Source organism: Enterococcus malodoratus, from assembly GCF_027659535.1.
Lineage (GTDB): Bacteria > Bacillota > Bacilli > Lactobacillales > Enterococcaceae > Enterococcus_A > Enterococcus_A malodoratus.
This window is the reverse complement of the sequence record NZ_JAQDPG010000013.1, coordinates 1-57671: the sequence shown is the minus strand read 5'-3', so window position 1 is coordinate 57671 and position 57671 is coordinate 1. Positions and strand designations below refer to the sequence as shown.

Sequence of the window (57671 nt, the reverse complement as noted above, 5' to 3'; positions counted from 1 at the left end):
TTCAAAAACAGCATCTTCCGCGTTTTGAAGCACCTTGATCAAGTTGGCTTCATTCTTATTTTCAGCATAAGCTTGACCGACACTCTTGATGTAACTTTGACGTAAATCACTGGCGATATTGATCTTCGCAACATTAAATTCTACCATGCGCTGAATGTGTTCATCTGGAATTCCTGAACCTCCGTGAATCACTAGCGGCACTGGAGAAACCTCATTGATTTCCTTCAATAGATCAAAATCAATCCGCGGCTGATCTTCCAAGCCATGCACATTCCCAACAGAAATCGCTAAGATATCGCAGCCCGTCCGTTCAACGAATTCACGCACTTGTGCGGGATCTGTCTTCGAATCCGCTTCACTGACATGGTCATCTTCTTTCCCAAGGATCGCACCCAGCTCCGCTTCAACCGGAATTCCATAACCCTTGGCAAAATCAACGGCCTTTTTAGTAAAAGCAATGTTTTCCTCAAAATCGTAGGAAGCACCATCGATCATGACTGACGTAAAACCAGCACGAGTCGCCAACTTCACATCTTCAAATTTTTTCCCATGATCTAAATGTAAAGCTACTGGCGTATCCATATTTTCAGCATAGCGCGAAACCATATCAACGATATATTCATAGCCTGCTAACGTGATATTCGTAGGAGCCACCTGAATGAAGGTCGGAATTCCGCTTTCTTCCACTGCTTTCAGAATTCCGACGGTTGTTTCCAAATTGGTCGTGTTGAAGGCTCCTGCGATTACTTTTCGTTCTTTGATAATTTCTAATAGGATATATCCATTTACTAACGGCATGTATTACATTTCCTCTCTTTGAAGAACCGTTCCAACGTAATATTTGTTGGCTTTCAACCAGACATTCCCGAATTCTACCGGTAGACCTCCTTCTAAATAGACTAACTGCTCCAAATGCAATACTGGAGAATCAGGAGCTACTTCCAATTCTTGACCCCGTTTCTCACCGACCACTCTGGCAGCGTATCTACTTTCAGAGTAGGCAATCTTTTTGCCGCTGATTTCCTCCATCACTTTAAATAAACTTTCCTTATTAAAGTCATGCTCTTGAACTCCCGGACACAAGCGGCTGTTGATTCTATTTTCAATCAACATTACCTTCTCGCCTTCAACGTATCGAATTCGTTTCATGTATAGATATTCTTCACCAACATCAATATTCAACCTTGAAGCGATTTCTTTTGTTGCCTTACGAAATTCAGAAGTAATGACCTTCGTTTCATAAGCCAATTTCTGTCCTTCTAATGACTCAGCAAAAGATAAAAGACCTTTTCCCAGCGAATAAGAAATATTGTCCTCTGTTACATAGGTTCCTTTTCCTTGAATCTGGTAGAGCAGCCCTTCTTCAACCAGCATATTGACTGCTTTCTTAACGGTTCCTCGACTTATTTCCAAGGACTTCATGATTTGATTCTCTGACGGTATCTGTTCCCCCTTTCCCCATTCTTCAGAATAAATATTATTTCGCAAATAATCGGCCACCTGAAGATAGACTGGCTTTGAAACATCTCTATTAATGATCATTTGATCACCTCCTGCATTCGTTTTGTACGTCTAGCCACAAGCATGTACAAGTATAACCCTCAATGTACAAGTTTGAACCAGAGTGTACAAGTAGGTACAAATGAATTGTAATCGGTATCAAAGTAAAAGTAAAGAAGAAATTTTAAAATCCGCTTTTTTTCTTTTGGCCCGTTAAAATCATTGTCCTTTCAAAGCACGCACAAAAAACCTTAGGCAGTTCACCTAAGGTACTCCTGTTTGATTGAATCAACGATCTCTTTTAACTACGAATTATTTTTCCTCGGACAAGTCCACCCCATAACAAATAAGCCTTTAAAACTAACAAAAGAATTCTTATCTTTAATGTCTTTTTTTGCTTGAATTATAGTTCTTCAAAATATTTCGGTCCTTTTTAGAAATTTTTTTCGTTGGTGGTTTTGTCGCAGATAGTTTCGTTTTTACCGGATTTTCTGTTGGGGCATCTAACACACCAACTGCTGCCGGCATGAGGATTGGGTTCTCTTCTGATGGTGCTGTATCTTTTTTTGGTATGCTTTCGGGAACAATTCTAGTGTCTATATTCGGCTTATGTGGAGTACGCTTTTCTGATGACAGTTCTTCAGAATTTTCAGTTCTTTCGTCAATGACATCCTCCATACCAATAGCGGCCTTTGCTTCGTTAAGAATGCCTTCGATCAACACGACAAGTTCACCTTTAGTTAATGAATACAGGTCAAAACCCTCAAACAAGTGGATCGGGGCGTTTGAATCTGCTGAAGTCTTCTCAGTTTCAACTGTCAGATTTTGGGCGGACTTCTCTCGTTCCTGCTTTTTCTCCGTTCGGGTACTGAAAATGGTCGTCGTTCCTTTAAGGTCACAGTCGATAAATTTGGCAAAGCGGCGCACATCGGCCGTATTCCGAAAAATCGTCATGGTCGTTAAGATTCTAAGAATTCGCTTCGTTTCTTCAGGGGTATTACTGGAGTCGCCGTCTCGTAACCGCCATGTATGTTTCTTTCCGTTGGCATCTTCAAAAATTGAAATGAGGGTATAACTATCGTATTTCTTAGCATTTATTGCTTTTCCTTTATTTTTCAAATAGCTTTCATATAACCGCATCGTTTTCGTCGCCTTAAAATAAGCGGTTTCATTTTTAAATAAACGCTTGATCACACTGTGCCATTCATGATCCTCCACGTAGTCTTTCAAGAACGGGCAGAACTTTCTCAACGTATCACTAGGCTCGGCCTGAAAAAGCAGCTCGCGAACAACTTCCTGACAAGGCAGTGAAAAATCACTGACTACTAGCGCATTCCGCAAAATGATCGCTACGATATACTCCACTACTAGGTCTGCATTACGTGTCGCTTCCCAAAATTTTTTCACTTTGGTCTCTAGCCCTTTTCTCTTCATCGTGAATAGTTGTCGCTGAGTAAGTTGTTTTACTTCCATCTTGTCCGCTCCTTTTCGTGTACGTGTTTTCTTATAAGCCTATTATGCATGAAAAATAGCGATTTCCGTACCCAACTTTTTACCAAAACGGTAACGATTTGAGTATTGCATAATTAAAATGAATACACTGATAATTACATTTCGACAAGAATAAATAAATAATCAAATAAAATCCAGTAACAGCAAGCTGCCCGTCTTCGCATATCCTTGATAATGGGATTAATCCACATAAAAAAATGTTCAAAAGGTGACAATAATAGCCTTTTGAACACCGATATTTTTAGTCTACTCTAGCGATAAAATTGAAATTTTTTTGATTAGTACTACTCTTTTGCGGGAATAACTTGAACAATCAACTTCAATAGAAAATCATCGAACTTCTTTGCTGCCAAGGCATTCAACATCACATCAATATAGATATCCCCTTCAATTTGCAAGTGATTCTTTTCCAAATAGTCCAACATTTGATGAAAAATGCGCACACGAGTAGTTTCCCCATAGAAATAGCAGGTCAGATAATTTCCTGCTGGGCGCGCTTCGGCTGCTTCAGGAACCTTGATATACGTATAAACATCTGTCGCGTTCAATTCATCCGCATCTAATATGGCATTGGTATTTTTGAACATCATCCCCGCCGGATAAATGAAACGATAGCCTGCAGTGAAACTTTGCTGATAAATCTCACTTAATGGAATCGAGGCCCGAAATTTTACCGCTTGATAAACATTCGAACTAAAGAATAGCGGTTCTCGTTCAAGAGTGACAACTGAAAATTTTAATTGATCCGCCGCAGCATATTCCTCTAATGAATCCAGCTGCCGGTCCACCATATTGGCCATTTGCTGATAGTATTCCTGCTTCTGGCGAATCACTTCCCGTTGCCTTTTTAGCAGCAAAGCCGCCTGTTCCGGAGTACTATTTTGCAAGTGTTCTTTGATCTCGGCCAAAGGCATTTTGATTTCTCTAAACAAATGAATCATGTTTACCGTATAGAGCTGAGGATAATCATAGTAGCGATACCCATTTTCTGCTGTATATTTTGGCGTTAAAAGACCAATCTGATCATAATAAATCAAGGTCTTTCTTTTGATCCCAGACAAATCCGCAAATTGGCTGATCGTTAAGAAATTACTCGTATCCATTAAAATCCTCCTTTTGAAATTGTTCGCTTGACTGTCTAATCACTAGACAGTTTAACATAAGGCTATAGTAAATTGACCAGCTTGCCTTATGAAGCAGACACATTTTGAAAAAACTATCGTACAAGGAGGCCAAGCAAAATGAACCCTACACAATTAATGGAACAATCAGCCACCACCTCGGACCGACAACTCGTTCGCTCTTTAGTCACTTTGGCCAAGCAAAAATATGTGCTCATGGAGAACTTTTATCTGACTAATAATCTATCCTATTTTCTTTTTAATGCGTGTGAAAAAATCCCAATGACTTATGTTTATCCCGTTTCCTCCATTGAAATCATGGAGAAACTTTTTAAGACAGAAGTCGATTTTTCCAAAGAAGCGATTCTATACATTGAAAAATATTTACACCGACCATTAAAAGAAAACGACTATTTAGTATTGGCCGAATCTGTGATCGCCGCGAATTATCAGCTGGATATCAATAAACATGAACAAGAAAAATTCATTCACCTGATCCACTGCTTGTTAACCCAAATCGCTTTTTGTGTTAGCTTGCCGCGCACCCATTTATTCACCGAAGAACCACGGTTGATGCGTCACATTAAGTTTTTGACTTTGCGCATTTTGAAAGGCGAACTTGATTTCAGCGAATCGAACAATGAGCTTTATTTCTATGTGATCGAGCATCATTCGAGAGAATTTCATTCCGCCAATCAGATTCGTGTGTTTATTACCGAGAATTTTGATTTCGATTTATCCAATGATGAGATCAGTTATTTGGCATTGCATTTCCGTGAGCTTAGGCGCAGATACGGCGATAAAAATCAGCTCCAATAGTAAAAAAAAGCCGAGAAATTTCACTTTCAAAAGTGAAGCTCTCGGCTTTAATATTATGCCTTTACTGCATTCAGATTCTTGATCCGACTAGTCACGCCGTTCAAGTTGTAGCATTCTGCGTAGTCGCGAATCGGACGTTTAATATGATCCACTACATACCGTTGACCAGCAATATTATGAGCCTTCAGGTTTGTATACATTTTTTCGATTTCGGCTTTTACTTCCTCGTCATTGAAGGTATAGTGACCAGCAATATCCAATATTTCTGCTTGAAGTTCGGCATCGTTTTGCGCCATGATTTCTTCAACAGTCAGGTTCTTTTGTTCCCCAACCATCCATTTTCTCCAACGCTCGCTCTTGATCGCATGCTCTAATAAAACTTCGCGAGTATTTGATACATCAGTGACTAAACCATATTCCACTAATTTTGCTTCCACCGCCGCTAGGTTCAAATAAGCCCGTGTTTCTTCAGTGCCATATTGTGGAGCTACGTTTGTTGCAGTGATTTGCGACGGGATATGCTCCAACAAAGTTACATCATCCAGATAATCACCGTTGTGCTCCTTCAAACCAACTCCGTATTCTTTCGCCATTTGTGCCAAGTCATAAGCATTTTTAAAATTGAAGGTTCCAACTTGTTCTGTTTTACGTGTTAACGTTCCCGTTTGCCCAACGATAAAGGTCGGCATTGGCAACCCGCGTTTTTCTAATTCTTCTTTCAAACGTAGGATAAATGTTTCGTAGGTTTCGGTCGAAGTTAGTCCGCCGTTCGTTTCTTCTGTCCCGACTTCATAGCCGATTTCTGGTAAATTGCGAGCCTTCCGTTCTTGTTCGCAGAATTCGATCAAATCAACCGTCCGTTTTAATACGGTGTCCAAAGGAATCACTTTTCCAACCTCAAAGGGATCTTTTGTTGGATCGATCATTAGCAAATCAAAGCCCGCCTCAATATCTGCCACGTATGATTTTTTCCCTAACTCCATCGCTTTTTCCGTTGGTAAATGATCATTTCGCTCTTTATCGCGTTGCCAAGGTCCTCCATGATCACGACATAGATAATACAGATTGTCATAACCAATTTCTGCTGCCACTTCTTCGACTGCTTCAGCGAATGTGAATTGATTCCAGCCATTTACGTAACCGCCGCCTAATTCATCCGCATCGACTTGATTTCGACTCGCAATAAACATCACCGGATAATCATCATCTTTTGATAACTCAAGTGTCGCTTGCACACAGTTTTTCGACATTGGACCGATTCCCAACAATGTTGCACTTTCACCCGTTGCCTGCAGATCCAGCAACCCCTCTACGACTGTCTTGATAGGTAATTTTTCCATCTCGTTGACATCTCCATTTCCTGTAATTAAATTTAAGTCCTTTATCCTTATCACACCTAAAGTATAAGCTGGATAAAGCCGCATGAATATTACATTTATCTGCAACAAGTCAATGCATTAGTAGCGTCACTTGTTGCAAAAACGAAAGAAAGTTGTTGCAACAAAAAAGAAGCAACATCGTTTATCATTCGTTATTTATAAAGCAAAAAACGACAAAGAAGGATGAGTTCAACTCACCTTTCTTTTGTCGTTTTTCTTTCGATTAATGATCTAGTCTTACTTCGCTATTTCAATCTGTTCATTGGTCTCTTCTTTTTTTTCTTTGACTGTTTCATCGACCAAGCATGGTTTAGTGAAGTGTAAGATAGCCGCGGAAATAACCGCACCAACGATGATCGATAATGCATACCACAATTTGCCATTCACTACCGGCAAGATAATGAATCCGCCATGCGGAACTAATGCTTCCACTCCTGTAGCCATACCCATCGCACCGCCTACAGCACTCCCGATGATGATTGCTGGCAGCACGCGTTTAATATCCTTTGCCGCAAAGGGAATCGCCCCTTCGGTGATCCCTATCAGTGACATGAAGAAGGCAGAAATGCCCAAGTCTTTGTCTTCGGGTGTATATTTTTTCCGATCGACAAAGGTTGAGATCGCCATTGCCAATGGCGGGATCGCACAAGCAATTCGATGCGCACCATTTGGTCCATAAACACCTTCCGCCATCAAAGCCAGCGTAAAGGCCGTCGCGGTTTTGTTAATTGGTCCGCCCATATCGATAGCCGTCATCGCCCCTAAGATCAAGCCTAAAATAAGAGCACTGCCACCTTGCATTTGACCAAGTACCTGAACTAGCCAATCCATCGCCGCTCCGATTGGCACCGCAATAATATAGATATAAAACATGCCAAGAACAAAAGTCGTCACCACCGGAACGATCAGGATTGGCATAATTGTACGGATTGTCGATGGGACTTTCCAGGTTTTACACCAGCGGACAAAGTAGCCGGCCGCCACACCCATGATCATGGCACCAAGGAAGCCTGTCTTGATTTGCCCCTCGCCGATTGGATTATTTGCGACAAAGCCTAAAATCATCCCAGGAACCAGCCCCGGCTTTCCGGCTAATGAATTGGCGATATAACCTGACAACAGCGGAATCATCATCGCAAAACCGGCAGCACCCAAATCATTCAGGTTTTGCATGAAGGGACTCGTGATCTCCATCCCTGCATCCGTGGCTTTACCAGTAGCCAAAGCCACCGCTAAGAAAATCCCCCCAACAACAACGGACGGCAGCATAAATGATACCCCAGTATTAAAGGCTTTCTGCAAGTCTTTAAAGAACTTATTCTGTTTTTTCATTTTTATAGTCTCCCTTTACAGTTTCTCGGCTTCGTCAATATACTTGGCTGGATATTTAATGATATCGCCTGGATCGACCGACAAAGATTTTCCCGTATTGATTTTTTCTTCAAAACGCTCCCCATCTTCTACGTCGATCGCTACTGCCATGATCAATACATCCGCTTGATCGATATCCTCTTGCTCCAATTCATTTTCAATTCCCATGCTGCCTTGTGTTTCAACATGAACATCGTGTCCTCTTTTTTTACATTCTTTTTCGATGGCTTCTTGCGCCATATACGTATGCGCGATCCCAGTGGGACACGCGGTAACTGCTACTACTTTCATCTTGATTCGCTCCTTTTTCAGATTTCGATTGAACTTAATTGTTCATAAATTTTATTTTTGTCTGTTTCGCTTAAAAGTTTTGCTCTGAACTCGTCATCTAACAATTTCTTGCTTAATTGTGAAATGAACTTAAGATGCATCTTGCCCTCGCTGTTTTGCGGAACACCGATCAAAAAGATCAAACGAACCATTTCTTCCTTTTCTGGCGTCCATTGGAAGGCGTCGGTTACTCTGACAAACGCAATAAATGGATGCAAAACGGTTTCATTTTTGCCGTGGGGAATAGCGATATCGTAGCCGATCGCTGTCGGAATTTCGGCTTCGCGTTTCTTCACTGCTTCGTATAAACGATCTGAATCCTCCACATAGCCGACAAACTCGGCCGTTTCAACAATATGTTGAATCACGTCATCTTGATTATCTAACTTACTGTCTAATACGATCAAATCTGTCGTAATGACACCCTTGCCGCTTTCCTGAACTTTCTCCACTCTAATCACTCCCAAGTTTTCTGTACAACACGTCATTTGAAGCTGCTTCACGTAATTGTTTTAATTGCTCACTATTATCGATGACGTTATAAATATCCGATAAAATATTTCTCGTTTGAAACGTATCCTGCTTAGCGATACAAATCAAAAACACGAGATCGACATAGTAGGTGTTCCATTTGAATTTCTTTTTGTTTTTTATCACAACGATAATCGTTTGATTAACATAGGTAGAATTTCCATGAGGGACCGCCGTTCCAGTCGGCAGATCAGTCCCGCCTAATTCCTCTCGTTCTTGGACCGTTTGGATAAAGTCTTCTTTTATAAAGTTATTTTCGACCAATACCTCACCAACTTGGTTGATCAACTCTTCTCGCGAAGAAAAATCCGTGTTGACGAAAACATACTCCTTATCGACAAATTTCATTAAATGATGCATCCGAATTACTTTCAGCGCTTGATTTTCTACCGTTGGCAAAAACTCGGATATTTTAATGCGCTCGATATCTTCTTTCGTCAAAAATGGCGAGACCCGAATGACTTCCTTTTTTGCTAAATCTACTTTTACAGTGGAAATGATCAAGTCATATTCGTCGAGGTTTATCTGCTCTAACTCGGCCACTGAGGCGATCTCGAAGGTATCCAATGACGGCAAGATACTTTTGATCCGATTGATCAGTAATTCCGAGGTGGCGATGCCCATCTGACAAACGATCAAGATTTTTCGATTCATTCGTGCACGTTCAATTGCCGCTTGAAAATACATGGTCAAAAAGGCGATTTCATCCTCATTGAAACTAATCTCCAGCTCTTTTTCGTATTCGCTAAGCACGACCCAAATGACATTGAAGGTCAAGGAAAACTCATTTTTGATCTGTGTAGTAAAAGGATTTTCGGTCTTATTGTTTGTTTTTAATCGATAGATCATCGGCGGAATATGATTCTTTAGCTGTTCCTCCAGCTTTTGGTCGCTCGCAAAATTGATCGTCAATGCATCCGAAACCCTAGAAAGCAATCCTTCAACGATCACTTCGTCTATCTCATCCTCAGGCAAAGCTTCAAAACGATTGGATATTAGCTGCAAAGATAAGTACTGAACATCTTCATTCGAATAAGGAAACTCCAAACGTAAAGCCGCTTTGTGGAGCATACGAACCGCACTTTCTTCAAAGAAAATCATCGCTTCACTAGCATCCGCCTGCTTTATTTCTTCAATATGATGCCCCTTAGCAATTCGATAAACTAAGATGATAAAAATACTCAAAATGTTTTGGACATAATAGTCAGAAATGGCGTTCACATTCTCGCGAATATAGGTATACAAAATATTCGAGCAGACACTAATCAGACGCTCACCGTAATAGCTGTTCAGCAATTTGATCTTTTCAGCAAAATCTTCCTCTAAATAAATTTCAGAATTACTTAGTAAATAGCGATTAAATTGCAGCATCGCTTTTTGGACGTCTTCTTCCGTTCCTAATAACGATGTGCCGTGAACATCACTGCATAGCTTGATCGTTGATCCGACATTCAAGATTTTCATGATGAATTCGAAATCTTTTATAATCGAGCTTTTGCTTACCATAAAGTGATCGGATAGATGATTAAAACTAACGATCTTTTCCTCAAAAAGCAGCAAGTTCATAATTTCAATCCTGCGATTGAAGGTTGTATAGACGTCATTTTGCTCATCTTTTTCTGTCATCACACTAATTTCTTTGAATCGTTTCAACGCGATCCCAACACCACGTTTCTTTTCAAGGTATTCACCTGAGCTTTGGAGATATTCGTCAATACGCCCCAACTCACTATGTGTCGTTCGTTTAGAAACACCCAGTTTGCTTGCAAAATACTCCACAGTCTGAAAATCACTCTGCTGCAGCAACAACTCCAACAACTCTTTTTGTCTTTTTGTAAGCATAATGATACACACTTCCTTACTATCCGAAATAAAGGCCTTAATCTTTGATAGCGTTATCATGATCATGACTTTATTATAGATGGGGTTTTAAAAATTGGATATTACAATTCTCTGCAACAAGTCGCTACAACAATCGATGAACTTGTTGCAGAGAAATCCTTCTGAATGTTGCAATAAGATAGTCACCTATCTTTATTATAAATTCAAACTTGAGCTGAATGGAGGAATTGCTGAATTTTTGTCGTTAAAGCTTTAGTCTCGCTCCACGACAAAAAGATCACCGCAACACGCGGTGATCTTTTTCTGATCCTCACAAGGACTCATCTATCAGCAAATAGAGTAATGTCGCCAATACAAGGATGATTCTGAAATGAATATTAATCTTAAATATGAAAAAAACCAGCAGCAGCCCTAGACAGCAGCCAATGATGAAAAGCCTTTTTCTCATAGATAGACGCCGATATACCCGCCGCCGATGGCCTTGTAATAATCGATTCTTTGTTTTCCTCGATAGGTTTTGGGAGGAATCCCTTTAAACCATTGTTTTAATGTCACCGCTCGCTCCCTGACATCTCCTGTTAGAATATCAAGGTTCTCGCCATCTTTTTCTGCTCCTAGCGCAGTTATCGGTGTCGTTGCTAATACGCTCAATAACAAAACCGCTATCATTTTTTTCTTCATAGTCAATCACCCTCCTAATGCCTTAAATTATATAGGCAGTTCAGGGTCTTAATCAAAAAATGTCATGAACGCTCTTTAGAAGAATTGCGATAATGCCGCAGAATCTTTTTTTATTATTTAACAATTTTTTTCCTAATTTATTTTTTAAAAACTTCTTCAATTTTCTCCCTACCTTCATGATTCTATTTTTAAATAAGCAATTATAAGAAGGTTATCGTTATTTTCTCTCTGCATTTGTTATATTAGCAAAAACAAATAACTAAAGCATGCTCATCATTTACTATTAGCACCTATTAATTTGAACATAATAGTTAAAATTATCTACAACATCGTTTTTATTAGTTTAAATTTCATTTTTATCAACCCAAAATTAAAGTGTTTTTAATATGTGTTTATGATTTCGAGTACTAGAGTAAGGAAAATTATTTTCTATTTGCTTGAAAACCGCTCTTCAAATTAAGTGATATAAAAAAGGCGAATAACTCTTCGTCTTTTTTTGCCGCATTCATACTTAATATCCGACAACAAACAGGCAACCTGTTTGTTGATGCGTAAAAAAAAATCATGATACTACTAACTCCTTTTGAAACGCTTGGAACTAATCTTTCAGCGTTCCCTAGTGATTACTATCACAAAATGTTGGAGGTAAGATTATTGAATCATTGTAATGATATGGTAGTCATCGCCTTTGAAATAGTATCCAAATTTTGATCAGAAAAAGGATTCTCCAATAGCAAGAAATGCCGATCATCAAGTTCATGTTTCAAATTATCTGGCATTGTAAGATTACTTATTATAAGGTCAGCGTCATCAGGATCGTTTGAAAACTCCAATATGTATTGATTAACTAGTTTTGTTTCCAAAGTATACTCAAACATTCTATTTAGAATATACGTGTAATCAGTTAAACAAAAAACTTTGATCTTTGGCCTTATTTGCTCAGGCGGTAGAACCACCAAACAGATATAAAAACAGAAGTTCCGATAAAACTCATTGTTTAACTCAGGATAGCGTTTATTCAATTTCCTGAAAAAACCGTCGAATTTCTTACAGAAAAACTTATATTCCTTTTTAAAGATATTGAAATCATCATAGACAAAAAGAGGAACTAAGTTCGTTGATATCTTCAACATTCGCTCTGAGATTATGTTCCTTTTTAAAATTTTTCTTACAAAATCAAGATTCGCCGGAGAAACGGTCCCAAAAGTTTGATTAAAACATTTTATCCAATCTTCGATTAATTTATCCTCTATAGAAGATAAGGAAAAACTGTCTAAATAATCTAGGTCTTCAGGATCTTTCAAAATATGGCTAAAGTAGCTGAAACGCATAAAGGTGTAATCAGATTCCTGCCAATAAGAAAGAGCCATTGGCTTATTGCATATATAATTCCGTAAAAAAATATCGTTTTCTTCTGTTTGCTCAATGATGTGACCATTTTTAACCCGGAGATCCGTAGTGTAAAGAAAGAAACTCAATAATTCAGGCTCGTAAGAAAAAGCGGCATTTGTAGTCAAAAGAGAATCCGCTAAATCTAAATAAAAGTTTTTGCTAGAAATATCAGGAATATCGCTGAATTTTCGATGAATGATCCAAAGGAATATCGAGAAAAAATTTCTTAATTTTATTTCCTCCCCTTCGATAAAAAAATTATTTGCACAATAAATATGAAATCCAAACTTGGAGATATCTGAATTGATCGACCCGATTTTTCTTCGCAGTGTAGAATGGCTAGTCCCGTGAGAAAGACAAAACCAATACGTATCAACCTTATTTTGAACTAAAACAGCATATAGAATCTGATAGGACAAATCCGAAGAGAGAAGATAATTTTTCAGTTTTGTTAAAGTCACCCCCCGATTCTCTAAAAAGATCCCTTGATTATCAATTGACATTCTCAAATCATTGTCTGGATATATCGTTTCAATTTCTTCTTTTAGTATCTTGCAATAATTGAGAACGGTTGAAGAAGTTATCTCTCCGATAGATTTGCTTATCTCTTTTGAAGAGAGCGGTTTCGTTTGACAGCTAAGCAAATTCACAATCTCAAGTTGCTGAACCAAATCTTTATTGAGGTGTATCATATTCAAACCTCCTTATAATATTTGTTTGTTAATAATTCTTATCGCCGTCATTATATCACAGGCAGGCTGCCTGTATGTGATTTTTTTTCATCAATTTCGATTTCCCGCAAGCCTTGTAATAAATTTGAAGGGCACCTATAATTAGATAATGATATTCTTAGATAAGTAATAACTAAGATTTAGAAAGTAGATGATTTTTTTATGAGGAAGGATTCAAGAGAAACCCGAGAATTGATCTTAAATAGCGCTTTGGAGCTATTTCTTGAAAAAAGTTATAGTCATACATCGACTAACGATATAAGAAAAAAGGCTGGAAATTTATCTAGAGGGGGATTGTATTATTTTTTCCCAAAAAAGGAGGACATCCTTGAAGCTTTACCCGAATTCTTATTCAAAGACAGTCTTCCAATGGACTATATTCTTGATGACGAAAAGCTGAATACCATCGAGAAAATTAGAAAACTATTATATGAAGAACATAAAGCCATCAAAAATAGCTCGAGAGGTCTATTATTTTATAAATTAATGTCTAGCCCAGAATTCTTAATGCTCTTTGTAAATAATTTATCCGTTAATACCGTTCCAACATATTATCAATTAATACTAAAGGGAAATGCTGATGGATCAATGAAAGTAAAATCGCCACTTTATACAGCTGAGGTGCTCCCATTGCTGCTAAATGTTTGGTTTAATCCAACTTTTTTTAATCAGAGTTCAGATGATGTAGATGAACGAATCGTATATCTTGAAAACCTTTTGATTGATATGGGCATTCCGCTCCTTGATGATCGCCTGAAAGATGTCCTGAAGCAGACCTGGCTATTGGCAAAATCAGAATAATTCAAACAAAAAAAGAGATAAGTTCACTATCAACTTATCTCTTCCTTTGCTTCTATCAGAAAACGGACCGTAAAACACTGATCCCCCTTCCAGATATTTTATTGAGCTAAATTATTTCCGATACATCTTCAACAGGAGCAACTCAACCAAAAGCACTGGTACAAAAGCATTTGTCTGTCTTCTGGTAGCGCAGTGGAAAACTCAGACTGGTAATAAATTGTCATTTTTTGAAAGAATAGCGCCCTCTTGAACATTATCAATCGCATTTACCACTTGTTGATCTGACTTCGCATATAAGTGACCGTAAGTTCCTAAAGTGATTTGGATATTCGCATGGCCCAATCGTTCTTGAATCGAGAGCGGTTGAATGTTCTGCTCAATCAGAAATGCAACATGAGAATGTCGTAGCGCGTGAAGCTTAATCGGTTTGACGCCCGCTTTTTTAGCAGCTTCTTTTAACCAGTTTGCAAAAGAATAAGGTGGCGTAAAGGTTCCGTCCAACTGAGCAACATATTCAAAATTTCCAATACGTTTTTGCAAGTCATACCACTGTCTGAGCTTTAATGAAAGTTTCTTTCCCATCCCAATTGTTCGATAAGCGCATTTAGTTTTTGGAGTCGAAAAGTGCCAATCATTTTTTGTATTATAAATTAGTGTCTTCTCAATCGTTATCGTGTTTTTCTCGAAATCTACATTTGACCAAGACAAAGCTTCAAGTTCTCCAATCCGAATGCCAGTATAAAAGAGCATTTCATACACAATCTTCCGATGGTGGGTTTGAATCTTATCGTCCTTCAATTCATTCATCACTTTTAGAAACTCACTGTGTTCCCAAAACTCAACTTTCTTATTCTCAGAGGGAAGCGAAGAAACATCTTCAACGGGATTTTTAGCAATCACCCCCTCTTTAACAGCCCGATCCAATACAATCTTTAAGTGTCCCCGAATCCGATTGATATAAGACTTTGATAACGTTTCGCCATTGACTTTTTTCCGTGAATTACGTGACTCTGTCTGGCTTAGTTCAAATAGCCAATCCTCAATATCGTGACTTGTAATATCTCGAACACGAAAATGATAGAAAAACTGCATTCGCTTTTCGAATATAAATTGCGCATTCTCATATGTTTGACTTTTCACCTGTCTCTCATACCATTTTACAAACCTATCCTTGTAAAACTCTTCGAAAGTCATTTGATTGGTAGAACACAGTTGATTAGGAACTGTCTTGTTAAAATCATGTGTTTCCATGTACTTGTCATAAGCAATTTTGGCATCTTTTTGTGAAGCATAGCTTCGTTTAGTCTTCTGAACCTTTCTTCCATTTTCATCTATACCTAGATATGCTCGAAAGAACCATTTTTTTGTTTTTTTGTCTTGATAAATATTTTTAATTTTTGGCATCGTACCATTCCTCTCTATACTCGAGAAAAGCTACTTTAATTGTACCGCGCTTGTACTGTTTATTCCGCAACTTGAACGTGGAAAAGATGTTCAATCACTCGAGATGGCACCACACCAACTTGGCGATTGTTATAAAAATCTATACCTTCAACCCTTGCAAGATACGTTTTGCTCTCTTTAATCATTCGTGCAGCTTGACTAGGTTTAAAGCCCATCTCTATCAAAATTGCACGATTTACCATGAAATCACATTTTGTTTCCATTCTCTCACCCCCTGATACTTTACTCCTTTTAAATTAATCCTCTTTATAATCAATTGTTTCTCATTCAATGGTTGTGTTATACTCGTCTTGTCGAGGCGGAGTACGTTGCACAACTTGTTGTGTAAGCAGTACTTTGCTTTTTTAGTAGCTTGTTTTCTCATTTGATATACTTTGTAGTTTTCGTTCATAATACTCAACCTCCTCCTGATAATATTCTGGGTCTGCCTTCATATTTTGGAGAAGTTTAATCTGTCTTGGATTCATTTCTCCTTGTTCAATAATCAAAGACAACAAGGAAGAATGAAACGTTTGATCCACTTGTGCTATAAAAGCTAGCGATGGCGAAACACCATGAATTAACCAATTCATACTTTTCTCAAAGCTTTGAGGAATTGTCTCTAAAGAAATAGTGATTGCGCCACGATTGTCAATAAAGGCTGCCCATTTGGCATCGACTTTTGCATCTGGATCATTTGGATCACGGTCATAAAAACAAATTGCTCCATTAAGTAACTCAAAGAACAGTTTGGTTAAATCATGGGATCTTGAAATAATCTTTGCCAAGCTTTGTGCTTTCTCTTTTCGATACCGTAGTTCAAAGCGATTTTTCACTTCTGCCTCTTCAAGTGGTATTCCTCTTCGCTTTCGTTGTTCATAATCCTTCTGATAAAAACAAAAGCGACATTGACTCTTCTTTGAGCCTAAATACAAGGTCTCGCCATTTGATTCATTATTTGTGATATCCGTCCCGCCATGAGATTCACTCACTTGAAACGTGGTCCATACATGGCCTAGTGTTACTTTACGCTTTAGTTCTGGAATGCTGAGACTCCCCACAAAATCATCTAAAGTAAAATCAATCCGTGTAAAGTTTCCCTGATAATCTAATACCTTACGGAAGAACTCTTGCCAGTTTGATTTTGCGGTTTTCAAACGCATGGCAAGATGTTTACAGCCTTGACCTGAAAACTCCATTACGGTTCCTTTTACCGTATCGTCAATGGAATACCGAATCGTGATTACTTGATTCCAAACATATTGCCCAATATAGCCCTTTGGTGCATAATCCAATTCCTCAAAGCGTTCAATAGGCATGCCAATAATCTCTTCAATCAACTTTAAATGTTGATTCGAGAAAAAGTGAATGGTTAGATAATCAATCAAAACACGATTAACTGGAACAACCTCTTCTTGCAAACTATCCAGTATAAGAGTCAATTTTTCTGCACTTAATTGTCTCGTTCCTTTTTCTACTTTCGATAATAACGATCTCGAAATCCCCACTTTTTCTGCTAAATATCGCTGGGTCCACCCCCTTTCTTCTCGAGAAACTCGAATGGCTTCACCGAGATCATGTTGATTAACTTGGTTCATAGACAAACCTCCTTCTGCTATTTACTTGTCAAAGAACCGATAGACTTATTTTAAGTACAAATCAATTGTACGCTTGTATTTATTTTAAGTCAATAGATTTTGACTTTTTTTAAGTACACAAGTATACTGAATTTAAGAACTCATCATGAGGAGGAGTTTTCATGGAGATAGACAAGCAAGCAGTTGGCAATCGAATTCGGCAGATTCGCCAAGAGTTAAAGTTGAGTATGGAGAAATTTGGCAAACTAATTGGTGATTTACCGCGAAGTACAGTCAATAACTGGGAACGTGGGATTAACCTTCCAAAAACCGAAACCCTTCACCAAATTGCAGAAATAGGCCATGTCACCAACGAATATCTTTTGTATGGTGAGCAAGAAAACCAATACATTTTAGAAATGCTTCAAAAGAAGGCAGGTAAGCTTGATCCTAAGATTGAAGGACTGATAGTAGACGAACTGAAACAAGCAGATTTTGTCAGTGAAAAAGAAATGGATCGAATGGTTGAATTTTTTATTACAAACCTCATTCCACCAACTGAACAAGATCAGTTTACTTTCCAATGTATCGACGAGAAAAAGCGGCTTTACCTTGGTTCAACTAATTTTGGTAAAGAAGCGCAGCTCTATTTACACCATGACAATCAAAATCATATTCTGCACATGATGCCCTTTACCTTCTCCAACTTTAGTGTGGATCGCTTACTCGTCTATTTAGCAAATCAAGAATCCTATTCCTATTTTGGGAAACATTTGCCAAAGAAACTAGTAGAAAAGGCCATTCTTCTATACTCAATCAATCAATCAACCGGCGATGTGCGAATTGCTCCGTTGGTCTATTCAAAAGAAACCGCTTCTTATCAGTACACAGAGGACAATCAATACCTACTAGAACAGCAATATCTCTATCTACCATTCGTGATGGAAGTCGAGAAAGAACGTCTGTTAAACGCAGCGTATCCATCATCAAAATAAAGTGACAAGCTCTATAAGCATGTGACAAAGAAAACACTGCTAGGACACTCCCAAACGGGTAGTTGTCCCAGTTTCCTGTTCTTTGTTAGCCCCCTGTTAGAACCGGGGGCTTTATTCATGCAGTCCGGCTGCGCCTCCCTGCAATAGACAAAACTCCAGATCGGGTAATTCGCTTGTGGCGAAACCCGACCTGGAGTTTGTCTTTACAGTATTATTTTATGCTTCTTTCGAATATCTCCAAGCATTCAGTGATTTATCTATCTTTGATCTCTTTTAAGCCTCTTGCAATAACTCCTTGATTTCCTTTGGTTTTGCAACTCGGCCACTAACAACTAATTTATCATCAATAATCAGTCCTGGCGTCTTCATCACACCAGCTTTCACGATTTCAGCCATATCTTCGACTTTTGTAATTGTCGGCGTAATGCCTAACTCCGACACTGCTGTTTCTACATTTTCTTTTAACTTTTGACAGTTTTTACAACCTGGACCTACAATTTTGATTTCCATAATTATCTAATCCCCCTTAACTTTTTATAAAGCTATACTATTGAAAGTAAAGCCAATCAATAAAATACCTACAATACAAATTGTGATAAAGATTCCTAACAATTTAGGTTTAACCACTCTACTTAACATGATTAATGACGGCAAAGACAACGTTGTGACAGACATCATGAAAGCCATCAAAGTTCCCACTGGCACCCCTTTTGAGAATAGCGCTTCTGCTATTGGGAGAACACCAAAAATATCTGCATAAATTGGTGCCCCAATTAAGGTCGCAATAATCAGGCCAAACGGATTATTATTACCTAGGATGCTTTGAATAAAACTGGTCGGAATCCAATTATGAATGAGCGCACCAATCCCAACCCCAATTAATACATAAAGCCAGACTTTACTAGCAACCTCCTTCACTTGCCCCCAACCATAAGCCATTCTTTTTTTTATGGTATAGGTTTCAACTTGGCTAAGACCTTCCTCCATCTCGCGAATATAATCTTGAATTTCATTCTCTAGGTGTAATTTATCAATGAGTGTACCTCCAATTACAGCTAGCAGTAATCCTAAAAGAACATAAGCTATCGCAAATTTCCAGCCGAAGAAAGACATTAACAGGATAATTGAGGCAATATCAACCATTGGTGAGGAAATAAGGAAGGAGAAGGTTACTCCTAACGGTAATCCAGCGGTTGTAAACCCAATAAAAATTGGAATGCTAGAACAACTACAAAAAGGCGTGACTGTACCCAAAAGTGCTCCCAGTAAATTCCCCTTCCAACCTTTTAAGCCACCCAACAATACTTTGGTTCTTTCAGGTGGAAAAAAAGTCTGAATAACCCCCATGACAAAAATTAAGATCGTTAATAAGATAAAAATCTTAATTGTATCAAACAGAAAGAACTGAAGACTTGCCCCTATCTTGCTATCGATCGAAAGTCCAAAACGCTCAACTAATTTTCCCATCAAATCATTTAGCCAAACCATTTTTAGTAATTGATCGCTAATCCAAGTCCACATACCTTCCCCCCCCTTTTGAATTAAACATTTAACTGCTTCGATAATTCAATCATTCTCTTTTCGATTTCATCTCTTGTGTCTCGGAAAGCACTTCTAATTTCTGCCTCAGATCCTTTCGCTTTGGCAGGATCTACTAAGTCCCAATGAAGGTGAGTGCTTTCCTTTGGAATCATGGGACACTTATCTGCTGCGTCACCGCAAAGAGTGATAATCATGTCAGACTGATTAAAGTAGTCCAAATCAATCAAGTCAGATGTTTGATTCGAAATATCGATTCCAGATTCTTCCATTACGGCCACTGCTCTAGGATTCAGACCGTGGGTTTCAACTCCAGCACTTCGGATTTCCCAAGAATCATCTAAGTATTTTTTAGCAAAGCCTTCCGCTATTTGACTTCGACAGGAATTGCCCGTACATAAGAAATAGATTTTTTTCATTCATTTTCTCCTTTTGTTGGGAACCAATCTTTCGTTCCATTTATCAATTTGACTAATAACAACATAACAGGTACTTCTGTTAGAACGCCTACTGTTGTCACAAGTACAACTGGTGAATTGACACCGAAAAGCATAATTGCTACGGCAACCGATAACTCGAAAAAGTCGGAAGCACCAATCAAAGCTGCTGGCGCTGCCACATTATGAGGCTGTTTTGTCCATTTACAAGTAAAATAAGCAAAGTTTGCGGTAATAATATTTTGTAAGACTAAAGGAACGGCAATCATGAGAACATGAAACGGATTGTTTAAAATAATATCCCCCTGATAAGTAAAAATGATTACCAATGTCAATAACAAGCCAATGGTTGTAATGGAGTCAAACTTTGGTAAGAAGCGATTGTTAAAGTAATCAATTCCCTTACGTTTTATCATGAAGTATCGCGTTAATGCCCCACCAACTAACGGTACTAGCACAAATAGTAGTACGGAGGCAAAGAGAATATTCCATGGTACAAACACACTATTTACTCCTAAAAGGAAGGAAACAATTGGTACAAATAGGACAATGATTAATAAATCGTTAATTGATACTTGAACCAAGGTATGCGCTGGATCACCTTTTGTAAGGTTTGACCAAACAAAAACCATAGCGGTACATGGCGCTGCCCCTAATAAAACGGCTCCAGCCACATAGTCTTTTGCTAAGTCTGCTGGGATAAAATTGCTAAAAACAACATAAAAGAAGAAAGATGCTAAGCCAAACATCAAGAACGGCTTAATTAGCCAGCTTGTAATGCTAGAGATCATAATCCCCTGATATGTTTTTCGGACATTCAGTATTGATTTAAAATCGATTTTCATCATCATTGGGAAAATCATAACCCAAGTTAAAACGGCAATTGGAATATTTGTATTTAACACTTGATAGCTTTCTAATCGGTCTGCGACACTAGGTAAAAACTTTCCGATTAGCATGCCTGCTGCCATACATAACAATACCCAAACCGTTAGATACTTCTCGAAGAAATTAATTGCAGGTTTTTCAGTTACTTCCGTAGATACATTGTTCATTCATAAGACTCCTATCGATTACTAGCTAATTGATTTTTCTTTGATAAGAAGTTCCTTCAAAATTACTAGGAAATCCTCAACAAAATCTTCCTGTAAAGCGTAATGATGCCATTGACTCTTTTTCGTTACTTTGACAATTCCTGCCTTCTCTAAAAGCTTCATGTGGTGTGATAATGTCGGTTGAGTAAAGTCAAAATTCTCCAACACTTCACATGCACAAAGAGAGTCAGCTGTAGAAAGTAAGTCAACAATTTTCAACCTTTTTGGATCAGCTAAGGCTTTCATGATGGTAGCAATCTGTTCATAGTTTTCCATGGAGGACCTCCTATTGAATTGTATATAGATAATTATCTATATACAATATAGATAATTATCTATATACGGTCAAGCGTTTCTGTCTTTTTATTTTCAACATCGTCTGGTAAAAATCTCTATCGTAAAGCTCTTCTAGTAAAGTATCTCTGGTAGAAAAACGTGGTAGAAAAAATAAAATAACACAAAAAAAGCGGCTTTTCAGCCGCTTTTGGTAGAAGATTGGAAAACTCAGGTAGAAAAAAGACGATTTTTAGCTTTTTAGAACGTTGATAAATCCCCATTCTCGCTGAGTTTTGCCATTATCTCCTATACATCTTAAACTCCAGGTACAAATCATTGTATATCCCTAAATATTTTGGACCTAAATCCTTATACACTTCCAAGTGACTAATCGTTTCATCATCTGGATAAAATTGTTTGTCCTCAGAGATACTCTTTGGAAGCATCGCCAACGCTTTTTTATTTGGTGTTGAGTAGCCAATGTATTCGGCATTTTGTTTGGCTGATGCTGGTTTCAACATAAAGTTGATGAAATCATAAGCCCCTGCTTGATTCTTTGATGTTTTAGGAATCACGATATTATCAAACCACAAATTCGAGCCTTCTGGTGGAATAACGTAATGAAGGTGCTTGTTTTCTGACATCATATCTGCCGCTTCCCCAGAAAAGGTCACCGCGACCGCACTTTCTTCATTCGCCATATACATTTTGATTTCATCAGCAACGATTGCTTTGACGTTAGGCGTTAAACCGCTCAATTTTTTGATTGCTTGATTTAATTGAGTCATATCCTTGCTGTTGATTGAGTATCCCAGACTTGTTAGAGATAAGCCCATTACTTCACGGGCGCCATCAATCAGCATAATATTATTTTTTAGTTCAGGTCGCCATAGGTCGTCCCAATGTTTGATTTTATTCCCATCGACAAATTTGTCGTTGTATACAATTCCTAGGGTTCCCCAGAAATAAGGAATCGAAAATTTATTATCGCGATCAAAATCCAAATCTAAAAATCGCGGATCAATATTATCCAGTCCATGAATCTTCGAATGATCCAAAGGCAGCAATAACTTTTCTTTTTTCATTTTCTGAATCATATATTCACTAGGAATCGCGATATCATAAGCAGTTCCGCCTTGTTTGATTTTCGCTTCCATCGCTTCATTTGAATCAAACGTTTCATAATTAACCTTATAGCCGTATTCCTTCTCAAACTCTTTGATCAATTCCGGGTCAATGTAGTCGCCCCAATTGTAAATGTTCAATACTTTGGAACTTGCGTTAGACGAATGGTTCAAGCGTACGACCAAAAAAGTCAGCAAGAGAATGATGGCGACGACTCCAATAAAAAGTGACTGCAATTTTTTCATTTCAGTACTGCCACCTCCTCAAACTCGCGTTTTCTTTTGCGAGCTTTTTTCGAAGTATCTCGACTAATAAAGTAATAACCTACTACTAATAATAGAGAGAAAATAAATACCAGCGTCGACAGGGCATTGATTTCTAGACTGATTCCTTGACGTGCGCGAGAATAAATTTCTACAGAAAGTGTTGTGAAGCCATTCCCGGTAACAAAGAAGGTCACAGCGAAATCATCCAAAGAATACGTGAAGGCCATGAAGTAACCCGCGATAATTCCTGGCGTTAAAAACGGTAAAATAATGTTTGACAGCACTTGAAAATTATTTGCTCCTAAATCACGGGCCGCATCGATCATTGAGTCATTCATTTCCTTCAGCTTTGGTAAAACCATCAGCACCACGATTGGAATACTAAATGCGATATGAGAAAGCAGCACACTGATAAAACCTAATTGGAAATTTTTCAGGACGCCGCCAAGCATGGTAAATAAAATCAAGAAACTGGCACCGATAATGACATCTGGCGAGACCATTAAAATATTGTTCAAGCCCAGCAGGACATTTCGCGAATTACGTTTACGCGTATAGTAAATCCCCATTGCGCCAAACGTACCGATAATCGTAGCAAGCAGAGCCGATAAAAAGCCCAACACGAAGGTCTGAACAACAATGCTGATCAATCGACTGTCAGAGAATAGATTCTGATAATGCTCCCACGTAAAGCTGGTGAAATTGTTCATATTGCCGCCCTTATTGAACGAATAGAAAATCAAATAAAAGATTGGTACATACAGTAAGATAAATACAAAAATCAAGTAAACAGTTGACCACGAGAATTTTTTTCTTCTCACTTCGCCCGACCTCCTTTACGTTTTTCTCCGGTTAGCATCATAACGATGAACATCGCGACGATCAAAATAACTCCGATCGTTGAACCCATCCCCCAATTTTGCGTGACTAAGAAATGTTCCTCGATCGCTGTTCCCAACGTAATCACGCGATTTCCACCGATCAAACGAGTCAACATGAAGAGCGAAAGAGACGGAATAAAGACAGCCTGCACCCCACTTTTCACGCCATTTAACGAAAGCGGAAAAATCACACGGCGAAAAGTCTCAAAGTTATTCGCGCCTAAATCACGGCTTGCACTAATCAAGGAAGGATTGATTTCCTCCAGAGCATTGAAAATCGGCATGATCATGAACGGCAGTTCAATGTATGCCGCCACGAACATGAAGCTGAAGTCCGTAAACAGCAATTGCTTTTGCCCAATCCCAATAAAGCGTAAAAAATCATTGACTGACCCATTCGCACTAAAGATGCCGATAAACGCATAAGCCTTCAGCAATAGATTAATCCAAGTAGGCAAGACAACTAGCAGCAGCAATAATTGACGATGCTTCAACTTTGATAAAAAGTACGCTGTCGGATAACTGATCAGCAAGGTCATCAAGGTAATCAAAAAGGCAAACAACACCGAATTAACGGTCATCATTAAATAGGTTTTAGACGTTAAGTACGTATGATAATTACTTAAAGTAAAGTTTCCATGCATATCAAAAAAGGATTGATACACGATCAAAATCACCGGCGCGATAACAAAAAACAGCAGCCAAAAAAAGTAAGGGATCGAGTAAAAACGACGAATATTTTTCATTATCTTTCCCTCCTAATCCTCATAGCTATCCAAACGTGCTTCGAAATCTTCTTCACTTTCATTGAAGCGCATGACATGGATATCCTCTGGTTCAAAAGACAGTCCGACTTTGCTGCCTTTTTTAGCCTTTTTAGTTGAATGGACCATCCATTCATTTCCGTCGGTATCAATACAATTCATTTCATAATGAACACCGCGGAACAATTGGGTATCAACGGTAACGACCAATTTCCCGTTTTCAGGTGTCGTCAGCGTTAAATCTTCTGGCCGCAGAACAACTTCCACCGGTTCGTTTGGACGCATTCCACCATCAACACATTCAAACTCTTTTCCGACGAATTTAACTAAATTGTCTTCTACCATTTCACCGGCAACGATATTGCTTTCACCAACAAAATCAGCAACAAAATGATTAATCGGTTCATCATAAATATCCACTGGTGTGCCGCTTTGAACGATTTTTCCCTTGTTCATAACAAAAATCTCATCACTCATGGCCAGTGCTTCTTCTTGGTCGTGAGTCACAAAGATAAAGGTAATTCCTAAACGTTTCTGTAAAGCTCGTAACTCGTACTGCATATCCGTCCGTAATTTCAAATCCAATGCAGACAATGGTTCATCCAATAATAAAATTTTAGGTTCATTAACAATGGCGCGAGCGATTGCTACTCGTTGTCGCTGGCCACCGGACATTTCGGTGATTTCACGATTTTCGTACCCTGGCAGCTGAACAAGTTTTAAGGCTTCTAAAACCTTTTTCTCAATCTCCTTCTTAGACAGCTTTTTGATTTTCAAGCCAAAGGCCACATTGTCAAACACATTCATATGGGGAAACAGTGCGTAATCTTGAAAAACGGTATTCACTTGGCGCTTATTTGCCGGCAGATCGTTCATTCGTTTTCCTTCAAAAAAAATATCGCCTTCACTAACATCTGTAAAACCGGCGATGATTCTTAAAATGGTTGTCTTCCCGCAACCAGAAGGACCTAGCAACGTATAAAAACGCCCTTCTTCTATATCAAAATCTATTTTTTTCAATACGGGATCATCATCGTCGTATTGTTTGATCACATCTTTAAAAGAAATAATTGTATTTGCCATGACTTCCTCCTATTACCCAACTAATTAGTAAGAATACGATCTTTCTTCGTATCTATTTATAAGTATGATTCTGTTGCAACAATCAAGACTTTACTGGTACCCGCCGCTTGATTTTGCAGACGATGCGGTTTACTGGCTTCATAATACATACTCTCACCTTTTGCCGCTTCATATAATGTTCCCCCGAACTGCAACGCAACTTTTCCTTCTAATACGTAAATAAACGTTTCAGACAGTGACGGCGTAAACTGTTTATACTGGCCCTTTTTATCTAGCGTTAATAAAATCGGCTCCATCTCATTCTCGTTCGATTCCGGAATCAGCCACTTAATATGGTAGCCATGTTCTTCATCACTATAAAAAGTTGTATCGTCCTCTTTATAAACAATTTTTTGATCACCAGTCTTTTGTTTAAAAAACTCAGCAGGCGTTACACCCAGGACTTCCAAAATATCAAAAAAAGTCTCCATCGAAGGAGAACTGAGATCCCGTTCTAACTGAGAGATGTACCCTTTGGACAGATCGGTTCGTTCTCCTAGCTCCTCTTGTGTTAAATCTTTTTGAATTCTTAAGTTGCGCAGCTTCTCGCCAATCTCCATGGTCTTCCCCCTCATTTATCTGCAACTCCTGTAAATGTCATCAAAAATTGGCATGATCCTGTTTAAATTTTTTAGGTTTGAGCCAAAATAATTGAAAAAAAGCAGCAAATTCGTTTTGTTTGCTAATAGTAAACTTATTGTTTAATAGCACCATTCAAGTATACGAACTTTTTATTAAAAATCAAGCATTTTGAAAGATTTTCTTAGGAGAGTTTTAAGGAAATAAAAGAGAAAAGAAATTTGCTTTTTCCTTTATTTTCGCTAATATAATAGTAACCGATTTTACGAGGATTACTTCATGCATAAGTCTGTTTGAATAATTGGTCTATATGCAAGTATTCTAAAAAAATTCGGTAATTATTTGTGAGTGAGATGAACATCTACTCGACTCATAAATTCAACATTTTATATCGTTACCACAACCTGGGAAATTTCCCAATAAAAGAAGACGCTAACAGAAAATAGGAGGAAGAAACATGACTGAGTATCGCCGCTTGCGAGTTTTAAAAGATGAGACCGTTCACACTGAAATCGAGAGCTTTGCCAAACCTGAAATTGATCAGGGAGAAGTGTTGATTGCTGTGAATTACTCTGGTATCAACTATAAAGATGCCCTAGCTACCAAAGCCAACACGGGCGTTTTACGTGACTACCCCATGACTCCTGGGATTGATCTTGCTGGAGAAATCCTAGCTTCAAACGACTCAGATCTACAAATCGGTGATTCCGTTTTAGTTACTGGGTATGGTTTAGGAGTTAAACAAGACGGCGGTCTAAGCGATCTGCAAGTTGTCCCCGCTTCTTGGTGTGTAAAAATACCCGCGGGATTAACAGAAAAACAAGCCATGACCTTCGGAACCGCTGGCTTTACAGCAGCCTTATCAGTAGACGCTTTACAAACTCATGGATTAGATATTAACAGCCGTGTACTTGTTACAGGAGCAACTGGCGGAGTGGGCAGTTTTGCCTTGCATTTTCTAAAACAAATCGGCTGCAAAAAGATTATTGCTTTGAGTCGGAAAGAGGATCAAAAGGAGTATTTGGAACAGTTAGGCGCAACATCTGTTCTATCACCTGCTGATTTCTTCCCAGAAAAAAGCCGCCCGTTAAATAAACAGCTTTTTGATTTTGTCATTGACACGGTTGGCGGCGATACCCTAACACAAGTCCTTCCGTTTGTTAATTACGGAGGAAGCTTGGCTCTTTGCGGCAATGCTGGCGGCATCAAATTGAATACAACCGTTTTACCTTTTATTTTACGAGGAGTTAATCTACTAGGAATTGATTCCGTAGAAGCTTCAATGGATCAACGTCAAAAACTTTGGACAAAAATGGCAAATGAATGGTCGTTGCCAGCAAATTTCCATGCCCAACAAATCGAACTGGAACAAGTGTCGGAAACCGCAGATGCCCTGTTAGCAGGAAAACATGTCGGCCGTACAATTGTTGCTTTAGGAGGAAAAAATAAGTGAGAATCTTAATTACTTCTGGCGGCACCTCAGAAAAAATCGATGATGTCCGTGCCATTACAAATCATTCTAGCGGGAAATTAGGCAAGGCGATCGCAGAAAGTTTTGCTAAAAGCAACGTCATGATCGATATGATCACTACACGCCACGCGGTCAAACCAGAAGGAAAGAACATTCAGCACTACTATATTGAATCAACCGCTGATTTAGAAAAAACGTTGAAAGATTTAATGACCGCGAATACTTATGATGCGGTCATTCACAGCATGGCGGTCAGTGATTTTACTCCTGAAAGTTCAACTACTCTTGAGGACCTGGAATCTGCTATAGCCACTCAGCCGGCTGACCTGCCGAAAGCATTAGTTGATATTGCTAATGAGCGGACTGAGAAAAAAATCTCTTCAGATACAGATCATTTAGTGATTGTTTTAAAGAAAAATCCCAAAATCATTTCTTTGATCAAAAAATTGCAGCCTGAAACAATTTTAGTAGGCTTCAAATTATTGGTTGATGTTCCAATGATCGAACTGCTTAATGTTGCTAAAAAAAGTCTCGAAAAGAATCACGCGGATTTTATCTTAGCCAATGACTTAGCTGAGATTCGCGGTGAAAAACACCATGGTTATCTAATCAATAAACAGCAAAAGGTCAAAGAAGCACATACCAAATCTGAAATCGCGGAATTGATCAAATCTGAGGTTATGAAACTGGAGGAAGCAAAATGAAAAACATCTTACTAGGTGTCAGCGGCAGTATCTCCGCTTATAAAGCGGCAGAAATTACCAATGAACTGACAAAAATGGGGTATAAATTAGATGTGGTGATGACCAAAAGCAGCACTGAGTTCATCACACCATTGACAATTCAATCATTGTCACATCGCCGAGTTCATCTTGATGTGATGGAAGAGCCGGATGCGGCATTGATCAATCATATTGCATTAGCGAAAGAAGCTGATTTATTCTTAGTTGCACCTGCTTCGGCCAATATTATTGGAAAAATGGCTAATGGTATAGCTGATGATTTATTATCAACAGTTGCTTTGGCCCTGTTACCAGATACACCGAGAATTATCGCACCAGCAATGAATACCTACATGTATCAAAATCCGATTGTTCAACGAAACTTGGCAACATTAAAAGATGTGGGGTATCAAGAAATCGAACCAAGAGAAGCATTGCTTGCCTGCGGTGACTATGGTCGTGGGGCTCTAGCTAATGTATCCGATATCGTGCATATCGTAAATTCGACACTGAAGGAGTAACTAATGAACGACAAAAATGTAAGAAACTTTACTTTGACCGCGATGTTTTTAGCGATCATGATTATCTTAGCAGTCACCCCCCTTGGTTTCATTCCGATTGGTCCAATTAATGCTACGACGATGCATATTCCAGTGATTATCGCGTCAATCGTTTTAGGACCTCGCATCGGAGCTGGACTAGGCGCAATCTTTGGTGTTATCAGTTTAATCAGAGCAACGGTGATTATCACGCCAATGTCGTTTGTTTTTTCACCTTTTATTGCAAACCCATTGACGAATCAAGGTGACTGGCGCGCGATCATTGTAGCAATTGTTCCCCGTATTTTGATTGGTGTTGTTCCTTACTTTGTTTACAAAGGGCTTCATCACTTACTGAAAAATAAAGCTCAGCCGGTCAGCTTATTTATCGCAGGTTTGGCGGGATCAATGACCAATACTATTTTAGTTATGAACCTGATTTTCTTTTTCTTTAAGGATAGTTATGCCAATGTTTTACAAGTCACAGCAAATGCTGTTTACGGTGTCATCTTAGGAATTATTTCAGGCAGCGGCTTAGTTGAAGCTATCGTTGCCGGAATAGCAACAGCAGGTGTTTGTGCCGTTCTACTACGCTTAATGAAGAAATAAAAAAACGCTCGATCGAAATCATTTCTGATCTCGATCGAGCATTTTTTTTTGATTATTTCGGTTCTTCACCCAGAATTCGAACTTCTGTTTCCAACGTCACATCAAACTTCTCTTTGATCGTTTTTTGAATATGAGCAATCAATTCAATATAGTCAGTCGCTGTCGCATTGTTAATGTTGACGATGAAGCCGGCGTGCTTTTCAGAAATTTGCGCACCGCCCCAAACTAAGCCCTGCAATCCAGCATCTTGAATTAGTTTACCGGTAAAATATCCGACTGGGCGTTTAAAGACACTGCCGCACGATGGATATTCCAATGGTTGTTTCAACTCACGCAATTCAGTCAGTTCAGCCATCCGTTTTTCAATTTGAGCATGATCGCCAGTCGTTAATTTAAAGTTGGCACTCAATACGATCGCTGGCTGTTCCTGAATCGCCGAATGACGATAGGAGAAATTCATTTGATCTTTGTACCAAGTTTCAAATGTTCCATCTGCTAATAAAACATCGACGGATTCAAAGACATCTTCTAGCTGTCCGTCATAGGCACCCGCATTCATGAAGACTGCGCCGCCGATACTTCCAGGGATTCCACAAGCAAATTCAAATCCAGTTAAGGAATGATCCAATGCCACATAAGTTGTGTCAATCAGCTTTGCGCCCGCCTGAGCAGTGATCATTTCATCTTCTACACGAATCGTCGTCATATCTGTCAACATGATTACGACGCCGCGAATTCCGCCATCTTTGACGATTAGATTGCTGGCATTGCCCAGAACAATCCAGGGAATATCATTTTCACGGCAATAGTCGACCAATACCTTCACTTCTTCGTTGTTCTTAGGAAATGCTAGAGCGTCTACGGGACCGCCGGTTTTTGTAAACGTATAATTCATTAAAGGTTCATCCAAAAGGATTTTCAAATTAGGTAATGTGTTCGTCAAGTCTAATGTTTTCACTCTGATAAGCCTTTCTCGTTCAACACGGGTAAATTTTTCAAACATCCTTGCTATTTTAGCACGCGAGAAAAAAACTTACCACCCCTTATAGCTGGTGACGAGTGTGTTGACGCAGCATTTGTTCGCAGAGTTCATGACTTAGTAAAATATTCTCTTGACGCAAATCGGCTTCTTCTCCTTTTAATGCAGCCAGGAAACTGATTACCAATTGTTCAAAGCCCCGTTTCTCTAAAGTCGTTGTCCAATCACCGAAACGTTGTGCCTCTTCAACCAAACCACGTCTAATCGTCAAGTCAGTCAATTGATTCAAAATCATCGTCTGCTTAGGTGAACTAACCTGATAACGCTCCATTTTTCCGCCGCTCATGAAGTCCATTGACAGAATGCATTCTGTCGTCGCAGTTGACAATTGCATTTGCGCATAGACCATTTGACCATCTTCTTCACGAATTTTAGAACGAACACTCATGATCTCGTCATCTAACAGATACACTGCGGTATCTACTAAATGAATAAATAGATCATAGATCCCAAACTGCGTATTCATCGCATGATCTGGTTCATTTTTTTCTAAATGAATTGTCCGCTTTTGCGGCAGCTGCTTCATCTGTTCGACCATTGGTGCAAAACGACGGTTAAAGCCTACCATAAATAACAGTTTTTTTTCTTTTGCCAATTCCTGCAGCTCACGGACTTCCTGCAAGTCTTCACTGACCGGCTTGTCGATAAAAACAGCAACTCCGGCTTCTAAACATTTTTTTGCGATTTCGAAATGAGCCTTCGTTGCAACATGAATAAAAATTGCTTCGATTTTTTCTGCCAATAACTCATCGATTGTTGCAACCGTATTGGAAAAACTGTATTCGTCTGCGATTTCATTCCGCACTGCTTCATTGCGGGTAGCAAAAATAAATGTCGCTTCCTTGCGCATTTTTGCATACGTTGGCAGATACGCCTTTTTGGCAATGCCGCCGATGCCGATAACTCCGATTTTCATAGGTAAGACTCCTTCTTCGTTTTAATGTAGTCATTTTCCTTTTGAGAAAAATGATTCCTATCCTCAGGCCGTATATCATTCCACTAAACTTTTTGTGCTTTATATTCTGGTTATCTTTTTACTTCTTGTTTCAATTTTTTTAACTGCTAAAAGTGGAACTGACATCCTTCTTCGTTTTAATGTAGTCATTTTTCTTTTGAGAAAAATGATTCCTATCCTCAGGCCGTATATCATTCCACTAAACTTTTTATGATTTATACTCTGGGTTCCTTTTTTTCCTCTTCTTTGAATCTTTACATCTGCTAAAAGTGGAACTGACATCCTTCTTCGTTTTAATGTAGTCATTTTTCTTTTGGGAAAAAATGATTCCTATCCTCAGGCCGTATATCATTCTGCTAATTATCATCGATAACAGCATAGTTTTCTTCATATCTTGAATAATACTGCAAAAAGTCAGCGCGACAAAGTAAAAAGCAGCTTTGACAGCTATCATTCTTTGCTTTCTCACTTTTTTTCGTTACAATTGATCCAAGAGTTGAATCAAATTATTACGTATGGAGGAATGCACTGTGAAATTAATTTCTTGGAACGTCAATGGCTTGCGTGCCGTGATGAAAAAGAATTTTATGGAAGTTTTTAATGACTTAGATGCTGACTTTTTCTGTCTGCAAGAAACAAAACTGCAAGCTGGACAAATCGAAATGGATCTGCCGGGCTATCATGAGTACTGGAATTATGCAGAAAAAAAGGGCTATTCTGGTACTGCCATCTTCACCAAACATGAGCCAATGAGTGTTACCTATGGTCTGGGCATCGAAGAACATGATCAAGAAGGCCGTGTCATTACACTTGAATATCCTGAGTATTATGTGATTACTTGTTATACGCCCAACTCACAAAATGAACTGAAGCGTTTAGATTATCGTATGACTTGGGAAGAAGCTTTCTTGAATCATCTAAATCAGCTGAAAGAAAATAAATCCGTTATTTTCTGTGGGGATTTAAATGTCGCCCACGAAAACATTGATTTAAAAAATTGGAAAACAAATCAAAAAAATGCCGGATTCACTCCGCAAGAACGAGAGAAATTCAGTATCTTATTAGAGAATGGCTATATTGATACGTTCCGTCATTTCTATCCCAATCAAGAAGGAATTTACTCTTGGTGGAGCTACCGCTTTAATGCGCGCAAAAATAATGCCGGATGGCGGATTGATTACTTCGTCGTTTCTGATGACTTAAAGGATCAATTACAAGATGCCAAAATCCATACTGAAATTTTCGGCAGCGACCATTGTCCCGTAGAATTAGATATCAATCTTTAAAACTTTGAAATTTTTTCTTGAAAGACTTTCGCCGCTGAAAAGAATATGGTAAAACAAAAAGCGGAGAGGTGAATCTGTTGAATTTTATTGCAATGGACTTTGAAACGGCCAATTATCAAACCCATAGTGCTTGTTCACTGGCACTCGTAATGGTAAAAAACAGCCAAATCGTCGGTGAATACTATTCGCTGATCAAACCTGAAACAGACTTTTTTTGGAAAAATATTCAGATCCACGGCATACATCCAGAAGATGTTGAAAACGCACCGAAGTTTCCTAAAGTATGGCAAGATATCCAACATTACTATCAGGAGAATCGTTTGATCGTTGCTCATAATGCCGGCTTTGATACCAAGGTTCTAGCGGGTTGTCTTGATTATTATCATCTAGCGCAGCCAACCTATCTTTCCTTGTGTACTGTAAAAACAAGCCGACGCTTATTTCCTGAAATGGCGAATCATCGACTGAACACCGTTTGTGAGGAATTGGCGATCCCATTAGAACATCATCATGATGCTTTAGAAGACAGCCGAGCCTGCGCGAAAATTTTGCTCTATCAAGAAGATCATTTTGGTGTTGATCCATTAAAAAAATTAGTGTTACCCATGTAAGCGAAGCTCTCTGCTTCGCTTTTTTAATTGATCAATTTACTCATCAACAGAACATTCAAAAATTCACCTTGTACATCTCGAGCCCCTCGCTCCATCTCAGCTTCCGTTATAAAATCAAATTTTTGGTACAGATGAATCGCACGTTCGTTTCTTTTTTGAACCGTGAGCTCTAAACGTCGCAATGGCGAATTATTCTCACTCCAATAAATCACTTCATCTAACAATGCCGTTCCTAAACCCATCCCCCAAAATTCTTTCAACACACTAATCCCAATCTCGCCAATATGCGACACTGTGTATTCCGGAGCCGCCTTAACTGAGGCCATACCGATGATTCTTTCGTTTGCAAAGGCTAATAAAAGTAGATTATTCTCACTTTCGTATAGGTCCGCTAATTGCAAACTCAGCATTTCTTCGTTTAATCCTAAGCCCGCTTCGTCCATAATCAAAAAATCCGTTTCCTCAGCAATTTGTCGACTAGCTTGTAACAAATTTCCTGCATCATCTGGTATGGCTTCTCTTAATGTAATTTCAACTTCGCTCATTCTGATTCCCACGCTTTCAAAATCCGCGTTTGAAATTGCTGCGCTTGTTCACCATGTACAATCATTTCCGCTTGACGTAAATTTTCATCCTGTTCATCTTTATGTAAAATCAATTCCAGATAATCCTCTGGCACAAAGTCTCCTAACTGCTGTCCCCACTCGATCACGGAAAGACCATCGCCTTCGAAATAATCATCCAGCCCTAAATCATCTGCGCCGGACTCAATCCGATATACATCCATATGGTAAAGCGGTAAGCGTCCTTGCTGATATTCACGAATGATTGTATAGGTTGGACTCTTGATCATTTGATCAATCCCTAAACCTAGTGCGATTCCCTTAGTCAAAGTCGTTTTCCCCGCACCAAGATCACCAGTCAATACCAAATTGTCGCTAGGTTCGGCCACCGAACCAATGATTTTTCCTAATCTTTCTGTCATTGCTGTATTTATTAATGTTATCAACCTGTCTCCCTCTTTTCTATTACCAATTTAGTATAACGATTTAGATATCAAGAGAAAAGAAAAAAAGTATGCGATACAAAATTAGTATCGCATACTTCACTTTTTATTGAATTTCTTAGTTCATCAATGATTGTGCTGCTGTAATAATTGAAAGTTTGTAAACATCTTCTTCATTACTACCGCGTGAAAGATCGGAAATCGGTTTGTTCAATCCTTGTAAGATTGGTCCAATTGCTTCAAATCCGCCAAAACGTTGAGCGATTTTGTAGCCGATATTACCTGACTGTAATTCAGGGAAAACAAATACAGTTGCTTGTCCCGCTACTTTTGAATCAGGGGCTTTCAATTGAGCAACACCTGGGATGTATGCAGCATCAAATTGCAATTCACCATCAATTAAATAATCCGGTGCCAATTCTTGTGCAATCTTAGTTGCTTCTGCCACTTTTTCAACTTCAGGAGCTTTAGCAGATCCTTTAGTTGAGAAGCTCATCATTGCAACTTTTGGTTCGATATCGAATAGTTCAGCTGTTTTTGCTGACTCAACAGCGATTTCTGCCAATTCTTGTGCATTTGGGTTTACATTGATAGCACAATCTGAGAATAGATATTTTTCTTGATCGCGTCCGCGAACCATCAAGAATGCACCACTTGTACGGCTGACTCCTGGTTTTGTTTTAATGATTTGCAAAGCGGGACGAACAGTATCGCCAGTTGAATGGATCGCACCAGAAACCATCCCGTCCGTAATTCCCATATAAGTTAACATTGTACCAAAGTAATTTTCATCTTTAAGAATTTTTTCTGCATCTTCTTTGTTAACTTTGCCTTTACGGCGTTCAACAAAAGCTTCTACCATTTCATCCCAACGATCAAAATGATCAGGATCAATGATTGTGAAGTTGCCTAAAGCGATTCCACGAGCGCTCGCGGCTTTTTCGATTTCAGACAAGTTACCAATCAAGATTGGTTCAACTAATTCTTCTGCTTTAAGACGAGATGCGGCACCTAAAATACGTGCGTCAGTTGCTTCAGGAAATGCCACTTTAATGTTGCGACGAATAATTTTAAATTTCAAACTGTCAAATAGATCCACGATAAAACCCTCCAGATATTTATTTCCTATTTATCATACAACAATTCTCAAGAAAAGAAAAGGACAGAATAAAGCATCTGTACTACTAATTAGAATCTAGTAAATATGAATTAAGAGCATTTTCACAAACTGTCTCTATAACAGAAACCGTTGTCATATCACACTGTTTCAGGCAGCTGCCAATTAATCGGTGATTCGCCCCATTCCATCAGTAGTTGGTTTGTTTTCGAAAAAGGTTTCGAACCAAAAAAACCACGATGAGCAGATAGCGGAGATGGGTGGACAGATTTTATAATGGCATGTTTACTAGTATCGATCATCTTGATTTTCTCTTGTGCAGGTTTTCCCCACAAAATAAAAACGATTGGTTTTTCACGCTCATTTAGTCGTTTTATAACAGCATCCGTCATTTGCTCCCAACCTTGCCCTCGATGTGAATAAGCTTGCCCCTCCCGCACTGTTAATACGGTGTTAAGCATTAGAACCCCCTGCTTTGCCCAGCTCACAAGATTACCATGTTGAACTGGAGAAATTCCTAAGTCATTTTGCATTTCTTGATAGATATTGCGCAATGACGGTGGTATTTTCACACCGGGCTGCACAGAAAAAGATAACCCATGTGCTTGGTTCACACCATGATAAGGATCTTGTCCCAAAATTACGACTTTCACTTTGTCGTATGGCGTCAATTCCAAGGCTTCAAAAATGTGATACATATCCGGATGAATTTTCTGAGTACTGTACTCTTCTTTCAAAAATTCACGCAGCTTTAAATAATACGGTGCTTCAAATTGATCTGCTAAAACATTTTGCCAATCGTTATGGATGATTTCTTTCACGTCACACACTCCTAATTTCTATTAATAATAGATTTATTTTCTTAAGTAAGTCTGATATTTACGTTCTATACTATCAAAATAATTCTTTTTAAAGAATAAAGCCGACATGGTTATCCTATCTAGGATTATGGTACACTATCGGTGTATGATAGGAAAGCTAGGTGAATAATTTTGATAAAACTCATTGCTTCTGATATGGACGGTACACTGTTAAACGATCAAATGCAAGTCCCGACAGCAAATATCGAAGCCATTCAGAAGGCTCAGTCACAAGGAATTGAATTTATTACAGCAACTGGACGGGGAATGAGCCACGCAAAAATCTCATTAGATGTAGCGAACATTCACGTCCCGATGATTTTATTAAACGGCGCTCATGTTGTAAACGCTAAACGAGAAACAATTTTTACCATCCCAATCGGCAAAAAAAGAACCTTTGAAGTCATGGATGCTCTTGAAGAAGCTGGCCTTTATTATGAAATTTTTACCGCTGAGCATGTATACTCTTCAGATCAACCGATGCGGATTGCGTTTTTCTCTGAACATATCTTAGAGAAAATACCGGGAATTTCAAAAAAAATGGCAATTGCGGCATCTTCTCAACATTTATCTCTTACACCGATCACTTTTGTTAAGGATATGCGTCAAACATTGATTGATAAAGATGAAGATGTTTTAAAAATTATCGCTTTTGATAAAAACGGACCGGAACAATTAAAGAAAGTTACTGGTGCGTTAGAAAAAATCGGTGATTTAGCTATTGCAGCCTCAGAATTGACTAATATCGAGATCAATCACGTGAATGCACAAAAAGGTATCGCTTTAAAACAATTTGCAGAAGAACGTGGTTTTACCGCTGATCAAGTCATGGCTCTTGGAGATAATTTTAACGATGTCAGCATGCTGACTTATGCAGGAACAAGTTTTGCGATGGGAAATGCGGCACCAGCTATTAAAGAAATCGCTAATAACGTGACGGACACAAATGAAGAAAACGGAGTAGCAACGGCAATCGATCGAATCCTTTCTGAATAATAAAAATCAAAAAGGTGTGAGTAACATGACTGAATTTTTTATTCAAGAAAAACAATTGAGTTCCATGACACGAACGATCGTTAAGGACAGTAAAGGTGTGCCTTTATATTTAATGGTAGGACATTGGGGCCGTAAAGGAAATGTCCTATCGCTCTATGCAATGGACGGTCAAATCGTAGCTTATATTAAGCAGGCCAGCGTCATTTTCGGGCGCAAGTTTGAGATTTACTATGAACAAACAAAAGTTGGTGTGCTTCATAAAATTTTCCATTGGCCCGGCGACTTTTATTACATACAACAACTTCATTGGGCAGTTTATGGGGATATCTATAATCACAAGTACAAAATCAATCACTTTAATCAATCGATTATGACAATGGACAAAGCCACATTATTGACGGGTGATTATTACGTACTAGATGTCACAGATCCAACGGATGCTCCTATTTGTATCTGCGTGGCAGCAATCATGGACTATTGGCTTTACAATAGAAATAAAAATAAAGAACCGGAAACGGCTTTAGAAGTTACGTTTTCCCAAAATTAAGGAGCAGTGCCAGATTTGGCACTGCTCCTTTTACGTTTCTAATTACAGTTTCTGGAAGGCTGTTCTCACTAACCTCTATCGAAGGCTTGACCGCTCTTTGCATATGATCGTAAAGATGCCCGCTGATCGTTATTTCACCAACATCTTGAAAGCCATCACGCAGGTATAAACGTTTAGCATTCGGATTCGCCTTATCAACATTTAAACCAATCACTTTCTCACCTTCATGAGTGGCTAAACGATCTACTGCCGTTAATAATTTCGAGCCAATCCCCTGACCACGAAATTTTTCATCTACTGCAATTGAATCTAAATACCATTCATTTGGAAAAGCTTCAGGATCAATAAACATTTGAATGTCTTCAGTAATTCCTTGAGCCTGTAAATAATTTTTTAAAGGTAAATCGATAATTGCTTCTTTGTTTGCAGGATAACCAAAGACGGCCCCGGCAATCTCTCCATCGATTTCTTCAACAAGACCTCGCGCATAACCAAAACGATAAGTAGGATCTTCAAAACAAGCCGCAATAACTTCTAACGCCTTCTCTTCCCCGAACTCATCTAAGAAATCGAGCTCCATATCCTTTAAAATAACCAATATCAATTTTGCTACAGCTGCGCCATCTTCTTTTTTGGCAAATCGAATCATTTTAAAACCTCTCTTTTAATAACGTTTGATAATACTTCTACAGTGTACCACGGAGAATCCTTTTGCGAAAGGGAGGTTACTTTGTGTTCGTTTGAAAATCTGCTATGATAACGTTGATATGCACGCCTATTAGTATTCAGTAAATGAATAAAATGATTTACGTAATGACGCATTCATTTTTCAAATTTTAAAGATAAACGTGCTCTCACGAATTGGAGGAATCTCGATGAAAAAAGCACTAAAAATTCTGTTAGGGGTTATCGTAGCAATCCTGGTTGTATTTGGCGGTTACTTGATTTACTTATTCGCCAGCTACGATCGTTTGCCAGACAATATGACATTGAAGCCGGACAATCAACATACTCAAGCGCTTGAAACAAATAAAACATATCGCGCCATGAGCCACAACGTTGGTTACGGTGCGTATCCGCCAAGTTACAGCTTCTTCATGGATGGCGGAAAGTATTCACGAGCTTATGATAAAGAAACTGTCAAAGAAAATATGCAGGGAATCGTTACTACTACAAAGGAACTTGAACCAACATTAGCCTTTTATCAGGAAGTCGATCAAGATGGTGATCGCTCACAACATGTGGATGAAGTAGCTTGGTTGCAAAAACATCTACCGGCATATAATAGTCTATATGGTCAAAATTATGATTCTTCTTATCTCTTCTATCCTTTTACTGATCCGATCGGTCAAGCAAAGTCCGGTCTTGTCACATTAAGTCAAGCTGAGATCACCAGCAGCAAAAGATATTCTTTGCCGATCGAAACAAATTTCAATAAATTTTTTGATTTGGATCGTGCTTTTACGGTCAGCCGCATTCCAGTTAAGGGAGATCACGAACTAATTGCTATCAATACACACTTATCTGCGTTTACTAAGGATCGCTCCATTCAAGCAGCACAATTAAAAAAGATTTTTGATGTGATGGAAGGTGAATACAAAAAAGGCAACTATGTCATGGTCGCCGGAGATTATAATCATGATGTTTTAGGAAATAGTCCTGAAGTATTTGATACAAGTAAAAAAAGAGAAACTTGGACTCACCCATTTCCTAAGGAGGAGTTGCCAGCCGGCTTCCACTTACCTACCGGAAAATTGGCAGAAGAAAAAATTCCATCAGCCAGAGCATTGAATGAGCCTTACAAAAAGGGGAAAACTTATACTACATTGATTGACGGCTTCCTCATCTCAGATAATATCACTGTAAAAAATGTTCATGTAAAGGATATGCAGTTTAAGTATTCCGATCATAATCCTGTATATTTGGATTTTAGTTTGAAATAGAAAAATGATAAAAGCATCGAGTTCGTCCGGCAAAAGTCAAAACGAATCCGATGCTTTTTATTATTTTGCTTTGTTAAAGAAATTTGGTAGATACTCTTTGTGCGCTGCTAATAATTCATCCATTACCTTCTTTGCGGTATCGCCACTTGTAATTAAAGGATTCATCGTGAATGCTTGAATAAGCGTTCCTGTATCTCCTGTCACTGCGGCCTCGATTGTAAGCTGTTCCATCGCTTTCATCAACTGCAGCAGACCGCGCTCTTTAGGATGGAAACTGCCAAAATTATAAGGTATTGGTCCTTTTCCAGTCAGAATGCATGTAACCTCGACGGCAGAATCAACTGGTAGATCAGTGATCGTCCCATTATTTTTAGTACTGACTGTCATAACGGTACGTTTATCATTATAAATTGAAGTAATCGTTTCGCAGGCAGCATCACTATAACGAGCTCCACCTCTCTCGGCTAACTGTTTTGGCTTATAATCAGGATTTGGATCTTTATAAAGGTCAAAGAGCTCCTTTTCAATCTGCTTCACTTTTTCAGCACGAGTACCATGAACCTCAAAATCTGCCAGCTCCTCAGCGAGCATTTTATCTGTGTAGTAATAATAATTATGATATGGACAAGGTACCATATGCATATTCTCAACTTGCTCGAAAATCAATTCATTATCCTTGATATTCGCGACGATAGATTTAGCATTTCCAGCCCCGTACATTTTTTCGATAAGCTCATCTGTTCGATCTTTTCCAGTTGAATCTACTACAGTATGCCAGTGGAGATGATTGATTCCGGCAAAATGGAAAAATAATTTTTCTGGGGCTTCTTCTAAAAGTTCAGCTTCTTCTACGACAGCATTCACGGGAATATTGCATAAACCTACAACTTTGTCCCAATTACCATAGCGTAATACTGCCTCCGTCACCATTCCGGCTGGATTCGTAAAATTAATCAACCAAGCATTGGGACAAAGTGTCTTCATGTCTTCCACTATATCTAAAATGACTGGTATCGTTCGTAAGGCTTTGAATATTCCGCCAGCACCATTTGTTTCTTGACCGATCAATCCATGACTCAAGGGAATCCGCTCATCTAAAATTCTTGCATCCAGTAGTCCTACTCTCAGCTGTGTGGTAACAAAATCAGCATCGCGCAAGGCCTCTTTGCGATTAAGTGTTAGATGTATCTCGCAGTCTATCCCAGCCGCCTTGACCATCCTCTTAGCCATCTCACCGACAATCATCAGCTTTTCTTTTCCTGCCTCGATATCTACAAGCCATAATTCCGTTAAAGGAAACTCATCATATCGTTTAATAAAACCTTCAACCAGTTCAGGTGTATAGCTTGATCCTCCACCGATTGTTACAACTTTCAATTTCTTTTTCATGCTCATTCCTCCAATAATTAATCAATCAACTCAAGTTCATTTGTTTCTTCTATGGTACTGGTTGTTCCTTCATTCTGAAGCATTTCCTTTTCGGCAATTTTAAAGAATGGTAAATAAATGGCAATGGCGATCACTATTTCTATCGCCGACCACACACCGGCGCGCCAATCCCAACCTGTAGCCATCAAGGGGCCAATAATTGGCGGCATCGTCCAAGGAACAACCATAATAGGCTTCGCTATCAAACCAATCGACATCAATAGATAACTGCTCGTCGCTAGAATCAACGGAATAATAGTGAAGGGAATCATCATCAATGGGTTCATGATAATAGGAAAACCAAAAATGACCGGCTCATTAATTTCAAATAGCGATCCTGGCAAAGCAACCTTTCCTAATTGCTTATATGTTTTGGCCTTGGAAAAAATCATTAGAATCACTAAAGTCAGAGTAGCCCCAGTTCCACCAACGTTAACAAATAAACTAGAAAAACCAGAAGCCGTTATATATGGCAATGGCTCGCCATTTGCATACGCTGATGCATTAGCAGCAATAAATGTTAGAAATATCGGATCGGCAACGCCTTCTAATGTCATATCTCCATGTATCCCCGCACACCATAATAAACTCACCAAGAACGTATAGAGTAAAATCCCCGGCAAACTATTCAATGCAAATAATAGAGGCGAAAATAGCTGTTCAATAAATTGAGTAATATTAAAGCCCAGTGGAACTCGGATGGTCCAGAACAAAATAAGTACTAGCATTGTAGGAACTAGTGATACAAAAGAATTACTGACTGCCGGCGGAACACCAGCGGGTAGTTTAATTACGATATTTCTCTTAATACAGAAATTGAGTATTTCAGCAGCAACAATGCCCGAAATAATTGCTGTGAATAACCCCGTCGAATCAAATCCGGTTGGATCAATAACAAACTTATCTGATAGCTGCGTGATGATAAAAGCCATTACGGCAAGTCCAGCACCTGATATTGCATTCAGATCATAGCTTTTGCTTAACTCATAGCCGATTCCGGTTGCCGCTAATAGAGAAATTATTCCAAATGATACATTTACGGCAGCATTGATCATTCCTTCGTAAGGCTGCATAAACTCCAGCCAAGCATTGATAGGGATATTCCCGATGATTAGAAAAACACTTCCACTAATTATGGCTGGTAAAGTAAGCGCAAGACCATTCCTCACAGCAACAAGGTGTCTTTGATTCCCCAACTTCGTCATTGGCGGAATAATCACGTTTTGCATCCAATCCAAAAATTTTTCCATAAAACGAATCTCCTTTTCTATGTTATATCCGAATTATAGGAAAGGCTTACATTGTTTGTATATAGGTTGCCATGATCTAGGCAAAGATCCCATTTTTAGGCATTTGTAACAAGAATAAAACACCTCGTTTTATTAGACTGGTTTCAAATTATTTACAACTAAATACATTGATACAGTAGTTTCTATCCCCTATACTCTAGTTATAACTAACAAAGAAGGTGATCGATCATGCTATTCTTAGCCTATCAAGTTGAATTAAAAAGTATTGAAATTGATATTTATGACTTCATCATCAAAAATCTAGATGCCGTGCCTTATATGAGAATCAGAGAATTGGCAGATGCCTGTCATGTGAGCACCTCGACTATTTTGCGTTTTTGCAAAAAGTTTGAATGTAACGGATATGCAGATTTTCGACTTAGACTACAACTATATGCTAAAGAGCTGCACGAATTGGCGGAGCCGATCCAGACGATCGATGAACTTCCTTTCATAGAATTTTTGAAGAGAACCCACACAAATGAATTTCAGGAACGAATAAACTCGGCTGCCTCAATCCTTAAAGAATCCGATTTAGTCCTTTTTGTCGGAATCGGAACTTCAAGTATTTTTGCGAGTTACGGAGCGTTACTTTTCTCGTCTCTTTTTACATTGGCTTTAAACATTCAAGACCCTTTGAATACGCCTTTATATAACATCTCGGAAAGATTAGATAATAAGGTGTGCTTAGTCGCATTATCTGTATCTGGAGAAAATGAGGATATCATAGATTACATCAATCACATTAAGCTTCATAAATCAGGAGTAATTGCCATAACTAATAGCTCAAACACTCCTATCGCAAAGCTTTCTGATGTCGACATTCCCTATTACGCAAATACCGAGATGTACAAAGAAACAAACATTACTTCCCAGTTATCGGTAACCTATATTCTGGAAATACTAGCTAGAACTGTTCATCAATTGAAAAATAAAGAGAACTGACCGGGCAAAATCATTTTCACCCTTGCCTTGTCAAAACTAAAAAAGGATTGATCTCAATGTGGACGTATGTCTCTCATTTACGCACGATTGCTATCCTTCAAACAAGAAAACTACTGTAGATGAAACATTGTTTGAAGGAACTATAAAGATTTGTTTCATCGCTTCGTTTTAAGAGCAGAATTTAGTGCCCTTTATTTGTTGCGGTCAAAAATAGTTCTTCATAGGAAAAATTGGAGGAAAATCAACGATTGAATATTAAGCAAGTAAATCAAAATGATAAAAATGAAATTGAAATTCTTTTGACAATTTGGGAATCTTCAGTGACTGCTACTCATAATTTTTTGTCAAAGGACAATATTGAGGCCTTAATACCCGCAGTTAAAGAAGGATTATTAACCATTGAATCCCTCTACGGCTGCTATGAACAAGAAATCGTCGGATTTATCGGCGTTGAAAATGAAAAAGTTGAGATGCTCTTTGTAGCTGCAGAAACTAGAGGACAAGGAATCGGAAGAAAATTATTTCAGTATGCAATCGAAATGCTGAACGGAAACTACGTTGATGTGAATGAACAGAATGAACAAGGATTGGGGTTTTATCAACGCATGGGTTTCCATGTGTTTGGTCGATCTGAATTAGATGATCAAGGCAATGCCTTCCCGATTCTACATTTAAAAAAAAGTAAAACTAAGGAGTGTTCCAATGAAAGTTGAAGAAGTCATTTCAGATAAAAAAGAATTTTTAGACCTGCTTCGTTTGGCTGATGAACAAGAAGACATGATTGATCGTTATCTTAACGACGGAAGAATGTTTGTTTTATATGACGAAGATCTAAAAGGCGAAGCGGTCGTAACAGAATTAAGCGAGACAGAGTGTGAGTTAAAAAATATTGCGATTATGCCGAACGAACAAGGAAAAGGATATGGAAAAGCGTTGATTCAGTTTTTATTTGATGAATTTTTAGGCCGTTATCAAACGATGTATGTAGGAACGGGAGATGTTCCAAGCATATTGGACTTTTATAAGAAATGCGGATTTCGCGAATCCCATCGTGTAAAAAACTTCTTCACCGATAATTACCGCGAACCAATTATCGACCAAGGTGTCCAACTAGTAGATATGGTCTATTTACGAGCAGATGCAAAGCCTTGATCCTCTGAAAATAATAAAAACGTTCCTGAATTTTTTTTCAGGAACGTTTTTATATCTTACAATAATTCTTGGTAGCGTTGAATGTAAACTTTTTTAACTAGCGTTACCAAAAATAGATAAGCGATGATGGTTACAACGAGCCATAACCAATACTGATTTGGTAAGACCGCTAACCCTAAGTTTTGACCGAAATTTGTGAATGGTAAAAGAGTGCCGACAATAATTCCCAAGGTGGTAATCACTGTCATAATGAAAGACCCTCTGCTTTGGATAAACGGGATTTGTGGTGTCCGTAATGCATGTAAGACTAAAGTTTGCGACCACAGCGATTCCACAAACCAGCCAGCATGGAAAATAGCGATAAAGGCTGCCTGCTGCTGAGGAGATAAAGAGTGGTAATCCCCGCCGAGAACTGCCGGACAAATAACAAAGTACATTAGTAAATAAGTCGTGATATCAAATACCGAACTCGTTGGACCCAGCCAAATCATAAATTTACCAATGCTGGATGCTGTCCATTTTTTTGGTTTTTCTAAGTATTCTTTATCCATCCGATCCCATGGAATCGAGATACATGAAATATCATAAATCAAATTTAGAAATAAAATTTGCAGTGGAAGCATTGGCAAAAATGGTAAGAATGAACTTGCAACTAAAACAGAGAACATATTGCCAAAATTTGAGCTTGCCGTGGCCTTGATATATTTCATGATATTGCCGAATGTTTCTCTGCCGGAAATTATTCCCCGTTCTAGAATCATCAAGTCTTTCTCTAATAAGATCACATCAGCAGATTCTTTGGCGATATCAACAGCTGTATCAACGGATATTCCGACATCAGCGGCTTTCATCGCAGGAGCATCATTGATTCCATCTCCAAGAAACCCGACTGTATGCCCGTTTGCTCTGAGCAAACTCGTAATCTTTTGTTTTTGCTGCGGGTTCAATTTCACGAATACGTTGTAATCCTCTATGATTTCTGCTAATTCTTGATCACTAAGATGGATCAAATCTTCTCCATGGATAATTGTTTCCGTTCCTAGTCCAACCTGCTTACAAACGGACTTGGTCACCAATGCATTATCTCCAGTTAAGACTTTCACCTCAACACCGTTTTCTTTCAACGCCTTCAACGCTTGTTTGGTTGTTTCTTTTGGCGGATCTAAAAATGCCAGATAACCAATCAATACCATTTCAGATTCATCAGCTGTTGAAAATTCACCAACCACACTCGGATTCGTTTTTTGAGCCACACCGATTACGCGTAATCCGTCTTCGTTCAATTCGTGAACTTTTTTCAAAACTTGTTTTTTTACTTCATCCGTTAACTTCGTTACTTGCCCTTTGAAGTCAACGAAAGAAGAAATTTCAAGCATTTCTTCAATTGCACCTTTTGTGATCATTTGCGTTTTTCCGTTTTGATCTTCTACAACAACACTCATTCTGCGACGTTGAAAGTCAAAGGGAATCTCATCAACCTTTTGATAACGAATTTCATCTGTGTCTAACTCTTGTTTGGTTGATTCGATAATGGCCACATCAAGCAGGTTTTTTAGGCCTGTTTGATAATAACTATTTAGATATGCGTGTCTTAAAACACGGCTATCTTCTTCCCCGTCACAATCCAAATGGTATTCTAAAATAATTTTGTCCTGTGTTAATGTCCCTGTTTTATCTGTACACAATACATCGATGGCACCGAAATTTTGAATAGCGTTTATATTTTTAATGATCGTACCGTTTTTGGCCATTCCTGTAGCACCTTTGACTAAATTTGTTGTAACGATCATTGGCAGCATTTCCGGTGTCAGCCCCACAGCCACTGATAAACCGAATAGAAATGCCTCCATCCAATCCCCTTTCGTGAATCCATTAATCACAATAACGGTCGGTGCCATTAATGCCATGAATTTGATAAACAAGAAAGACGTTTTACGAATACCTAACTCAAAACTAGTTTGAACGGGGGTAGCCGATAAGGATTTAGCAACATCACCAAACAGGGTATTTGCACCCGTAGCGATTACGATTCCTTCGGCACTTCCACTAATCACATTACTTCCCATAAATACTAAATTGTCGTAACTCGTTTCAGATTCTTTTTGACCATTTGCCTCTGCCGCACTTTTTTCGACAGGATAGCTTTCTCCTGTTAGCGCGGACTGTGAGATGAATAAATCCTTTGCGCTAATCAAACGAATATCGGCTGGAATCATATCTCCGGCGGATAACTTGACTAGATCACCGCAGACAATTTCTTCCATAGGGATTTCCTTGTATTGATTGTCTCTGCGAACTGCTGCAGTTACTTTTACCAATGATTTCAACTTCTCGGCTGCTTTGTTTGAACGCACAGACTGAACCAATGTCATCGTACCGCTGACTAATACCATGACCAAAATAATACCGCTGCCGAAGAAATCTTTTTCACCTGGCTCAGGCAAGATTCCTTCCGTGATAAGAGAAATGACTCCCAAACCAATCAATACCAAAGTAAATGGTGTAATAAATGCTTTTAGAACCTCAATAAAAAACGGCGTTGCCTTTTTATAGGGAATTTTATTTTCTCCAAATTCTTCTCTTGCTTCTGCAACTTGTGCCGCAGATAATTCCAGCGTTGATGTTTTAAATGTATCAAGAATACTTCTTGTTGTTTTTTTAGCGAATAGACTATAATTCGTCTTCGTTGTTGTGATCTTTTGCTGTTTCATTTTTTTCTCCTTTTTTCCGAAAAAAATATGCCATAATCCTATTCCAATAAATAAATATAAGACCATATTTTTTAGCGTATTCATCGTTGCCCCTCCTACAGACGGGCTTATGGAGAAAATATTGGCGTTAAAAACAAATAGACAATAGTATCTTCTTGTTTACCATTTTCTGCCACAAACCCGTAATTATTGAACTACTGTCATCCATTTGTTTTCATCTCCCTTTTTTCCACTTGTTCTAGTGGTGATTGAATATCCTTTTTGTAGATCCGCATGGTTAATTGCCCTTCTGCATACTCCTCCGAGATGGATTGATAACCTAGCTTTTCATAGAAACCCCAAGCTTGTTCTCTACCTGTTAGGAAAACAAGACAAAAACCAACTCTTCTAGCAACTTGTTCTGCATATATCAGCAAGTTTTTACCTAATCCTTCTCCTTGGTGATGCGAGTCCACCGCCACTTGTTTAATCTGGACACATTCAGCTGAAATTGGATGCAGCAATAGAGTCCCTATCACCTGATCTTCCTGTTTGATAATCAAGTGAATATCCTTTCTTTCATCTCTCGGTGCCCTCAATAAGAACTTTTTTCCTGAACTTGCCTTTAGCTCTTTGTTTCTAAGCGTTAACGCTTCACAATACATTGCGCTGTTCCACTTAGTTACTGTAAACACTGTTTTACCATAGTAAATCCCTCCCTTTTTAAATTTCGAAAATAAAAATGATTATTGCGCAAAAAAAGACTTTTCGCTCAAAAACTCAGCGAAAAGCCTTACTAAAATTCATCCCAAATAGACAAAGTCGTATAGTCGATCTAATCGTTGAGTTTTGGCACTATACAACGTAAAGACAAACATCTTAGCTACCTTAAGAAAAGCCTTGTATTCGACAATTCCTGTTCTACCCATTGGCGTCTCTCGACATTTTTGGGCAGTAGCCTGTGTTTGTATAGGAGCCTCACCTAACAAATCATATTTTATTTTCGAAGACAATATAACAAGTTATTAATCACCTGTCAAACGCTTTTCTATAAAAAAATCCAGATAAATTAAATTAACAATTCCAAGAAATCGAATTCAACGCTATTATATCAACCTTTTCCGTTATGAAAAATAATGAGGAAATGAACGAACAAATTTTTTTATTTGTCATAATCATTCACCACTAAAAATAATATAACGCACGTTTTGCCATTTTAAATCAATAAAAAAACAGAGCTGTCAAAGCTCTGTTTTATTCCCCAATGCTTAAACTTATCCTTGGCGAATTTTTTTTAGTAATTGTTCTGCTGTAGCTAAATTCATTCGGTCCGCTTTTCTTAATTGTCTAGAAACTAAAGGTACCTCACTGGAAGTAGCTCCTGCTGTAATTGCTAAAGATCGACTTTGCATCGCCATGTGGCCTTTTTGGATACCATCCGTTACTAAAGCCCTGATCGCGGCAAAATTTTGTGCCAAACCAACAGCCACGATAATTTCACCTAACTCTGCGGCATCCGAAACATCTAATAATTTCAAACTTATTTGAGCTTTTGGCAAAACCTTTGTCGCTCCGCCAACAATACCAACTTTCATTGGCAATATCAGCTTTCCAACAAGCGTATCATTTTTAATCTCCCAATCAGTCAGACCTTCATAGCTACCATTGCGAGCAGCATATGCATGACAAGCCGCCTCGACTGCTCGGGTATCGTTGCCTGTGGCTAATACGACTGCATCAATGCCATTCATAATTCCTTTATTATGTGTGGCTGCACGATAAGGATCCAGCTTACTGAATTTGCTGGCGTCAACGATTTTTTCAGCAAGTTCGGAAGATAGTTGATTTAAAGGAATCTCACAACTCGCCATGATCATGGACTCGGTTGCGTAGTTACTTAGAATACTAAACAGTACCTCTGCATCGGGAACTAACTGTCTTAATTCCTGCGCGACAGCTTCCAAGATGGTATTTAGAATATTCGCGCCCATCGCGTCTTTCGTGGTCACCACAAGGTCGATTGAAAGATAGCCCTCCTCAAAGAAACGCACCTTAATCGATTGCAAACCACCACCTCGTTGATAAATCGAAGGATAGCTTCTTTCTGCCGCTGCGAAAAGAGCTGGTTTATTTTCGTTAATAATTCCTTTGATTTTTTCAAACTCAGTAACATTTCGTAAAACGATCTGACCGATCATTCCTTGATTGATGACTTGCGTCTGAAATCCTCCAGCCTTTGCGATGATTTTACCGGCATTACTGGCAGCCGCAATCACAGAAGGTTCTTCTGTTACCATCGGAATAATTTTTTCTTTTCCGTTAATTACAAAATTCTGTGCAACACCTAGAGGAATCGAAGCTTCACTGATCTGATTTTCAATCAAATTATTCGCAACTTTTTCCGGTAGAACAGTCTCTATTGTTAACTGAGCTGCCTCTTTAGCGGACAACTTTTTTTCTTTGACCAGCTTAGCTAACCGCTCTGTTTGAGTCATCTGATAAAATTTTTTTTTTGCGGTTTCTTGATCCTCCGCCTTGGTGATCATCAAGGCTAATCCAAGTCCACCGCCAATACAAAGACTCGCTACTCCTCGCTGCTTATCTTCTTGAATCAGCTCTGAGACCAATGTTGCCACAATACGTGTTCCACTGGCGCCAATTGGATGACCTAAAGCGATCGCACCACCGTACGTATTGATTTTTTCATCAGGCAATTTTAATTCTTTCTGCACAGCTACTGAGGCCGCTGCAAAAGCTTCATTAATTTGAAATATATCAATTTCATTAATTGTTCGATTCACTTTATTTAATAATTTATTAATAGCTGACACAGGAGCCATCCCCATAATACTTGGATCAATCCCTACTTCACTGTAGTCATTAATAACAGCTAGGTACGCCAAGTTATTTTCGACAGCATATGATTTTGCCGCCAAAACAACTGCCGATGCTCCATCGTTCAACGTCGATGCATTTGCTGCTGTTACAACGCCATCTTCTTTGAAAGCCGGTTTTAACGAACCGATTTTTTCTAAAGTCGAATCAAACCGAATCCCCTCATCATCCCATAAAGTACTGCCATCCGGAAGTGCCACAGGTACGATTTCAGATTCAAATTTTCCGTCTTTGCTGGCTTTCACCGCCTTCATTTGTGAGTCATAGGCATATTGATCTTGCATTTCGCGAGTAATCTGATAGTCATTAGCCACTTTTTCTGCCGTCAAGCCCATATGTTTTCCACTGAAAGCATCGGTCAATCCATCATAAATCATACTTGATTTCGGTTCTTGCCATTCTTGCGCAGAGTAGTCAAAACTTGTAATTTTTGGAGCTTGAGACATATTTTCTGTACCGCCCGCAACAACAACCTGCGCTTCGCCCAATAAAATTTGCTGCATCGCAAAAATGATCGACTTCATTCCGGAACCACAAACTTCATTAATCGTGGTGGCAGGTACTTCATAAGGAATTCCCGCCTTTACTGCCGATTGACGTGCCACATTTTGACCATTGCCTGCTTGTAAAACATTTCCCATAAATACTTGTTCTACTTGATCTGGTGCAAGCTCCGCGCGCTTCACCGCTTCTTTCACTGCGATCGCGCCAAGTTCGACGGCTGAGAGGGTTGAGAGTTTGCCTTTATATCTGCCAATTGGTGTTCGTACAGCGCTTAAAATAACAATTTCTTCCAAGGGTGCACCTCCAATATTTTCATTAAAAATCAGACGTAAGTATAGCATAGATAGTTTTATAATTTCTTAAGATTCAAACTTAACTAATCATGGGCTTTCTATGATATATTTACCTTTGGAAGAAAAGGAGGAGCAATATGAATATAGGGATTGATAAAATCAGTTTTCACGTACCAAATTATTATCTTGATATGACGGACTTGGCGAACGCACGTGAGACTGACCCCAACAAATTTCACATTGGTCTTGGACAAGATCAGATGGCAATTATTCCTGAAACACAAGACATCGTTACTTTAGGAGCAAGTGCTGCTGCAAAAATTCTTACAGATGAGGACAAAAAGGACATCGACATGGTAATCGTCGGAACAGAATCTAGTACCGACTTCTCAAAATCTGCTGCGGTAATTATTCATGGTCTGCTAGATATCCAATCTTTTGCTCGTTCATTTGAAATAAAACATGCTTGTTACGCTGGGACAGCTGCTTTACAGCAGGCCCACGATTATGTCGCACTGCATCCGGATCGTAAAGTTTTAGTGATCGCAGCCGATATTGCTAAATATGGATTAAACACAGGTGGAGAACCGACACAAGGTTGCGGCGCTGTCGCAATGTTGATTACTAAAGAACCTCATTTATTGGCATTTAATGATGATAGTGTCTTCTACTCAGAAGATGTTTACGATTTTTGGCGACCGGCTGGACACGACTATCCATTAGTTGATGGTCATATGTCTAACCAAGTTTATATTGATTCATTCACCCGAATTTGGGAGCAAAATAAAAAAATCAACCATACTGAAAGTACTGACTATGCTGCTTTGACTTTCCATTTGCCTTATACAAAAATGGGACGCAAAGCATTACGAGCTATTTTCCCAGATCTTCCAGAAACTGAGCAGCAACGTTTAGAGACACGCTACGATGAGGCTATCGTCTATAGCCGAACTGTTGGCAATCTTTATACTGGCTCACTGTACCTTGGATTAATCTCACTATTAGACAATAGTCAACTAGCCGCTGGTGATCGAGTTGGATTGTTCAGTTACGGCTCTGGAGCTGTTAGTGAATTTTTCTCGATGACTGTAATGGAAGATTATAAAGAACATCTAACTAGTGAAGACAATCAAGCCCTACTTGCCCAACGCAAACGGTTATCAATCGAAGAATATGAAAAAATGTTTGGTGAAAAGTTACCAGTTGATGGAGAAACGTATACCTTCTCCGATCCGACTGACTTTGCTATCAATAAAATCAGTGGAGATATTCGTTATTACAATAAATAAACATCGAAAAAGCCAGCTAATCAGCTGGCTTTTTTTAGCATATAAAAAAATCTAACGGGTCTAATGGTCAGATGTTTATTCTTCATTCCATATTCATGGAATATTTACACCTTTTTTCTAGGTCCTAAACGGTTTTTGTGTTTGAATTTCGTTTAAGCCTCACCACTAAATGAAGAAATGGTTCTACTGTCTACATTTCTCTTCCCCGCTAGATTAAAACTACTTGGTAAGGAAACTTCAAATCCCTACTTCCTTTCTGCCTTTTCGGCATTCACTTCGAAATGAACTCGGCTTCCGTCCATTTCCGTTGTACAATTTAACAACTTAGGGATCCATCCCTTACACTCATATTTATACCATATTCCACGTATTTTTGCAAGCGTTTACATTTAATCTGACTACTGTTTTTCATGTTACAATACTTAAGTGATGAGCAAGACTAAACTTATCATAATTATTGTTTTCCTCTCTTATTTCGCAGATACTATCACTCAAAATGAGATGAACCAATACCATGTAAACTTATTAATGATCCAATCTATGTTTACGATAATTACATCAGTAAAACAGTGAATATGGCATTTCTACGTTAATTTTTTACAAAGGAGAACAAATTCATTATTATTGAAACAGGAGGAATAAAATCATGAACATTTTATATATATCAATCTCAGGAAATACAAGGGCGTTCGTCAAGCATTTAGAGACATATGCTGAAGAGCAACATCAGTTAAATCCAGCAAATCCTATGATCGCTTCAAAAGAAATTTCAGAAAACAGTCCCTTTGAAATAGAAAATTCTCCTTTCTTTACCTTCGTTCCAACTTATTTGGAAGGCGGCAATGGCGTAGATAATGGAGATACTGAAATCTTGACTGAGGTCATGCGGGAATACTTAGAATATAATGATAATTACAAAAAGTGTCTAGGTGTGGTTGGCAGCGGAAATAAGAATTTTAACTATCAGTATTGCTTGACTGCAAAACAATACAGTGAAGCTTTCAAATTCCCTTTCTTAGCTGATTATGAATTAAGGGGAACGTCAGCAGATTGCCAACGTGTATATCAAATTCTGAAAAACAGTCTACCAAATTAATCTTCTGCTAATTATTCTATTGACTTTTTCTCATGTTAGGGGCATTCTTTTTAAATAGGAATTCCTATAAGAAAGGCGTGTTGTAATTGAGAAAAGTCGCAATTATTGGTGTTGGGCATGTTGGAAGTACTACAGCTTACACCTTGATTTCAAAAAATATAGTGGATGAGTTGGTGCTTTTTGATTCAAAAGAAAATATCCTTAAGGCTGAACTCAACGATCTGATGGATGGTCAGATGGAACAAGACCATCAAGTTCGATTGATTGAACCAAATCTTACAGAACTTGCAGACACAGATGTAATTATTTTTTCCGCAGGTGATATTTCTATTTTCGAAGGAAATCCTGATCGCTTTGCAGAATTAAATTTGACTAAAACGATCGTTAAAGAATGGGCACCGAAAATTAAAGAATCCGGGTTTAAAGGGATTATCTTAAATATTACAAATCCTTGTGATGTGATTACACAATATCTGCAAGAACTGACTGGTTTTCCTCGAGAACGTGTCTTTGGTACGGGGACTTCATTAGATACTGGCCGCATGAAGCATGCTGTTAGTCAAAAAATGCTGGTCAATCCTTCAGCAATTGATGGTTATGTAGTCGGAGAACATGGAGAAAGCCAATTTGTCGCTTGGTCCAGCGTGCGAATCGGAGGCGTTCCCATCACGGATACTTTGACCGTCGAAAAACTTGACGCACTTGATATGGCCGCTCGAGATGGCGGTTGGGTCACTTTTAGGGGAAAAGGCTACACTTCTTACGGTATCGCTATACAGGCCGCACGAATCGTTGAAGCGATTTTAAACAATAATTATCTCGTAGTTCCTGTCAGCCATTTCCATTCTGCTGAAGACTGTTATGTGGGTTCTCCCGCAAAGGTATCGCGGCAAGGAATCAGTGAAAGTTTCCCATTAAATCTTTCGAATGATGAACAAAAAAAATGGCAGCATACAATCCAAACGATTCACTCAATGCATGCAACAATATAAAGCAAAGACCGGACGAAATCGTCCGGTCTTTTTATGCACTCTTGTTGATTGCCTTAATTTTTTTCCAATCAAACGCAATCAATTTTGCATTTGGTGTTCGATAGCTAAAAACCTCTTCGTTTTCTAATGGCTCAAAATAATTTTTGATCGCCCGAATCACTGAATTATGACAAACTAATAAATAGGTATTCTCCGAATCTTGTTCCAATTGTTCTAGTAATGGAACAATACGAGCATAAACATCCATCAAGGACTCACCATTGGGATAACGTACCGCAAATTGCGTACGAATTTTAAGATAGCCTTCTTGTTCATCACTCGTCCCATCGTAATCACCATAGTCTAGTTCAATCAAACGTTCATCGACAGTCAATGGCACTAAATTCTTTTCTCCGACAATTCGGGCCGTTTCTTGCGCTCGCTCTAATGGTGAATGGATGATTTTAGAAATAGGCACCTCAAGAGCAGCAACCTCTTCTGCTAATAAGGCCGCTTGTCGATAACCAATCTCCGATAAAGCGATATCGCTTTTACCTGAAATAATTCCTTTTCGATTCCATTCAGTTTCGCCGTGCCTTGCTACATAAAGCAAATAAAAACAGTCCTCTCTATCATAAAAATTGAAAACTATCGTAATATTCCATCACTAATTTTCAAAATAATGTTTTGTAATAAACTGGTATTAGCCAGTGACTTTACCACTTTATCACTAGAATGAAAGAACGTCTACTTATTTACTGAAAATAATAGCTAGTTTTTCACTCCATAGGCTCGAGGAATAATGAGATGATCAATCAGCGGAACGAAACAGTTCATGATCAATAATATGAACGTCATTCCTTCTGGCATGGAACTGAATGTTCGCCAACCCATCAATAATAATCCGCAACAAATACCGTAGATGACCTCTCCTTTTGGCGTTGTAGGTGACGTGCTGTAATCAGTTGCCATGAAGAATGCTCCCAATATCGTTGCACCGCCAAAAACATGTCCAAAAACAATCGTTGGGTCACCTTTACCCAGCATAAATGCACTAACGATTATTACTCCAATCATGGAAAGTGGAATGTGCCAAGTTATCACCCTTTTATAAAGTAAGAATAGACCTCCTAAAAGAAGTAGTACCGCGGTTGTTTCGGCATTTTTCCCGGGAATCAATCCAGTCAAGCTATTCATCATCTGACTAAAGTTCAAGCTTTCCCCAGTCTTGACTTCCATCAATGGTGTCGCTGAAGATACGACATCTAACCCACCAGCAGAAAAGAAAGGTTGTGGTTGAACATTCGCCGACATCTCTTTCACGAAAACCAACCGCAAAATAGCTCGGCCAGTCAATGCGGGATTTAATAAATTTCGCCCAATCCCGCCAAATAATTCTTTTGCCGCTATGATTCCAATTGCTCCGCCCAATGCTGGATACCACAAAGGCACGCTCGCCGGTAAACTCATCGCTAATAGAACACCTGTAACAGCCGCCGAATAGTCTTTAGGTACGGTTTTCCTACGAAATCTATACCATAAAAATTCAGCAATCAAGCATGTTCCCACTGAAATGGCGTAAAGAAGTAATGAACTAGCACCGAAAAAAATAATTGAGGCTATCACGCTAGGTAATAGTGCCAGTAAAACCCATTGCATTAAACGGTCTGTTTTCTCTCGAAATAACAAATGCGGTGAAGCTTCCATCATTGGATACCTATTACTGCGTAAATCCTCAAAAGAGTGGTTTTCATCCATGCTTATGCCTGCCTTTCTTTAATTATTTGTTGTCCAGCAACAATATGCTCGGCTAAATGGCGTCTTGCAGGACAAATATAAGTACAGCAGCCGCAATTGATACAGCTGTCCACATATAACTTTTCCAAGCGTTCCCAATTTTCTTTCAAGTAACTCTTCTCCAACTGATGCGGTAAAAGACCAATCGGACATACCTCGACACAACGAGCGCATAGAATACAGGGGCTTGGGGTACTATCCTCATCATGGATCTCATTGATGACGATTAGACCATTTGCGGATTTCGTCAAGGAAGCCGCCATAGTATCAACCGTCTTCCCCATCATGAAACCACCCGTTATAATCTTTGACGGCTTTCCATCAAAACCACCGCAAAAAGCAATCATATCCTCAATTGAAGTGCCGATTGGAAAATAAACGTTTTTTTGCTCCATAACGTCACCAACAACTGAACAAATCCGGTGACTTAAAGGAATCCCAGGATCAATTGCTTCATAGACTGCAACTGTCGTAGCAACATTGATAATCAAATAACCCAAATCTCTTGTTGAACCATCTGCTGGAGCCTCTTCTCCGATAATCGTCTTGAATAGCATTTCTGTACTTCCTTGAGGGTACACAGAAGGAACTTCAACAACTGACAGTTTGGGAATATCCTGACAGAGTTCCCTCATTACTTCAATCGCCTCTTGCTTATCATCTTCGATTGCAATTATTCCCTCTTTTGCCTCCACAGCCTTTAGAACCAGAATACAGCCATTGATCAGTTTTTCTCCTTGAGTAGCCATCAAAGCGGCATCAGCCATCAATAATGGTTCACATTCTGCTCCATTAAAAATACAAGTATGAATTTCTTCCTTCGGATTCAGTTTTACATGGCTTGGAAAGGTCGCTCCACCCAGACCAACCACTCCCGCTTTTTCTACCCGTTCAACAATCATTTCCGGTGTTAATTCCTCGATTGTCTCATGATGCACCACTCTGGGCTGTTCACGAAAATCATTTTCGATAATCACACAAGTCATTTCATCGCCTTGTCCTTGGTCAATCTCTTCAATTCCGATGATTCTACCAGAAATACTCGCATGAACATCTGCTCCTAATCCATCATCCATTTTTGCAATCGGTTGTCCCATAAAAACCTTCTCACCCACGGATACAATTACTTCTGCTGGTTTACCAATATGTTGTTGTACTGGAATATAAACCCTTTTCGGTTGTATATTTTCTACCTGTTTGTAATTATCAATACCTCTTAAATGCAAAGCTGTATCCTGATGAAGATCTATTCCACCTTTAAAAGCTTGCTTGCTCATCACATTCCTCCATTATTCTTCGTATTTTTAGTATAACATGAACATTTTTTGACTAAAAATAATATCCCATTATCAAAATAATTGACTTTAGACAATAAAAAAAGTTACTGAAGTGTTTTATCAACACGACAATAACTTTTAAGCAAAATAAAAAAACTATTCACAAAGTGAATAGTTTAAGTTCGCGTGGCGACGTCCTAATCTCACAAGGGGCAACCCCTCACTACAATCGGCGC

56 protein-coding genes, 1 pseudogene and 1 riboswitch (1 of these 58 running past the window's edge) are annotated in these 57671 nt (G+C 38.7%); of the genes and pseudogenes, 18 read left to right on the top strand and 39 right to left on the bottom strand.

Going from position 1 to position 57671, the window contains the following annotated elements; all coding sequences use genetic code 11:
• The 4 genes from PGP85_RS18215 to PGP85_RS18200 all read right to left on the bottom strand — a co-directional run.
• Positions 1-798, bottom strand: the 5' portion of a protein-coding gene (locus PGP85_RS18215; protein ID WP_270328761.1) for a class II aldolase. 45 nt of this gene lie to the left of the window's left edge; only the first 798 of its 843 coding nucleotides appear in the window; its start codon is at positions 796-798; its stop codon lies beyond the left edge, outside the window.
• Between the two features lie 3 nt (positions 799-801).
• Positions 802-1542 carry a GntR family transcriptional regulator gene (locus tag PGP85_RS18210; RefSeq protein WP_010739741.1) on the bottom strand — a complete coding sequence of 247 codons (741 nt, stop codon included), beginning with the start codon at positions 1540-1542 and terminating at the stop codon, positions 802-804.
• A gap of 339 nt (positions 1543-1881) precedes the next feature.
• The gene (locus tag PGP85_RS18205; protein ID WP_270328760.1) at positions 1882-2973 is read right to left on the bottom strand and encodes a hypothetical protein; all 1092 of its coding nucleotides are present in this window, start codon (positions 2971-2973) and stop codon (positions 1882-1884) included.
• Positions 2974-3296: 323 nt separating this feature from the next.
• Positions 3297-4115, bottom strand: a complete 819-nt coding sequence (locus PGP85_RS18200; protein WP_270328758.1) for a MerR family transcriptional regulator — start codon at positions 4113-4115, stop codon at positions 3297-3299.
• Between the two features lie 138 nt (positions 4116-4253).
• Between PGP85_RS18200 and PGP85_RS18195 the strand changes: the two genes are divergently transcribed.
• A complete protein-coding gene (locus PGP85_RS18195) occupies positions 4254-4952 on the top strand; it encodes a PRD domain-containing protein (RefSeq protein WP_270328756.1) in 699 nt (232 codons plus the stop codon).
• A gap of 53 nt (positions 4953-5005) precedes the next feature.
• Here the strand turns inward: PGP85_RS18195 and PGP85_RS18190 are convergent, their stop codons facing one another.
• The 7 genes from PGP85_RS18190 to PGP85_RS18160 all read right to left on the bottom strand — a co-directional run bounded on the left by PGP85_RS18190 (position 5006) and on the right by PGP85_RS18160 (position 13170).
• Positions 5006-6292: a class II D-tagatose-bisphosphate aldolase non-catalytic subunit gene (locus tag PGP85_RS18190; protein ID WP_270328755.1), complete on the bottom strand. Its 1287-nt coding sequence runs from the start codon at positions 6290-6292 to the stop codon at positions 5006-5008.
• A 276-nt stretch (positions 6293-6568) separates the two neighbouring features.
• Positions 6569-7663, bottom strand: a complete 1095-nt coding sequence (locus PGP85_RS18185; protein WP_270328754.1) for a PTS fructose transporter subunit IIC — start codon at positions 7661-7663, stop codon at positions 6569-6571.
• A gap of 15 nt (positions 7664-7678) precedes the next feature.
• Complete coding sequence (locus tag PGP85_RS18180; RefSeq protein WP_270328752.1) at positions 7679-7993, bottom strand: PTS fructose transporter subunit IIB; 315 nt, start codon at positions 7991-7993, stop codon at positions 7679-7681.
• Positions 7994-8010: 17 nt separating this feature from the next.
• Positions 8011-8520 carry a PTS sugar transporter subunit IIA gene (locus PGP85_RS18175; protein ID WP_270328751.1) on the bottom strand — a complete coding sequence of 170 codons (510 nt, stop codon included), beginning with the start codon at positions 8518-8520 and terminating at the stop codon, positions 8011-8013.
• Positions 8486-10405, bottom strand: coding sequence for a BglG family transcription antiterminator (locus PGP85_RS18170; RefSeq protein WP_270328750.1), 1920 nt, complete (start codon positions 10403-10405; stop codon positions 8486-8488). The genes PGP85_RS18175 and PGP85_RS18170 overlap by 35 nt, the downstream gene beginning before the upstream one ends.
• Before the next feature lie 444 nt (positions 10406-10849).
• Positions 10850-11086, bottom strand: a complete 237-nt coding sequence (locus PGP85_RS18165) for a hypothetical protein (RefSeq protein WP_010739750.1) — start codon at positions 11084-11086, stop codon at positions 10850-10852.
• 659 nt (positions 11087-11745) lie between these two features.
• Positions 11746-13170 carry a helix-turn-helix domain-containing protein gene (locus PGP85_RS18160; RefSeq protein WP_270328749.1) on the bottom strand — a complete coding sequence of 475 codons (1425 nt, stop codon included), beginning with the start codon at positions 13168-13170 and terminating at the stop codon, positions 11746-11748.
• Between the two features lie 201 nt (positions 13171-13371).
• On the opposite strand from PGP85_RS18160, the gene PGP85_RS18155 reads away from it, so the two are divergent.
• On the top strand, positions 13372-14010 hold the full coding sequence (locus tag PGP85_RS18155) for a TetR/AcrR family transcriptional regulator (protein WP_010739759.1): 639 nt from the start codon (positions 13372-13374) through the stop codon (positions 14008-14010).
• 201 nt (positions 14011-14211) lie between these two features.
• Here PGP85_RS18155 and PGP85_RS18150 read toward each other — a convergent pair whose 3' ends face one another.
• The 3 genes from PGP85_RS18150 to PGP85_RS18140 all read right to left on the bottom strand — a co-directional run bounded on the left by PGP85_RS18150 (position 14212) and on the right by PGP85_RS18140 (position 17051).
• A complete protein-coding gene (locus PGP85_RS18150) occupies positions 14212-15414 on the bottom strand; it encodes a site-specific integrase (RefSeq protein ID WP_071131627.1) in 1203 nt (400 codons plus the stop codon).
• 59 nt (positions 15415-15473) lie between these two features.
• The gene (locus PGP85_RS18145; protein ID WP_048720931.1) at positions 15474-15677 is read right to left on the bottom strand and encodes a DUF3173 domain-containing protein; all 204 of its coding nucleotides are present in this window, start codon (positions 15675-15677) and stop codon (positions 15474-15476) included.
• Between the two features lie 141 nt (positions 15678-15818).
• Positions 15819-17051: a replication initiation factor domain-containing protein gene (locus PGP85_RS18140; RefSeq protein ID WP_048720935.1), complete on the bottom strand. Its 1233-nt coding sequence runs from the start codon at positions 17049-17051 to the stop codon at positions 15819-15821.
• Between the two features lie 161 nt (positions 17052-17212).
• On the opposite strand from PGP85_RS18140, the gene PGP85_RS18135 reads away from it, so the two are divergent.
• Positions 17213-18025: a helix-turn-helix domain-containing protein gene (locus PGP85_RS18135; RefSeq protein WP_137618178.1), complete on the top strand. Its 813-nt coding sequence runs from the start codon at positions 17213-17215 to the stop codon at positions 18023-18025.
• Positions 18026-18298: 273 nt separating this feature from the next.
• Here the strand turns inward: PGP85_RS18135 and PGP85_RS18130 are convergent, their stop codons facing one another.
• From PGP85_RS18130 to PGP85_RS18085, 10 genes are all read right to left on the bottom strand, one after another.
• Entirely contained in the window at positions 18299-18535 is a 237-nt protein-coding gene (locus tag PGP85_RS18130; protein ID WP_048720939.1) for a thioredoxin family protein, read from the bottom strand.
• Positions 18536-18559: 24 nt separating this feature from the next.
• The gene (locus PGP85_RS18125; RefSeq protein ID WP_071131630.1) at positions 18560-19546 is read right to left on the bottom strand and encodes a permease; all 987 of its coding nucleotides are present in this window, start codon (positions 19544-19546) and stop codon (positions 18560-18562) included.
• A 20-nt stretch (positions 19547-19566) separates the two neighbouring features.
• On the bottom strand, positions 19567-19983 hold the full coding sequence (gene arsC, locus PGP85_RS18120; RefSeq protein ID WP_048720943.1) for an arsenate reductase (thioredoxin): 417 nt from the start codon (positions 19981-19983) through the stop codon (positions 19567-19569).
• Entirely contained in the window at positions 19980-21056 is a 1077-nt protein-coding gene (arsB, locus tag PGP85_RS18115) for an ACR3 family arsenite efflux transporter (RefSeq protein WP_071131631.1), read from the bottom strand. The genes arsC and arsB overlap by 4 nt, the downstream gene beginning before the upstream one ends.
• Before the next feature lie 21 nt (positions 21057-21077).
• Entirely contained in the window at positions 21078-21371 is a 294-nt protein-coding gene (locus tag PGP85_RS18110; protein WP_048720947.1) for an ArsR/SmtB family transcription factor, read from the bottom strand.
• A gap of 299 nt (positions 21372-21670) precedes the next feature.
• On the bottom strand, positions 21671-22741 hold the full coding sequence (locus PGP85_RS18105; RefSeq protein ID WP_270328748.1) for an ABC transporter substrate-binding protein: 1071 nt from the start codon (positions 22739-22741) through the stop codon (positions 21671-21673).
• Positions 22738-23583, bottom strand: a complete 846-nt coding sequence (locus tag PGP85_RS18100) for an ABC transporter permease (protein WP_010739761.1) — start codon at positions 23581-23583, stop codon at positions 22738-22740. The genes PGP85_RS18105 and PGP85_RS18100 overlap by 4 nt, the downstream gene beginning before the upstream one ends.
• Positions 23580-24389, bottom strand: a complete 810-nt coding sequence (locus PGP85_RS18095) for an ABC transporter permease (protein ID WP_010739762.1) — start codon at positions 24387-24389, stop codon at positions 23580-23582. Before PGP85_RS18095 ends, PGP85_RS18100 begins: the two co-directional genes overlap by 4 nt.
• Before the next feature lie 12 nt (positions 24390-24401).
• A complete protein-coding gene (locus tag PGP85_RS18090; protein WP_010739763.1) occupies positions 24402-25490 on the bottom strand; it encodes an ABC transporter ATP-binding protein in 1089 nt (362 codons plus the stop codon).
• 56 nt (positions 25491-25546) lie between these two features.
• The gene (locus PGP85_RS18085) at positions 25547-26089 is read right to left on the bottom strand and encodes a helix-turn-helix domain-containing protein (RefSeq protein WP_270328834.1); all 543 of its coding nucleotides are present in this window, start codon (positions 26087-26089) and stop codon (positions 25547-25549) included.
• 476 nt (positions 26090-26565) lie between these two features.
• On the opposite strand from PGP85_RS18085, the gene PGP85_RS18080 reads away from it, so the two are divergent.
• The 4 genes from PGP85_RS18080 to PGP85_RS18065 are packed head-to-tail and all read left to right on the top strand — an operon-like array spanning position 26566 to position 29449.
• On the top strand, positions 26566-27561 hold the full coding sequence (locus tag PGP85_RS18080; RefSeq protein ID WP_270328747.1) for a YhdH/YhfP family quinone oxidoreductase: 996 nt from the start codon (positions 26566-26568) through the stop codon (positions 27559-27561).
• A complete protein-coding gene (locus tag PGP85_RS18075; protein ID WP_270328746.1) occupies positions 27558-28283 on the top strand; it encodes a phosphopantothenate--cysteine ligase in 726 nt (241 codons plus the stop codon). Before PGP85_RS18080 ends, PGP85_RS18075 begins: the two co-directional genes overlap by 4 nt.
• The gene (gene coaC, locus PGP85_RS18070; protein ID WP_270328745.1) at positions 28280-28822 is read left to right on the top strand and encodes a phosphopantothenoylcysteine decarboxylase; all 543 of its coding nucleotides are present in this window, start codon (positions 28280-28282) and stop codon (positions 28820-28822) included. Before PGP85_RS18075 ends, coaC begins: the two co-directional genes overlap by 4 nt.
• Positions 28823-28825: 3 nt before the next feature.
• The gene (locus PGP85_RS18065; RefSeq protein ID WP_090406385.1) at positions 28826-29449 is read left to right on the top strand and encodes an ECF transporter S component; all 624 of its coding nucleotides are present in this window, start codon (positions 28826-28828) and stop codon (positions 29447-29449) included.
• Positions 29450-29501: 52 nt separating this feature from the next.
• On the opposite strand, the gene murB is transcribed toward PGP85_RS18065, so the two are convergent.
• Positions 29502-30452, bottom strand: coding sequence for a UDP-N-acetylmuramate dehydrogenase (murB, locus tag PGP85_RS18060; RefSeq protein WP_408639905.1), 951 nt, complete (start codon positions 30450-30452; stop codon positions 29502-29504).
• 40 nt (positions 30453-30492) lie between these two features.
• Positions 30493-31404: a Gfo/Idh/MocA family protein gene (locus tag PGP85_RS18055; RefSeq protein WP_270328743.1), complete on the bottom strand. Its 912-nt coding sequence runs from the start codon at positions 31402-31404 to the stop codon at positions 30493-30495.
• A gap of 569 nt (positions 31405-31973) precedes the next feature.
• Here PGP85_RS18055 and PGP85_RS18050 point away from each other — a divergent pair.
• A complete protein-coding gene (locus PGP85_RS18050; protein WP_270328742.1) occupies positions 31974-32729 on the top strand; it encodes an exodeoxyribonuclease III in 756 nt (251 codons plus the stop codon).
• Positions 32730-32806: 77 nt separating this feature from the next.
• Positions 32807-33340, top strand: a complete 534-nt coding sequence (locus tag PGP85_RS18045; protein WP_270328741.1) for a 3'-5' exonuclease — start codon at positions 32807-32809, stop codon at positions 33338-33340.
• A 23-nt stretch (positions 33341-33363) separates the two neighbouring features.
• On the opposite strand, the gene PGP85_RS18040 is transcribed toward PGP85_RS18045, so the two are convergent.
• From PGP85_RS18040 to PGP85_RS18025, 4 genes are all read right to left on the bottom strand, one after another.
• On the bottom strand, positions 33364-33885 hold the full coding sequence (locus tag PGP85_RS18040) for a GNAT family N-acetyltransferase (RefSeq protein ID WP_270328740.1): 522 nt from the start codon (positions 33883-33885) through the stop codon (positions 33364-33366).
• The gene (gene tsaE / locus PGP85_RS18035; protein WP_270328739.1) at positions 33882-34349 is read right to left on the bottom strand and encodes a tRNA (adenosine(37)-N6)-threonylcarbamoyltransferase complex ATPase subunit type 1 TsaE; all 468 of its coding nucleotides are present in this window, start codon (positions 34347-34349) and stop codon (positions 33882-33884) included. Before tsaE ends, PGP85_RS18040 begins: the two co-directional genes overlap by 4 nt.
• A 115-nt stretch (positions 34350-34464) precedes the next feature.
• Positions 34465-35445 carry a phosphate acetyltransferase gene (gene pta, locus PGP85_RS18030; protein ID WP_090406410.1) on the bottom strand — a complete coding sequence of 327 codons (981 nt, stop codon included), beginning with the start codon at positions 35443-35445 and terminating at the stop codon, positions 34465-34467.
• A gap of 158 nt (positions 35446-35603) precedes the next feature.
• On the bottom strand, positions 35604-36284 hold the full coding sequence (locus tag PGP85_RS18025) for a uracil-DNA glycosylase (protein ID WP_270328738.1): 681 nt from the start codon (positions 36282-36284) through the stop codon (positions 35604-35606).
• A gap of 171 nt (positions 36285-36455) precedes the next feature.
• Here PGP85_RS18025 and PGP85_RS18020 point away from each other — a divergent pair, with 171 nt between their 5' ends.
• Both PGP85_RS18020 and PGP85_RS18015 read left to right on the top strand, forming a co-directional pair.
• A complete protein-coding gene (locus PGP85_RS18020; RefSeq protein WP_270328737.1) occupies positions 36456-37319 on the top strand; it encodes a Cof-type HAD-IIB family hydrolase in 864 nt (287 codons plus the stop codon).
• A gap of 25 nt (positions 37320-37344) precedes the next feature.
• The gene (locus PGP85_RS18015) at positions 37345-37866 is read left to right on the top strand and encodes an LURP-one-related/scramblase family protein (protein ID WP_090406413.1); all 522 of its coding nucleotides are present in this window, start codon (positions 37345-37347) and stop codon (positions 37864-37866) included.
• A gap of 85 nt (positions 37867-37951) precedes the next feature.
• Here PGP85_RS18015 and PGP85_RS18010 read toward each other — a convergent pair.
• Positions 37952-38515 (bottom strand): annotated as a pseudogene (locus PGP85_RS18010) (GNAT family N-acetyltransferase); the annotation flags it as partial.
• 226 nt (positions 38516-38741) lie between these two features.
• On the opposite strand from PGP85_RS18010, the gene PGP85_RS18005 reads away from it, so the two are divergent.
• A complete protein-coding gene (locus tag PGP85_RS18005; RefSeq protein ID WP_270328735.1) occupies positions 38742-39809 on the top strand; it encodes an endonuclease/exonuclease/phosphatase family protein in 1068 nt (355 codons plus the stop codon).
• A gap of 60 nt (positions 39810-39869) precedes the next feature.
• Here PGP85_RS18005 and PGP85_RS18000 read toward each other — a convergent pair whose 3' ends face one another.
• Both PGP85_RS18000 and PGP85_RS17995 read right to left on the bottom strand, forming a co-directional pair.
• Positions 39870-41198: a 6-phospho-beta-glucosidase gene (locus PGP85_RS18000; RefSeq protein ID WP_270328734.1), complete on the bottom strand. Its 1329-nt coding sequence runs from the start codon at positions 41196-41198 to the stop codon at positions 39870-39872.
• Between the two features lie 17 nt (positions 41199-41215).
• Positions 41216-42487 carry a PTS sugar transporter subunit IIC gene (locus PGP85_RS17995; RefSeq protein ID WP_090408910.1) on the bottom strand — a complete coding sequence of 424 codons (1272 nt, stop codon included), beginning with the start codon at positions 42485-42487 and terminating at the stop codon, positions 41216-41218.
• Positions 42488-42715: 228 nt separating this feature from the next.
• On the opposite strand from PGP85_RS17995, the gene PGP85_RS17990 reads away from it, so the two are divergent.
• From PGP85_RS17990 to PGP85_RS17980, 3 genes are all read left to right on the top strand, one after another.
• On the top strand, positions 42716-43471 hold the full coding sequence (locus PGP85_RS17990; RefSeq protein WP_270328733.1) for a MurR/RpiR family transcriptional regulator: 756 nt from the start codon (positions 42716-42718) through the stop codon (positions 43469-43471).
• A gap of 248 nt (positions 43472-43719) precedes the next feature.
• The gene (locus PGP85_RS17985; protein ID WP_270328732.1) at positions 43720-44184 is read left to right on the top strand and encodes a GNAT family N-acetyltransferase; all 465 of its coding nucleotides are present in this window, start codon (positions 43720-43722) and stop codon (positions 44182-44184) included.
• Positions 44174-44623, top strand: a complete 450-nt coding sequence (locus PGP85_RS17980; protein WP_010739786.1) for a GNAT family N-acetyltransferase — start codon at positions 44174-44176, stop codon at positions 44621-44623. The genes PGP85_RS17985 and PGP85_RS17980 overlap by 11 nt, the downstream gene beginning before the upstream one ends.
• 56 nt (positions 44624-44679) lie before the next feature.
• Here PGP85_RS17980 and mgtA read toward each other — a convergent pair whose 3' ends face one another.
• From mgtA to PGP85_RS17965, 3 genes are all read right to left on the bottom strand, one after another.
• Positions 44680-47400, bottom strand: coding sequence for a magnesium-translocating P-type ATPase (gene mgtA, locus PGP85_RS17975; RefSeq protein ID WP_408639906.1), 2721 nt, complete (start codon positions 47398-47400; stop codon positions 44680-44682).
• 134 nt (positions 47401-47534) lie between these two features.
• Positions 47535-47978 (bottom strand): GNAT family N-acetyltransferase, encoded by a 444-nt coding sequence (locus PGP85_RS17970; protein ID WP_270328731.1) that lies wholly within the window; start codon positions 47976-47978, stop codon positions 47535-47537.
• Between the two features lie 162 nt (positions 47979-48140).
• Positions 48141-48310: riboswitch (M-box (ykoK) riboswitch) on the bottom strand.
• 277 nt (positions 48311-48587) lie between these two features.
• Positions 48588-51005, bottom strand: a complete 2418-nt coding sequence (locus PGP85_RS17965) for a hydroxymethylglutaryl-CoA reductase, degradative (protein ID WP_270328730.1) — start codon at positions 51003-51005, stop codon at positions 48588-48590.
• A gap of 137 nt (positions 51006-51142) precedes the next feature.
• Between PGP85_RS17965 and PGP85_RS17960 the strand changes: the two genes are divergently transcribed.
• The 3 genes from PGP85_RS17960 to PGP85_RS17950 all read left to right on the top strand — a co-directional run bounded on the left by PGP85_RS17960 (position 51143) and on the right by PGP85_RS17950 (position 54382).
• On the top strand, positions 51143-52294 hold the full coding sequence (locus PGP85_RS17960) for a hydroxymethylglutaryl-CoA synthase (protein WP_270328729.1): 1152 nt from the start codon (positions 51143-51145) through the stop codon (positions 52292-52294).
• A gap of 646 nt (positions 52295-52940) precedes the next feature.
• Positions 52941-53390: a class Ib ribonucleoside-diphosphate reductase assembly flavoprotein NrdI gene (gene nrdI / locus PGP85_RS17955; RefSeq protein WP_270328728.1), complete on the top strand. Its 450-nt coding sequence runs from the start codon at positions 52941-52943 to the stop codon at positions 53388-53390.
• Between the two features lie 86 nt (positions 53391-53476).
• Entirely contained in the window at positions 53477-54382 is a 906-nt protein-coding gene (locus tag PGP85_RS17950) for a lactate/malate family dehydrogenase (RefSeq protein ID WP_010739792.1), read from the top strand.
• 31 nt (positions 54383-54413) lie between these two features.
• On the opposite strand, the gene PGP85_RS17945 is transcribed toward PGP85_RS17950, so the two are convergent.
• The 3 genes from PGP85_RS17945 to rsxC form a co-directional block, all read right to left on the bottom strand.
• On the bottom strand, positions 54414-54974 hold the full coding sequence (locus PGP85_RS17945) for a histidine phosphatase family protein (RefSeq protein WP_090408883.1): 561 nt from the start codon (positions 54972-54974) through the stop codon (positions 54414-54416).
• A 158-nt stretch (positions 54975-55132) separates the two neighbouring features.
• On the bottom strand, positions 55133-56119 hold the full coding sequence (locus PGP85_RS17940; RefSeq protein ID WP_090408880.1) for an RnfABCDGE type electron transport complex subunit D: 987 nt from the start codon (positions 56117-56119) through the stop codon (positions 55133-55135).
• 2 nt (positions 56120-56121) lie between these two features.
• Positions 56122-57435 carry an electron transport complex subunit RsxC gene (gene rsxC / locus PGP85_RS17935; RefSeq protein ID WP_270328727.1) on the bottom strand — a complete coding sequence of 438 codons (1314 nt, stop codon included), beginning with the start codon at positions 57433-57435 and terminating at the stop codon, positions 56122-56124.
• Between the last annotated feature and the right edge of the window lie 236 nt (positions 57436-57671).

Excerpts from the sequence above, each read along its gene's own strand:
- PGP85_RS18205 (WP_270328760.1), bottom strand. The coding sequence starts at position 2,973 with ATGGAAGTAAAACAACTTACTCAGCGACAACTATTCACGATGAAGAGA.
- PGP85_RS17980 (WP_010739786.1), top strand. The coding sequence starts at position 44,174 with ATGAAAGTTGAAGAAGTCATTTCAGATAAAAAAGAATTTTTAGACCTG.
- PGP85_RS18095 (WP_010739762.1), bottom strand. The coding sequence starts at position 24,389 with ATGAAAAATATTCGTCGTTTTTACTCGATCCCTTACTTTTTTTGGCTG.
- PGP85_RS18135 (WP_137618178.1), top strand. The coding sequence starts at position 17,213 with ATGGAGATAGACAAGCAAGCAGTTGGCAATCGAATTCGGCAGATTCGC.
- PGP85_RS18200 (WP_270328758.1), bottom strand. The coding sequence starts at position 4,115 with ATGGATACGAGTAATTTCTTAACGATCAGCCAATTTGCGGATTTGTCT.
- PGP85_RS18090 (WP_010739763.1), bottom strand. The coding sequence starts at position 25,490 with ATGGCAAATACAATTATTTCTTTTAAAGATGTGATCAAACAATACGAC.
- PGP85_RS18190 (WP_270328755.1), bottom strand. The coding sequence starts at position 6,292 with ATGGAAAAATTACCTATCAAGACAGTCGTAGAGGGGTTGCTGGATCTG.
- rsxC (WP_270328727.1), bottom strand. The coding sequence starts at position 57,435 with ATGAGCAAGCAAGCTTTTAAAGGTGGAATAGATCTTCATCAGGATACA.
- mgtA (WP_408639906.1), bottom strand. The coding sequence starts at position 47,400 with ATGGTCTTATATTTATTTATTGGAATAGGATTATGGCATATTTTTTTC.
- PGP85_RS18150 (WP_071131627.1), bottom strand. The coding sequence starts at position 15,414 with ATGCCAAAAATTAAAAATATTTATCAAGACAAAAAAACAAAAAAATGG.
- coaC (WP_270328745.1), top strand. The coding sequence starts at position 28,280 with ATGAAAAACATCTTACTAGGTGTCAGCGGCAGTATCTCCGCTTATAAA.
- PGP85_RS17995 (WP_090408910.1), bottom strand. The coding sequence starts at position 42,487 with ATGGAAAAATTTTTGGATTGGATGCAAAACGTGATTATTCCGCCAATG.
- PGP85_RS18085 (WP_270328834.1), bottom strand. The coding sequence starts at position 26,089 with ATGGAGATTGGCGAGAAGCTGCGCAACTTAAGAATTCAAAAAGATTTA.
- PGP85_RS17960 (WP_270328729.1), top strand. The coding sequence starts at position 51,143 with ATGAATATAGGGATTGATAAAATCAGTTTTCACGTACCAAATTATTAT.
- PGP85_RS18155 (WP_010739759.1), top strand. The coding sequence starts at position 13,372 with ATGAGGAAGGATTCAAGAGAAACCCGAGAATTGATCTTAAATAGCGCT.
- arsB (WP_071131631.1), bottom strand. The coding sequence starts at position 21,056 with ATGAACAATGTATCTACGGAAGTAACTGAAAAACCTGCAATTAATTTC.
- PGP85_RS17990 (WP_270328733.1), top strand. The coding sequence starts at position 42,716 with ATGCTATTCTTAGCCTATCAAGTTGAATTAAAAAGTATTGAAATTGAT.
- PGP85_RS18140 (WP_048720935.1), bottom strand. The coding sequence starts at position 17,051 with ATGAACCAAGTTAATCAACATGATCTCGGTGAAGCCATTCGAGTTTCT.
- PGP85_RS18195 (WP_270328756.1), top strand. The coding sequence starts at position 4,254 with ATGAACCCTACACAATTAATGGAACAATCAGCCACCACCTCGGACCGA.
- PGP85_RS18175 (WP_270328751.1), bottom strand. The coding sequence starts at position 8,520 with ATGACGTGTTGTACAGAAAACTTGGGAGTGATTAGAGTGGAGAAAGTT.
- PGP85_RS18055 (WP_270328743.1), bottom strand. The coding sequence starts at position 31,404 with ATGAAAATCGGAGTTATCGGCATCGGCGGCATTGCCAAAAAGGCGTAT.
- PGP85_RS18005 (WP_270328735.1), top strand. The coding sequence starts at position 38,742 with ATGAAAAAAGCACTAAAAATTCTGTTAGGGGTTATCGTAGCAATCCTG.
- nrdI (WP_270328728.1), top strand. The coding sequence starts at position 52,941 with ATGAACATTTTATATATATCAATCTCAGGAAATACAAGGGCGTTCGTC.
- PGP85_RS18080 (WP_270328747.1), top strand. The coding sequence starts at position 26,566 with ATGACTGAGTATCGCCGCTTGCGAGTTTTAAAAGATGAGACCGTTCAC.
- PGP85_RS18160 (WP_270328749.1), bottom strand. The coding sequence starts at position 13,170 with ATGATACACCTCAATAAAGATTTGGTTCAGCAACTTGAGATTGTGAAT.
- PGP85_RS18165 (WP_010739750.1), bottom strand. The coding sequence starts at position 11,086 with ATGAAGAAAAAAATGATAGCGGTTTTGTTATTGAGCGTATTAGCAACG.
- PGP85_RS18015 (WP_090406413.1), top strand. The coding sequence starts at position 37,345 with ATGACTGAATTTTTTATTCAAGAAAAACAATTGAGTTCCATGACACGA.
- arsC (WP_048720943.1), bottom strand. The coding sequence starts at position 19,983 with ATGAAAAAAATCTATTTCTTATGTACGGGCAATTCCTGTCGAAGTCAA.
- PGP85_RS18130 (WP_048720939.1), bottom strand. The coding sequence starts at position 18,535 with ATGGAAATCAAAATTGTAGGTCCAGGTTGTAAAAACTGTCAAAAGTTA.
- PGP85_RS18145 (WP_048720931.1), bottom strand. The coding sequence starts at position 15,677 with ATGGAAACAAAATGTGATTTCATGGTAAATCGTGCAATTTTGATAGAG.
- PGP85_RS18000 (WP_270328734.1), bottom strand. The coding sequence starts at position 41,198 with ATGAAAAAGAAATTGAAAGTTGTAACAATCGGTGGAGGATCAAGCTAT.
- PGP85_RS18105 (WP_270328748.1), bottom strand. The coding sequence starts at position 22,741 with ATGAAAAAATTGCAGTCACTTTTTATTGGAGTCGTCGCCATCATTCTC.
- PGP85_RS17940 (WP_090408880.1), bottom strand. The coding sequence starts at position 56,119 with ATGGATGAAAACCACTCTTTTGAGGATTTACGCAGTAATAGGTATCCA.
- PGP85_RS18110 (WP_048720947.1), bottom strand. The coding sequence starts at position 21,371 with ATGGAAAACTATGAACAGATTGCTACCATCATGAAAGCCTTAGCTGAT.
- PGP85_RS18185 (WP_270328754.1), bottom strand. The coding sequence starts at position 7,663 with ATGAAAAAACAGAATAAGTTCTTTAAAGACTTGCAGAAAGCCTTTAAT.
- PGP85_RS18210 (WP_010739741.1), bottom strand. The coding sequence starts at position 1,542 with ATGATCATTAATAGAGATGTTTCAAAGCCAGTCTATCTTCAGGTGGCC.
- PGP85_RS18125 (WP_071131630.1), bottom strand. The coding sequence starts at position 19,546 with ATGTGGACTTGGATTAGCGATCAATTACTAAAAATGGTTTGGCTAAAT.
- PGP85_RS18170 (WP_270328750.1), bottom strand. The coding sequence starts at position 10,405 with ATGCTTACAAAAAGACAAAAAGAGTTGTTGGAGTTGTTGCTGCAGCAG.
- PGP85_RS18180 (WP_270328752.1), bottom strand. The coding sequence starts at position 7,993 with ATGAAAGTAGTAGCAGTTACCGCGTGTCCCACTGGGATCGCGCATACG.
- murB (WP_408639905.1), bottom strand. The coding sequence starts at position 30,452 with ATGTTTGAAAAATTTACCCGTGTTGAACGAGAAAGGCTTATCAGAGTG.
- PGP85_RS18065 (WP_090406385.1), top strand. The coding sequence starts at position 28,826 with ATGAACGACAAAAATGTAAGAAACTTTACTTTGACCGCGATGTTTTTA.
- PGP85_RS17970 (WP_270328731.1), bottom strand. The coding sequence starts at position 47,978 with ATGTATTGTGAAGCGTTAACGCTTAGAAACAAAGAGCTAAAGGCAAGT.
- PGP85_RS18040 (WP_270328740.1), bottom strand. The coding sequence starts at position 33,885 with ATGAGCGAAGTTGAAATTACATTAAGAGAAGCCATACCAGATGATGCA.